The sequence below is a fragment of the Pseudomonas putida genome (assembly GCF_028682175.1).
Classification (GTDB): Bacteria; Pseudomonadota; Gammaproteobacteria; order Pseudomonadales; family Pseudomonadaceae; genus Aquipseudomonas; species Aquipseudomonas putida_AD.
Map to the genome: position 1 here is coordinate 1 of NZ_JANHKS010000031.1, position 56,303 is coordinate 56,303.

Consider the following 56,303-nt stretch of genomic DNA (forward strand, 5'->3'; position numbering starts at 1 on the left):
GTGAGAAAATGGGATTCACCCCAATCCTGTAGGAGCGCGCTTGCCCGCGACGGCTGCCTGGAGATCAGCCCGCCGGCAAGCCGTGCTGCTACGGTCGGTGTTGTGTTTCAGGGGATTTTGCTTTTACCCGTATCAGCGCTTCAACGTGGGCTGGCGCAAGATGTAAACCGTCACGCCCACCGCGCAGATCAGCATGAACCCGCGGGCCCACACCAGCGGCACCAGCCAGCAGGAAAACCCGATGCTGATCCACATCAGCCCGATGGCGTATACCTTGCCCTTGAGGGGAATGCCTTCACCGTCCAGGTACCCGCGAATCCACGGGCCAAGCCTGGGATGCTCGACCAGCCAGTGATAAAAACGCGGAGAACTGCGGGCAAAACAGGCGGCGGCCAGCAGCAGAAAAGGCGTGGTCGGCAATACCGGAAGAAAAATCCCGATCACCCCCAGCGCCACACTCAGCCAGCCGATGCCCTGCAACAGATAGCGCACGAGCCGCGAACGACTCGTACGTGGAGAGGAATTACCTGAACCGCCGTGCGCCATAGGCGCCCACTCAGTGGTGGCGCGGCTTGAGGATTGCCGGTTTTTCGTCCGGCGCGTGCAGCAGCAGGAACAGCGCGGACAGCGCTTCCGGGATCTGCACGATCATGTCGTCCATCAGATTCGCATCGGCTGCGATGTCCGAGAACTCGGGCTGCTCGTCGAACAGACCGGAACCGACCATGATCGGCAGCAGCATTTCGCTGACTTCTTCCTCGTCATTCTCGAACCATACCGCTTCACGCAGGAACACACCTTCCATGAAGCCGATGCACCAGCCGCGCAGCTCGGAGTCGTCCGGGTCATCGCCCAGGTCCAGGTCGCACGGCAGTTCGAACTCTTCGTCCGAGGCCAGTTGACGCGCGATGTGCGCCTTGAGCAGCACCAGGGTGGATTCGATTTCCTCGCGCTGGGCCGCGTCGTTGTAGTGCGGCGGCTCGGCGAACAGGGCGTCGATCCACTCGCGGTCCGGCACCACTTCAGAGCAGATCGACAGCGCGGTCAGGTAGCCGTGGGCGGCTACATAGTCCAGCGCTTCGTCATGCAGCTCGTCGGCGTCGAGGAAGGCTTGCAGGCGGTGTAATTGCTCAGCGAAGGACATTGAAGGACTACCTTGGAAATAAACGATGCTGAATTCTAGGCCCTGAGGGCGCCAGATGCCAGCGAAGAGGGCCATCCAGGCCCGATTGCGATGAATTTCGACCGCTCGTGTCACGACTGTCCTATCTGTCCGGGCGCTCCGGTATACTGCCGCGCTTTGCGATTTTCACAGCGACTGTTCATCCGCTGTAGTGGCACCATCCGGGGTATCTATGCTCGACCAGGCTCAACGCGTACTTAAAGACATCTTCGGCTACGACAGCTTCCGTGGTCGCCAGGGTGCCATTATCGAGCGCGTGGCCAGCGGGGGCGATGCCCTGGTGCTGATGCCTACCGGCGGCGGCAAGTCCCTGTGTTTCCAGGTGCCGGGGCTGCTGCGCGATGGCCTGGCGGTGGTCGTGTCCCCGCTGATTGCGCTGATGGACGACCAGGTCGCGACCCTGGACGAACTGGGTGTCTCGGCCGCCGCGCTGAACTCCACGCTCAGCGCCGAACAACAGCGTGACCTGGCCAACCGGATTCGCCTGGGTGAAGTGAAGATGCTGTATCTGGCGCCCGAGCGCCTGGTCCAGCCGCGTATGCTGGCGTTTCTGCAAAACCTCAAGATTGCCCTGTTCGCCATCGACGAAGCCCACTGCGTATCGCAATGGGGCCACGATTTCCGCCCTGAATACCTGCAACTGGGCCAGTTGGCCGAACTGTTTCCCGATGTGCCGCGCATCGCCCTGACGGCCACCGCCGACAAGCGCACCCGCGAGGAAATCGTCACGCGCCTGCATTTGCAGAACGCCGAGCGTTTCCTGTCGAGCTTCGACCGCCCCAACATCTTCTACCGCATCGTGCCCAAGGAGCAGCCGCGCAAACAGCTGCTGGCGTTCCTGTCCGAGCGGCGCAGCGACGCGGGCATCGTCTACTGCCTGTCGCGCAAGAAGGTCGAGGAAACCGCGGCATTCCTGAGCGACAACGGCTACCCCGCATTGCCCTATCACGCCGGATTGCCCATCGACACCCGCGCCGAGAATCAGCGCCGCTTCCTCAACGAGGAAGGCCTGATCATGGTCGCCACCATTGCCTTCGGCATGGGCATCGACAAACCCAACGTGCGGTTCGTTGCGCACATGGACCTGCCCAAGTCGCTGGAAGCCTATTACCAGGAAACCGGCCGGGCAGGGCGCGACGGTCTGCCTGCCGATGCCTGGATGGCCTACGGCCTGCAGGACGTGGTGATGCTCAAGCAGATGCTGCAGAACTCCGAGGGTGACGAGCGCCACAAGCGCGTCGAGCAGCACAAGCTCGATGCCATGCTGTCGCTGTGCGAAGAAACCCGTTGCCGGCGTCAGGCGCTGCTGGCCTATTTCGACGAAGACATGCCCAACCCCTGTGGGCATTGCGATAACTGCGTCGATGGCGTGCAGACCTGGGATGCCACCGAGGCCGCGCGCCAGGCGTTGTCGGCCATTTATCGAACCGGCCAGCGTTACGGCGTCGGCCACCTGGTGGACGTGTTGCTGGGCAAGGAAAACGACAAGGTGCAGAGCTTCGGTCATCAGAAGCTGGCGGTGTTCGGCGTAGGCAAGGGGCGCAGTGAGGGCGAATGGCGCTCGCTGTTCCGCCAGTTGGTGGCCCGTGGTCTTGCCGATACCGATCTCGAAGGCTACGGCGGCCTTCGATTGAGCGACACCTGCCGCCCCTTGTTGCGTGGCGAAGTCACCCTGCAACTGCGCCGCGACCTCAAGCCACAGACCACGCCCAAGGCGTCGGGCAGCCCGGCGAGCCAACTGGTGCGCGGCGAAGAGCGCGAGCAGTGGGAAGCCCTGCGGGCCTTGCGCCGCAAGCTGGCCGAAGAGCACGGCGTGCCGCCTTACGTCATCTTCCCCGACTCGACCCTGCTGGAAATGCTGCGCAGCCAGCCCGGCACCATGGCCGAGATGGGCCGGGTCAGCGGCGTCGGCGCGCGCAAGCTGGAGCGTTACGGCGAGGCATTCCTGGAAGTGCTCGGCGGTGCGGCGCCTGCGCCACGGGTGGTCACCGACCTGCGTCACGAACTCATCAGCCTGGCCCGCGCCGGGATGACCCCTGCGCAGATCGCCGGGCAATTGCAGTGCACCGAGAAGAACGTCTACACGATGCTGGCCGAAGCCATCGGCAAGCAGCAGTTGTCGCTGGAGCAGGCGCTGGATCTGCCCGAAGAGCTGCTCAGCGAAATCCAGGACGCCTTCCTCGACGGCGAAGGCGAACTGCCGCCGGTGGCCGCCATCGCCGAGATGTTCACCGGCCGGGTGCCGGAAGGCGTGCTGTATTGCGTGCGTGCGGCGTTGCAGTCTGAATTTGAGGTGTAAGGGATAGCCTCGGCATTGCCCTCCAAGCTTCCCCGAACACGCGAATATCTCTGAACCTGTGGGAGCGGGCTTGCCCGCGAATGCGTAGGTTCAATCGCAACAGCGTTGCCTGACACGCCGTCTTCGCGGGCGAGCCCGCTCCCACAGGATCGGCGCCAGTTGCCGATACCACGCCAAACCCGCCGCATTCCGGTCTACCCCGGCGCTGTGCGACGAAACACCACACCCCGACACTTGCCTCGTCACAAGCTCCATGGTTAGCTGCCTATTAATTAGGATTAGCCTTTAACCATCGAGTTACCTATGCCGTTAACAGAAGAACATCGCTTTGGCATGCAGCTGGCCCATATGTCCCGGGGCTGGCGTGCCGAGCTGGACCGCCGTCTGGCCGATCTTGGGTTGTCCCAGGCCCGTTGGCTGGTCCTGCTTCATCTGGCGCGCTTCAAGACGCCGCCGACCCAGCGTGAGCTGGCGCAAAGCGTCGGTGTGGAAGGCCCGACCCTGGCCCGGCTGCTCGACAGCCTGGAGAACCAGGGCCTGGTCCGCCGTCAGGCGGTTGTCGAAGATCGTCGCGCGAAAAAAATCCTGCTCAGCGACACGGCTCGCCCTCTTATCGAAAAAATCGAGACCATCGCCACCGCCCTGCGGCATGAATTGTTCGTCGGTATAGATGAAGAAGACCTGCGCGTGGCCATGCGTGTGCACCAGACTATTCTCGACAATCTGGAAAAATCCTGACGTTGTGGCTCAATGCCTGCAATAAAACGTTGAACCTGTGGAAACATCCTGTTCTATTTGCAGCCATACTGGTTTGACCCCGACAGGGTGTTCGTACAACGCATTTGCAGGGAAGCCTGCCTCATAAGGGTTCGCATGCTGAAGAGTTTTCAGGCCGGTAGTCGGCGCGGGAGTTACCTTCCATTTCGCGTTCAGTCGGGTCTGCGCACAGGATTGCTGACATTGGCCGTGGCCTCGGCGTCCATGCTGCACACCTCCATGGCGGCGGCGTTGGGGCTGGGGGAGATGACCCTGCACTCGGCGCTGGGGCAGCCATTCAACGCGGATATCGAGCTGATCGAAGCAGCGGGGCTGAGCCCTGACGAAATCGTCGTGGCGCTTGCACCTGCCGACGCCTTCGCCAAGGCCGGCGTGGAGCGCGTGTTCTTCCTCAACGACCTGCGCTTCACTCCGGTGATCCGGGGCAATCGTGCCGTGGTCCATGTCGAGTCGCGCAAGGCGGTGACCGAGCCGTACATGGATTTTGTCGTGCGCCTGGTCCGCCCCAGCGGCGATCAACTGCGCGAATACACCGTGCTGCTCGACCCGCCCAACTCGCCAACCGGTCTTGCGGCCACCCGCAGCCGTGCCCAATCCCCAGCCGCCGGGCCCAGGAACGATGGCTCGCGGCTTCCCGTGGCGCCGCCCAAAGCTGTACAGGGCAAGCATTACACCGTGGTCTCCGGCGACACCCTGGCCGGAATCGCCCGTCACGTGCAGGCGCCCGGCAGCAAGGCCAGCCCCGCAGAGCTGATCAGCGGCATCCAGGCACTCAACTCGCAAGCCTTCCCCAATGGCGAGCGCAGCCAGTTGAAAGTCGGCCAGAGCCTCTTGCTTCCCGACAGCGCCCTGGAACCCAAGGCTGCGGCAGTGCCTGCTGGCGCTGCGACTGCACCGTCTGCACCTTCGAGTCCTGCCGCGCCAACTGCGGGCACGCCAAGCCCTGCCGAGCAACTGTCGGCCACTGCGCTGCAGAACCAGCAGCTCAGCAAGACCGTCGATGAGCTCAAGGATCAGGCGCAGAAAGCCGCTGAAGACGAGGCGGGCAAGGATAAGCAGATCATCGAGTTGCAGACCCAACTGGCTGAAATGAAGGCGCTGGCTTCCCGGCCTGCTCCGGCACCAGCCCCTGCCGCGCCCGTGCAGAAGACCGAGCCTGCGGCCCCCGCCCCTGCGCCAGTGCCCGCCCCTGCGCCGGTTCAGCCTGTGCAGGATGACGGTCTGCCATGGCCCATGATCCTGGCCGCCCTGCTGGTCCTGGCGTTGCTGCTGGCGCTGGCCTGGTCCGTTCGACGCAACCGCATCAAGAACCAGTTGGCCCTGCAGCCAGAGCCGGCCGAGCCGATCCTCAAGCCTGCCCAGGCAACCGTCACCCCGGTCTACGAAGTGCCGTCCGTGTCGCCGAGCGCCCCCAGCCCAGCGCCTGCTGCCAGCTCGTCGGGCCAGCGCCTGGCAGGGGCTGCGACCGACGCCCTCGATGGCGCCAGCATCTACATCGCCTACGGTCGTTTTGCCGAGGCGCTGGCGATCCTGCGCGACGCTCTGGACAAGCAGCCGCAACGCACCGACGTACGCCTGCGTATTCTTGAGTTGCTGGGCGAGCAGGGCGATCTCGAAGGCTTCAACGCCGAGGAGAAAGTGCTGCTGGACCACGGCATCGAAGCCGAGAAACTCGCTGAAATCCGCAGCCGCTACCCAAAACTCAAGGTGGAACCTGAGCCCGCCGCCCCGGCCCCGGTGCAGCCACCGGTTGCCGCCGCAGTGGCGGCGGGGGCTGCGACCGTCGCCGCTGCGGCAGCCGCCAGCAGCACCCCGGCCAGCCAACTGGACGAGAACGCTGCGGCATCACTCAACCCGGCACCGGCCGACGACTTCCAGCTCAACCTGGACGACTTGTCGATGGACGCCGATTGGGACCTGGTCGACCCGTTCGAAAGCGCCCCGGCCCCACGCAAGGCCGCGCCAGAAGCACCGCCTGCGGTGGATCCGGCGTTCGCCTCGAACCTGACCGAATTGCCGGAAGTCTTCGAGATGCCGGAAGAGCAATTCCTCAGTGACTTCGCTGAAGAAGAGGCCGCGCCGGAAGAAATCGAGATGACCTTCGACCTTCCCGATGAGCCTGAAAGCCACGTCGATTCCCTGGTCCAGAGCCAGAGCGACCAGCTCGACGACGCGTTTCTCGACAGCTTCATGACCGACGACACCGAGTTCGACCTCATGGACCTGGACGAGGAGCCCCTGAGCAAGATCAACGAAGCCCAGGTGCTGATCGACGACGGTAACATCGAAGAAGCCCGCCGCCTGTTGCAGGAAGTGATCGACGAATCCGACGACGGCCCGCAACAGACCGCTCGCGACCTGCTGGCAGGGCTGGGCTGAGCCATGACCACCAAGGCGGAAATCACCATCACCTACTGCACGCAATGCCAATGGCTGTTGCGTGCGGCTTGGCTTGCGCAGGAATTGCTCAGTACCTTTGGCGACGATCTGGGCAAGGTCTCGCTGGTGCCGGGCACCGGTGGCGTGTTCCGGATCACCTGCGATGAGGTGCAGATCTGGGAGCGCAAGGCCGATGGCGGCTTCCCCGAGGCCAAGGTGCTCAAGCAGCGGGTGCGGGACCGGATCGATCCGGACCGCGATCTAGGCCACAATGACCGCACGAGCAGCCCTGACAGCTGAACCGAGCACCGCGCCATGATCGTTCGCCCCCATCCCAACCTGCTCAACGTGCTCTCGACCCTCAAGGGCTCGATTGCCCGTCGCATCGCCGGTCGCAGCCTGCTGGTGACCTTGCTGGCGGCGGGTATCGTGTTGATCGAAAGCCTGCACCCGGACTACTTCGCCAAGGTCAGCGCCACGCCGTTCACCTTGCTGGGCCTGTCGCTGTCGATCTTCATGAGCTTTCGCAACAACGCCTGCTATGACCGCTGGTACGAGGCGCGCAAGGCTTGGGGCGACATCATCACCGAGACCCGCTCGATCATTCGCGAGACCCAGGCAATCAAGGATGACGGCGCTCGCGCAACCATCCTGCGTGACCTGTGCGGCTTTGCCCACGGCCTGAACGCCGCATTGCGCTGCCAGGATGCGCGAAAGGCCATGGCCCCCTGGGTCAGTCAGTTGCCAGCCCTGAACCGGGCCAATTGCTGTGACGTCGTGCTGCGCGACGTCGGGCGGAAGTGTTCCGAGGCGAGCGAGGCGGGGCAGATCAGCGAATGGCGCTACACGCTGCTGGCCAATCACCTGAGCGTGATGAGCCGGGCGCTGACCACCTGCGACCGAATCAAGAACACGCCGCTGCCGTTTCCCTACACCTTGCTGCTGCACCGCACCATCTACCTGTTCTGCATTCTGCTGCCCTTCGCCATGGCCGAACCGCTGGGCTGGATGACCCCGCTGTTCATGGCCATCGTCAGCTACACCTTCTTTGGCCTGGATGCCATCGGCAACGAACTGGAAGACCCGTTCGGCTACGACGAAAACGACTTGCCGCTGGACGCGCTGGTGCGGGTGATCGAGCGCGATATCCTCGATGCCCTGGGCGTACAGCCATTGCCGCCTGTGCTTGAGCCGGTGGAGTTTGTGTTGACCTGAGACGCGGTAATACCTCCGTAGCAGCACGGCTTGCCGGCGGGGGCGGTGTGTCTATGACGAATGCGCCGTCTGACACAACGCTCCCGCCGGCAAGCCGTGCTGCTACGGTCGGGTGTGGTGGCGTTCAATCATGTCATTAAATTTCAACATCCTCGTCATGTTCGGTTCACCGACCCGGTCCACCCTTGTGGAAACCCGAGCGGAGGCTATCCATGAGCATTGCCGAGAACGCGAAACCCAGTCGTAAACAACGTGTCCGGACCTTGTGGATCTCCGATGTGCATCTGGGCACCCGGGATTGCCAAGCCGAGCATCTGTCCGCATTTCTCAAGCAATATCATGCCGACAGGATCTATCTGGTCGGCGATATCATCGACGGCTGGAAGCTGCGCGGCGGCATGTACTGGCCACAGGCGCACACCAACGTCATCCGCCGGCTGCTGACCATGAGCAAGCGCGGCACTGAAGTGATCTACGTCACCGGCAACCACGACGAATTCCTGCGTCGCTACTCCAAGCTGATCCTGGGCAATATCCAGCTGGTGGACGAAGCCGAGCACGTCACCGCCGACGGCCGCCGTCTGCTGGTGATCCACGGCGACCAGTTCGATGTCATCACCCGCTATCACCGCTGGCTGGCATTCCTGGGGGACTCGGCCTACGAATTCACCCTGACCCTCAACCGCTGGCTCAACCATTGGCGCGCCAAGTACGGCAAGGGTTACTGGTCGTTGTCGGCGTACCTGAAGCACAAGGTCAAGACGGCGGTGAACTTCATCAGCGACTTCGAGGAAGCCATCGCTCACGAATGCGTGAAGCGGGGGCTGGACGGGGTGGTCTGCGGGCACATCCACCACGCCGAAATCCGTCAGGTGGGTGGCGTCGAGTACCTGAACTGCGGTGACTGGGTCGAGTCCTGCACCGCCCTCATCGAGCATTGGGACGGCACCATCGAGCTGTTCCGTCTGGCCGATGCGCACGTCAAGGCCAAATCCGTTGAGGCGAATCAACCGGTTGGCGAGACCGTCTCGTAGTAGCCCGGTCGGGCGGCGTTCCGCTTGCCGGCGGGAGCGATTTCAATTACGCCCCCGCCGGCAAGCCGTGCTGCTACGAAAAGCGCGTTAAAACGGCACCTTGCCCCTGAGCATGTCCCGGTACATGACGAAATCCCCCAGCAGGCTGTAGAAGGGATGCTTGAACGTCGCCGGGCGGTTCTTCTCGAAGAAGAAATGCCCGACCCAGGCAAAGCTGTAGCCCGCCAGCGGCAACACCCACAGCAGCAGCCATTTGCCGCTCAACAGAGCGCTCGCCAGAATCAGGATCACCAGCGTAGTGCCGATGAAATGCAGGCGCCGGCACGTGCTGTCTGAATGTTCGTGCAGATAGTACGGATAGAAGTCGGCGAAACGGTCGAAGGTCTTGACGTTATCCACAGCTCGATTCCTGGATGTGAGTCAGTCAACAGTTTAACCAACCCCACCTGCCAATCAGTGACAATGGGTGCCAACGTAGTATCCTTCGGCTATCAGTCGCAGGGGGCGACCGACTTCAGTCAGAAGACGTAAGCATGGAAAAAACGACTTCTTCAAGTTGGGCCATGGGGATCGTCAAGTCCCTGGAAATGGACGGTCTGGATTGCCGAGCGTTGTTCAAGGAACTGGGGCTGGTGTACGCCGACCTCGAGAACCCCGATGCACGTTTCGCCCAGGATTCGATGACCCGCCTCTGGCAGCGCGCGGTGGAATTGTCCGGCAACCCGGCGATTGGCCTGAACATGGCCCGGGTCGTGCGGCCTGCGTCGTTCAGCGTCGCGGGTTATGCGCTGATGTCCAGCCGCACCCTCAAGGAAGGCTTCGAGCGCCTGGTGCGTTACCAGCGGATCATCGCTGACAGCGCCGACCTGAGTTTTCGCCTGCTGCCTGAAGGCTATGCCCTGATTCTTACCGTGCACGGCGACCTGCTGCCTCCCACCCGGCAAAGCGCCGAAGCGTCGCTTGCCTTCGCGCTGGCGTTCTGTGGCTGGCTGACCGGCCGGCCGTTGCATCCGCGCCAGGTGTTGATCCAGGGTGAGCAGCCCAAGAATATCGAACCCTACAAGAAGTTCTTTCACGCCCCCCTGACGTTCAGCGCGCCCTACAACGCGCTGGTGTTCGCACGCAGCGAAATGGAAGCGCCGCTGCCCACCGCCGATGAGGCCATGGCCAAGCTGCATGACCGTTTTGCCGGGGATTATCTGGCGCGTTTCGCCAGCAGCCGGGTGACGCACCAGGCGCGACAGGTGCTGACGCGCTTGCTACCTCAGGGCGAGCCCAAGCGCGAAGCCGTCGCCCAGAGCCTGCATCTGTCACAGCGCACCTTGCAGCGGCGCCTGCAGGAGGAGGGCACCAGCTTCCAGACTCTGCTCGACGACACCCGGCGGGAGCTGGCCGAGCAATACCTGGCGCAGCCGCAGATGACGCTTCTGGAGATTGCCTACCTCCTGGGGTTCGCGGACCCGAGTAATTTCTTCCGCGCGTTCCGGCGCTGGTTCGATGAAACGCCGGGGGAGTATCGGGTCAGGAAGTCGATCGAGTGATCATCATCAATCCTGTAGGAGTGAGCTTGCTCGCGATTGCGGTGCATCAGTCACAGCAACAGTGGTTGTGCAAATGCAATCGCGAGCAAGCTCACTCCTACAGGGGCTATGTCGGCGTTAGTGGCGCCAGAACGCCGGGATGCACAGCACCAGGATGGTGATGATCTCAAGCCGCCCCAGCAGCATCCCCAGCGACAGAATCCACTTCGCTGCATCCGGCAGGGTCGAGAAATTGCCGGCCGGGCCGATGGTTTCGCCAAGGCCTGGGCCCACACCTGAAACGGTGCTGGCGGCGCCGGTCAGGGCGGTCATCCAGTCCAGCCCCAGCAACGACAACGACAGCGCGATCAGGCAGATGGTGATGGTGAAGAAGAACGAGAAGGTCAGGATCGACCGCACGATCTCGTCGTCCAGCCGATGGCCGTTGTACATCTGCCGGATCACCGCGCGGGGGTGAATCAGCTGGTGCAGGTTGGCCTTGAGCAGGATGTAGGCGACCTGGAAACGGAACACCTTCACGCCCCCGGCCGTGGAGCCCGAACAGCCGCCGATGAAGCCCAGGTAGAAAAAGAACATCAGCGCGAAGTTGCCCCACAGGCTGTAGTCACCCAAGGCAAAGCCGGTGGTGGTGACCACCGAGGTCACGTTCAGCGCCACATGCCGCAGCGCGTCGTACCAGGGCAGGTCGGTGGTTGCCCAGTACCACAGGGTCATCACCAGCCAGGTGACCAGCAACAGCCCGATGAATCCCTGAACCTGCTCGTCCTTGATCAGCGCCTTGCGATGGCCGCGCAATGTCGCGACGTACAGGGTGAAAGGCAGGCTGCCGAGGATCATCACCACCACGGCCACCCAGTGCACCGAGGGTTGCGGCCACTTGGCCAGGGACTGGTCGGAGGTCGAGAAACCGCCCGTGGAGATCGCCGACATTGCGTGGTTGATCGCATCGAACAGGCTCATGCCCGCCCACCAGAACGCCAGACTGCCCAGGATGGTGATGCCGACGTACACCAGCACGATGTACTTGGCCACCATGTGCGAGCGCGGCATGACCTTCTCGGAGCGGTCCGAAGATTCGGTCTGGAACAGCCGCATGCCGCCGATGCGCAGCAACGGCAGAATCGCCACCGCCATGCCGATGAAGCCGATGCCGCCGAGCCAGTGCAGCAACGAACGCCAGATCAGGATCCCCGGCGACATGTTGTCCAGCCCGCTGAGCACCGTGGATCCGGTGGCGGTGATGCCGGACATGCTTTCGAAGAACGAGTCGGTGTAGCTGATGTGTTGGGTGAACAGGAAGGGCAGCGCCGCGAAGACGCAGACCACCACCCAGCTGCTGACGGTCAGCAGGTACATGTCCCGTGGGCGCAGGTGAACGTGCTCCGGGCGGCCCTGACCGACCAGCGCAAGACCGGCGATGAAGGTGACCAGGCTGGACCAGAGGAACGAGGGCATGTCGCCGGTGCGGTCGAAGATCACCAGGGTCGCCATCGGGATGACCATGGCGATGGCCAGGGTGATGAGGAAGATGCCGATAATGAAACCGATGATGCGAAGGGTCGGCAACGCCATGCAGTCGCTCTGATCTGGTAGTGGAAAGGCGCTCATTCTACCCGCAGGTCCGGGCAAGTAAACCGAAGGCATTTCCCAGAGTCGTGTAAGTAAATGCCACTGTCATTCGTTATTGAAGTTCAAGAATGCATTTGCGGCACTACAATGCCCCATCATTTTCAGGAGACGACTTATGCAAGCGCTCGACCTTTTGCTCAATCGCGTGTCAGTTCCCCGGCTGATCGAACCGGCCCCGGACGCCGCTCAGCGTGAAGCGCTGTTCAGCGCTGCCCTGCGTGCGCCGGACCATGGCGGGCTCAAGCCCTACCGCTTCCTGACCGTGGAAGGCGAGGCGCGCAACCGCATGGGCGAGTTGCTGGCCCAGGCGCTGATCGACAAGGGCGGCGAGGCGGACGAGAAGGCGCTGGAGAAAGCCCGCTCGGGCCCGCTGCGCGCACCGCTTGTTGTGGTAGTGATCGCCCGTTTGCAGGATCACTACAAGGTGCCGAAGAAAGAGCAGGTCATCACCGCAGGCTGCGCGGCTCATGGGGTGTTGCTGGCGGCGTACTCGATGGGCGTGGGCGCGGTGTGGCGCACCGGCGACCTGGCGTACTCACCGCAGGTGGCCAAGGGGCTGGGGTTGTCGGCCGATGAGGAAGTGGTTGCCTTCCTGTACCTGGGCACCCCGCTGAATCCGCCGCGCGAGGCACCAAAGGTTGACGTGACTGATTTCGTGAACGAGTGGCAGGGCTAAAGAATCACTCGTAGCAGCACGGCTTGCCGGCGGGGACGGTGTCTCTGTGACAAATGTGCCGTCTGACACACCGCTCCCGCCGGCAAGCCGTGCTGCTACGGGCGGTCGTTCAGGATGCGTCTTTCGGGACGACGATACTCGCCACAAACCCGCCCTGCGGGTGATTCTCGAACACCAGGTTGCCGCCGTGTTTCTCCGCCGCGCGCTTGGCAATCGCCAGGCCCAGGCCGTAACCCGGCGCGGTCTGGTTGGGGGCGCGGTAGAAGGGTTCGCCCAGTTGCGCCAGGTTTTCTGCGCTGACACCCGGACCGTGATCGCGCACGCTGATGTGCAACGCGTCGTCGATCATGCTGGCGGTCAATTCGATGGGCTGGCCCGCCGGGTTGAAGCGCAGGGCGTTGCGCAGCAGGTTGTCCAGGGCGCGCTCCAGTACATTCGGCCAGCCCATCAGACTGACGCCGGGCTCGGTGTGCACCGCCACCGTCTGCTCGGTGCTGCTCAGCTCGGTTTCGGCCTTCAGGTGTTCGAGCAGGCCCGGCAGGTCCACCGGCGCGGCGCTGCCCATGTCGGCGTCCAGCCGGGCCAGTGCCAGGATTTCACTGATCAACTCCTCCAGACGATCGCACTCGCGGGTCAGGCGCGGCCAGAGCTTTTCCCGCTCGGCTGGTTCTGCACGCTCGGCCAGTGCCAGGGCGATGCGCAGCCGCGCCAGTGGCGAGCGCAACTCGTGGGACACGTCACGCAGCAACTGGCGCTGGCTGGTGATCAAGCTTTGCAGGCGCGCGCCCATTCGGTTGAAATCGTGGGCCAGCACGCCGAATTCATCCCGCCGGTTGGCCAGTTGCGCCAGGCTGTTCTGTTGATAGGTGGTCTGTCCCAGGTCATGCACCGCGCCGCGCAGGCGGCTAAGGGGGCGGGTGATCGAGAAGGTCACCAGGAGGCTGAACAGGGTCAGCACCACCAGCGCGATGCCCAGCGCGCTGAGCGGCCACATCAGGCTCTGACGGTGCCAGGCGTCCAGTTCCGGGTGCGGGATGCGGTAGATCAGCAGGTAGGTCTCGCCGCTTTTTTCGCTGGTGTATTCCGCTGTCAGCCGGCGCCAGGGCAGGGGGCGCTGGTCGTCTTTCTGCTGGCGCGCCTCGAAGGCTGCGGCACGCATCGGGAAGGTGCCGGGCACCACCGCTTCGCCGCTGTCGTTGAGCACCTGAACGTCGAAGTGATACTTGCGCTTGAGGTCCTGGAGGAAATCCTGGGCCGCGTCCTGGCCTTTTTCTTCGTACAGTTGCGTCCATTTCTCCGGCAGCTTGTGCAGGCCGGGGTGGCGGCTGAGGATCCAGGCGTCCTGATTGAGCATGTGCCCAAGCAGGATCGACAGACCTGCCACCAACGCGATTGCGAGCCAGAAGCTCGCCAGGATTCGCCAGAACAATGAACGCACGTGAGGCCCTCGTGTGGGCCCCGGACGGCGGCCCTTGAATTGGAAAAACCCGACACGCTTGGGGTCGTGTCGGGTTGGGGAGTGTAACGCCGCGTCAGTTGCGGGTTACTGGGTCTTGGTCGCTTTCTGTGCTTTCCAGGCCTCGAATTCGGCGCGGTCGGCACGGCGTTGCTCGCGATCCTTCTGCATCTGGTCGAAGGTCTTCTGCTGATCCGGGGTCAGCATGGCGCGGATGTCAGTCTGGGTTTTAGCCCGGCTGGCCTCCATTTCATCCTTCATGGCCTTCTGGTCGGCTGGGGAGAGCTTGGCCAGGTATTTCTGGGTGATCTCGGAACGGCCGCGCCATTGATCGCCCATCAGTTTGCCGATTTTCTGGTGCTGCTCAGGGGTCAGGTTCAGTTTGTCGAACGGGCCCTTGTGATGATGCATGCCAGGGCCGTCGAAGCCAGGACCGCCCATGTGACCGCCTTCCGGTGGCATGGCCATCGCAACGGTAGGCAGAGCAGCAGCGAACATCAAAGCCATCAGAGTCTTACGCATGGTGAATCTCCTTGTCTCGAATCCGGCTCTGTGCCGGTTGTGGCCAGTTTATGGAGATCAAGGTCAAGCGAGGTCAGGCGTGGGTAAAGCTTGGGTAAAGAGGGTTTGTCATGAGCCTTACAGACGCTGACGACCTCGTAGCAGCACGGCTTGCCGGCGGGGCGGTGTGTCTATGACGGATGTTTTGTCTGACACTCCGCTCCCGCCGGCAAGCCGTGCTGCTACGGGACGGTGGTGGTGCTAGGGAGCGTAGTAGTAACCACGGCTACGCAGCGCCACGATCCGCGGGCGGCCGTCGGCGTGGGGGCCGATCTTCTTGCGCAGGTTGCTCACATGCATGTCCAGGCTGCGGTCGTACAGGGTCAGCTTGCGCCCCAGCGCCAGTTGCGCCAGTTCCTGTTTGTCCAGCGGCTCGCCGGGCTGGCCGAGCAGGGCTTCGAGCAGGCGCGCTTCGGAGACGGTCAGGGTGAATTCCTGCTCGTCGATGGTCACCACGCCACGGGCCGGGCTGAAGCACAGGTCGCCCAGCTCGATCTGGCTGGACACGGCGGTCGGGTGGCTGCGGCGCAGCACCGCACGCAGGCGGGCGGTCAGCTCCCGGGGATCGCAGGGCTTGGCCAGGTAATCGTCGGCGCCGAGCTCAAGGCCCAGGATACGGTCGAGGGGTTCGCCGCGGGCCGAGAGCATCAGCACGGGCAGGTCAGGGTGGTCGGTGCGCAATTGCTTGAGCAGCTCCAGACCGCTGCCGTCGGGCAGCATCACGTCCAGCACCACGGCTGCAGGCGCTGCATCGGCCAGCGCCTTGCGAGCACTCATGCCATCGTGGCAGGCCCGCACCTGAAAGCCTTCCTGGCTCAACCAACTGCTCAGGAGCTCGCACAGCTCCTGGTCATCATCAATAAGTAACAGCTCGCTCATGACTCACTCAATTTAGCCATTGCCGACGCTGTCTACGCCAGCCGCTGGCAAAGATACCGCACAGCAGGGCCACCATTGCAACGCCGCCCCCTGTGACGAACCATTGTTGTTGCTCGGTCAGCATGCGCGCAGGCATCGCCGATTGTACTTCTTTGAGCTGCAGTTTAAGCCTTTGGTTCTCCTGGCGCAGGCGCCCAAGCTGAATACTTTCGCGCTCGGCGTCGGCATTCTGCAGCTTGCGGGTCAATTCTTCGCGTTGTTTCTCGCTTTCGGCCAGGCGCTGGCGCAACTCGGTCAACTGGGTGGCCGTGCTGGGCAGCGGCAACGCATGGCTGACGGTGTCAGCGGTTTCTTCGGCTTGAACGTTGAGACTCATCGCTGAGACGGCGAGCGCGGCCGCCAGCAGACACCACGGACGTGGACGCATCTGGACTCCTGACTATTGTTGGTCTTGGCAGGATATCGGCAGGTGGGTGCGAATGATGAGCGGTGGGGGAGGCAATGCCGGGGGGATCGATGATCCTGAATCAATAACGAACTGTGGGAGCGGGCTTGCCCGCGAAGGCGGCGGTCCAGACAACATCGCATTGCCGGATCATCCCTCTTCGCGGGCAAGCCCGCTCCCACAGGGGGGCTTACGGCAGCACTTGCTTGAACGGCTTGACCACCACGTGATCGTACACACCCGCGGCGATGTACGGATCGGCGTCGGCCCAGGCCTGGGCCGCGCTCAGGGATTCGAACTCGGCCACGATCAGGCTGCCGGTGAAGCCGGCAGCACCCGGGTCATTGCTGTCGACGGCAGGCATCGGGCCGGCCAGCACGATGCGGCCTTCGTTTTTCAGCGCGGTCAGGCGCTCAAGGTGCGCAGGGCGGGCGGCCAGGCGCTTTTCCAGCGAGTTGGCGACGTCTGTTGCCACGATTGCGTAGAGCATTTCAGTCCTCGGTCTTTTTGGTGGAAGGCTGCGTCGATGCGTCGGCATCGTGCATGTGACGGGCGAGGAAAATACCCTGGCCAATCAGGAAAATCAGGGTCATGCCCAGGCTGCCGAAGACTTTGAAGTCAACCCAGAAGTCCTGGTAGGTGAAAGCCACATAGAGGTTGGCGGCGCCGCAGAACAGGAAGAACACGATCCAGGCGATGTTCAGTTTGACCCAGATGGCCTGGGGCAACGTCAGCGCGTGGCCCATGATGCGCTGGATCAGCAGGCGGTCGCCGATGAAGTGGCTGCCGGCGAAGATCAGGGCGAACACCCAGTTGACCACCGGGGCTTTCCATTTGAGGAATGTTTCACTGTGGAAGGCCAGGGTCAGGCTACCGAAGACCAGGCAGGCGGCGAGGGTGAGCCACTGGCTTTTTTCCAGTTTGCCCTGACGCACGTAAAGAATGCCGTACACCACGATGGAACTGGCGATCAGCATCGCGGTGGCGCTGAAAATCCCGCCTACCATGAAGCTGTGGCCCATGATGTCGACGGCTTGGGGGCTGATTTTATAGACGATGAAAAACAGGATAAGCGGGATGAAGTCGATGAATTGTTTCACAGTAAGAGCCAGAAGCTGGATGTGACGGCATAATAACAAACATCAATGACTGCGAAAGCGCCCCCATGAATGTCGATCTGCATTGTCACAGTACTGCTTCCGATGGCGCCCTGGCGCCCGCGGCACTCGTCGCGCGCGCCCATGAAAACGGCGTCCGGGTGCTGGCGCTGACCGATCACGACACCATCGAAGGCCTCGAAGAAGCCCGCACGGCGGCGCTTGCGCTGGACATGCAGCTGATCAACGGCATCGAGCTGTCCTGCACCTGGGGTGGTGCCACCATCCATATTCTGGGCTACGGTTTTGATGTCGATGCAAGGCCGTTGCTCGATGCCATTGAGCAATTGCACACCGGGCGCTGGTTGCGCGCCGAAGAAATCAGTCGCAAATTGGCGATGAAAGGTATGCCCGGGGCGCTGGAAGGTGCCCGAGCGGTACAGATGACCCTCGGCGACAGCGGCAATGCGCCGGCGCGGCCGCACTTCGCCGACTTTCTGGTCAATGAAGGTTTCGTCAAGGATCGTGCCGAAGCCTTTCGCAAATGGCTGGGCGCGGGCAAGCTGGGCGACGTCAAGCAACACTGGCCGACCCTCGAAGACACCGTCGCCACGCTGCGCAGCGCCGGGGCCTGGGTCAGCCTGGCACACCCCTGGCATTATGATTTCACTCGCAGCAAACGCCGCAGGCTGGTGTCCGAGTTCCTTGCCGCCGGAGGCCAGGCGATCGAGGTGGTCAACGGCCTGCAACCTGCCGACCAGGTGGGCAGCCTCGCCATTCTGGCCCGAGAGTTCGGTCTGCTGGTGACTGCCGGCAGCGATTTTCATGCCCCAGGCGCCTGGTCCGAGATCGGCGTCTACCGTCCCTTACCGGAGGATCTGCCGCCCTTGTGGCGTCGGTTCAAACATGACCAGCCTACTGCCGTCTGAACAGGAAGATACCGTGAGTCAATTTTTCCAGGTCCACCCGGAGAACCCGCAGGCGCGTCTGATCAAACAGGCCGTGGACATCATCAAGCGCGGGGGCCTTGTGGTGTACCCCACTGATTCGTCCTACGCGCTGGGTTGCCAGATGGGCGACAAAAGCGCCGTAGAGCGCATCCGTCGTCTGCGCCAGCTCGACGACAAGCACAATTTCACCCTGATGTGCTGCGACCTGTCGCAACTGGGCCTGTTCGCCAAGGTCGATACCGCCGCCTTTCGCGAGCTCAAGGCCCACACGCCGGGGCCCTACACCTTCATTCTCAACGCCACGCGGGAAGTGCCGCGCCTGGTGCTGCACCCCAAGCGCCGCACCATCGGCCTGCGGGTCCCGCGTCACCCGGTGGCCCAGGCGCTGTTGCAGGAACTGGGCGAGCCGCTGATGAGCGTGAGCCTGATCATGCCCGGCGAAACCCTGCCGATGAGCGACCCGTTTGAAATGCGCGAAGTGCTCGAACATCAGGTTGACCTGATCATCGACGCAGGTCACGGCGGGGTTTCCGCCTCCACGGTCATCAACCTGTCCGAAGGCGAGCCCCAGGTGGTACGCGTCGGTTGCGGCGACCCGACGCCGTTCGGGGTCGAAGTCGAGTGACCGAGGCGCAGTTGCAAGAGCCGGCGCTGGATCCCCAGGCCGATGCCCAGCAGGAATTGCCGTTTGCCATGGTCTACGGCCAGGCCGTCACGCAGATGCCGCTGGACCTGTACATTCCTCCGGACGCGCTGGAGGTCTTTCTCGAAGCCTTCGAAGGCCCGCTCGATCTGCTGCTGTATCTGATTCGCAAACAGAACATCAACATCCTCGACATCCCGGTGGCGGAGATCACTCGCCAGTACATGGGCTACGTCGAGCTGATGAAGACCGTGCGCCTGGAGTTGGCCGCCGAGTACCTGGTCATGGCCGCAATGCTTGCCGAGATCAAGTCGCGCATGCTGCTGCCGCGTTCGGAAGCCGCCGAAGCCGAAGAGGATGACCCACGGGCCGAGCTGATTCGCCGCCTGCAGGAGTACGAGCGCTTCAAGGCCGCCGCCGAGGGCATCGACACCCTGAGTCGCGTGGGCCGTGACGTCGTGGTGCCCAGGCTCGACGCCCCGGAGGCACGGGCGCGCAAGTTGTTGCCGGACGTTGCCCTGGAAGAGCTGCTGGTGTCCATGGCCGAGGTGCTGCGCCGTGGCGACATGTTCGAAAGCCACCAGATCAGCCGCGAAACCCTGTCCACCCGCGAGCGCATGAGCGATGTGCTGGAGCGCTTGAAAGGCGCAGGCTTCGTCCCCTTCGCCGAGCTGTTCACGGCAGAGGAGGGGCGCCTGGGTGTGGTGGTGACCTTCATGGCCGTGCTGGAGCTGGTCAAGGAGCAACTGGTGGAACTGGTGCAGAACGAACCCTTCGCTGTCATTCATGTGCGCGCCCGAGCCGAATAAAGAGCAAGACTGATCGATGAACCTCAACGAACCCCGTGACCTTGCCTCGCTGCTCGAAGCCTTCCTGCTGGCCTCCGGTAAACCGCAATCGCTGGAGCGCCTTTACGAGCTGTTCGAGGAGGCCGAGCGCCCGGCGCCTGCGGTCTTCAAGAAAGCCCTGACGCTGCTGGGCAAGTCCTGTGACAACCGCGCGTTCGAGTTGAAAGAGGTGGCGTCGGGGTACCGCCTGCAGATCCGCGAAAAATTCGCGCCCTGGGTCGGCCGCCTGTGGGAGGAGCGCCCCCAGCGTTATTCCCGCGCCTTGCTCGAAACCATGGCGCTGATCGCCTACCGCCAGCCGATCACCCGGGGCGAGATCGAGGACGTGCGCGGCGTTGCGGTGAACAGCAATATCGTCAAGACGCTGATGGAGCGCGAGTGGATTCGCATCGTGGGCTATCGGGACGTGCCCGGCAAACCTGCGATGTTCGCCACCACCAAGGCGTTTCTCGATCACTTCAACCTGAAAAGCCTGGACGAACTGCCACCCCTGGCTGACCTTCGGGAGATGGAAGCCGAGCCGGTGCTCGATTTCGACGACGCCCCCGTTCCCGCGCATCTGCAGGCCCTGGCCGATGCGGCGCTGGCTGAGGACGGCGAACCCCAGGAGCCCGAAGCGCCCCGGGACGAAACCAGCTTCCGCAGCCTGCTGGCCGAACTGGACACGATGGAGCAGGGCCTCAAGACCGATTTTGATGATTTGCTGGTGGATGAGGATGATCAGGACGCACAGTAGCTTTTTTCGTAGCAGCACGGCTTGCCGGCGGGAGCGGCGTGTCTATGACGAATGTGCCGCCTGACACACCGCTCCCGCCGGCAAGCCGTGCTGCTACGGGTAGAAGGCGTCCACCCATCGGAAGAAATCCCCACGATCCGACGGTTTTCATCTAGTCTCTGATGCGCAACCGGCGCCATCCGCGTATGATGCGCGGCCTTTTGGCGATCCCGTTCGCCAGACACTTCAGATTCGACACACCGGGAGGTGCCCAGATGAGTGAACAAGACAAGCAGGACAAAGAGATCGGCCCAGCAGGCGAGAAACTGCAAAAGGTGCTGGCGCGTATTGGCGTCGGCTCGCGCCGTGACGTCGAGGCCTGGATCGGCGAAGGCCGGATCAAGGTCAACGGCGTACAGGCAAGCCTGGGTCAGCGCGTCGACCTGCACGACGCGATCAGCGTCGATGGTCGCGTCATCAAGCGCGAAGAAGCGGCCGAAACGGTCCGCCGCGTCATCATGTACAACAAGCCCGACGGCGAAATCTGCACCCGTGACGACCCGGAAGGCCGTCCGACCGTATTCGATCGCCTGCCGCGCCCGAAAGAAGGCCGCTGGATCAACATCGGCCGCCTGGACATCAACACCACCGGTCTTCTGATGTTCACCACCGACGGTGAGCTGGCCAACCGCCTGATGCACCCATCGTTCGAGATGGACCGCGAATACGCCGTGCGCGTGCGTGGCGAAGTCGACGACGACATGCTGCTGCGTCTGAAGAACGGCGTGATCCTGGAAGACGGTCCGGCGCGTTTCACCGACATCCAGCAAGCACCGGGCGGCGAAGGCTTCAACCATTGGTACCACTGCGTGGTGATGGAAGGTCGCAACCGCGAAGTCCGTCGCCTGTGGGAATCCCAGGGGCTGGTGGTCAGCCGTCTGAAGCGCGTGCGTTTCGGTCCGGTGTTCCTCAACTCCGACCTGCCGATGGGTCGCTGGCGCGAAATGAGCCAGCAGGAAGTCGACATCCTCAGCGCCGAAGTCGGCCTGACGCCGGTCGCCATGCCGCAGATGAACGCCAAGACCAAGGACAAGCTGGCACGCCTGCAGCGCCAGTCTTCCCGTCCGCTGGGCAAGGGCGAGCGCGTGCGTCAACTGCGTCCGGCCAAGGATGCCGTACCTGCCGAGCGTCCGGCCCGCGAGCCGCGCCTGGCCGATGGCGAGCGTCCAGCACGCAAGCCCGCCGACGGCAGCCGTCCGGCCCGCACACCGCGTCCAGCGGCCGGCGGTCGTAGCGACAGCAGCCGTGGCACGCCAGTGGCCGAGCGTCCGAGCGAGATGAACAAGCGCCCGGCCAAGCCCAAGACCACCCGTCCTGGCATCAAGCTGGTGGACGACGACAAGACCCCGTCGGGCAAGCGTCGCGGCGCCCCGGCAGGTTCGGGCCAGCGCCCGGGCTTCGGTCGTCGCAAGCCTGAGTGATCCTGGCTTGATGTGAACAAACGCCAGTCCCCGTGACTGGCGTTTTTTTTTCTGCGCTGTTTACCCATCGACCCCGCGCCTGCCACGACGGCGTTTGAGGTGTACAATGCGCCGCGTTTTTTCTGTGATCCATCGGCGTATGGACGCCAAACCACTCGGGATTTACCCATCCCGTTTCATTCCGCCACGTCATGAGCGTGTCGGGTTCGATTCCGTCGCAGACAAGAACAATAAGGTGACTTTGCAATGAGTGAACACATGTCCCATTCAGGTGACTTGAAGCGTGGTCTCAAAAGCCGCCACATCCAGCTGATCGCCCTGGGCGGCGCCATCGGCACAGGCTTGTTCCTGGGATCGGCGGGCGTGCTCAAATCGGCGGGTCCGTCGATGATCCTTGGCTATGCCCTGTGTGGCTTCATCGCCTTCATGATCATGCGCCAGTTGGGCGAAATGATCGTCGAAGAGCCGGTGGCCGGGTCCTTCAGCCATTTCGCACACAAATACTGGGGTGGTTTCGCAGGCTTTCTGTCGGGCTGGAACTGCTGGGTGCTGTACATCCTGGTCGGCATGTCGGAACTGACCGCCGTCGGCAAATATGTGCAGTACTGGTGGCCGGAGATCCCGTCGTGGGCCTCGGCCGCAGTCTTTTTCGTGATGATCAACGTGATCAACCTGGCCAACGTCAAGGTGTTCGGCGAGGCCGAGTTCTGGTTCGCGATCATCAAGGTCGTGGCCATTCTGGGCATGATCGCCCTGGGCAGCTACATGCTGGTCAGCGGCAGCGGCGGTCCGCAGGCGTCGGTCAGCAACCTGTGGGAACACGGCGGCTTTTTCCCCAATGGCGCGAGCGGCCTGGTGATGGCGCTGGCGTTCATCATGTTCTCGTTCGGCGGCCTTGAGATGCTCGGCTTCACCGCCGCCGAAGCCGACCAGCCCAAGACCATCATTCCCAAGGCCATCAATCAGGTGATTTACCGCATCCTGATTTTCTACATCGGCTCGCTGGTGGTGCTGCTGTCGCTGACCCCATGGAATGCGCTGCTAGTCGACCTGAACGCGTCGGGCGATGCCTACAGCGGCAGCCCGTTCGTACACGTGTTCTCGATGCTGGGCAGCAACACCGCCGCGCACATTCTCAACTTCGTGGTCCTGACCGCGGCATTGTCGGTGTACAACAGTGGCACCTACTGCAACGCGCGGATGCTCTTCGGCATGGCCGAGCAGGGCGATGCGCCCCGGTCCCTGGCGCGGGTCGATGGCCGTGGGGTGCCGGTGCGGGCGATCCTGGTGTCGGCGGCGGTGACGCTGATCGCCGTGCTGCTCAACTACCTGATCCCGCAGAATGCGCTGGAGCTGCTGATGTCGCTGGTGGTCGCGACGCTGGTCATCAACTGGGCGATGATCAGCTACTCGCACCTCAAGTTCCGCCAGCACATGGCGCGCAAGGGCCTGCAGCCGCTGTTCAAGGCGCTCTGGTACCCATACGGCAACTACCTGTGCCTGGCGTTCGTGGTGCTGATCCTTGGGATCATGCTGATGATTCCGGGCATTCAGGTGTCGGTGTACGCTATCCCGGTGTGGCTGGTGGTGATGTGGGTGTTCTACGTCATCAAGAACAAGCGCCACAGCGACGGCGAATCGATGGCCCAGCGCACATCGATCATCAAGTAAGCACCGAAGGGGCCTGATGCTCATCATCTCCAACAACGTGCACCTGCCTGACAGCGAAGTCGAGCTGACCGCCATTCGCGCCCAGGGCGCGGGCGGGCAGAACGTCAACAAGGTGTCCAGCGCGGTGCACCTGCGCTTTGATATCAACGCCTCGTCACTGCCGCCGTTCTACAAAGAACGGCTGTTGGCGCTCAGTGACAGCCGCATCACCAGCGATGGCGTGATCATCATCAAGGCGCAGCAATACCGCACCCAGGAGCAGAACCGCGCCGATGCGTTGTTGCGTTTGAGCGAGTTGATTGTCAGCGCGGCAAAGGTCGAGAAAAAACGCCGCCCGACCAAGCCGACCCTGGGCTCGAAGACCCGCAGACTGGAAGCCAAGTCCAAGCGCGGGTCGATCAAGGCAGGGCGCGGAAAGATAGATTTCTAATACAACTACGCTCTCGTAGCAGCACGGCTTGCCGGCGGGAGCGGTGTGTCAGACGGCGCATTCGTCACAGACACGCCGCCCCCGCCGGCAAGCCGCGCTGCTACGAGGCGGTTTTCTTCTCCCGCATCACCTGTGCCTGCTTGTACAGGTACACGCTCAACCCCAGCCCACCCAACGACGCCAAGGCCGCGAACAGAAAGATCGACGCGAAGCCAAAGCCCGACGCCACGGCGCCCGCCACCGGCCCGGTGATCCCCAGCGACAGATCGATGAACAACGAATAAGCCCCCACCGCCGCGCCACGGCTGGACGCAGGCACCAGATTCACCGCCTCGACCCCCAGCGCCGGGAACACCAGCGAGAAGCCGAAACCGGTCAGCGCCGCACCGGCCAGCGCAAGATTCGGGTTCGGTGCCAGCCACAGCAACAGCAAGCCCAGTGTTTCGACCGAGAGACAGGCAATCGCCACCCGAAAACCACCCAGGCGGTTGATCATGTTGCCGAACAGCAAACGCGCGCCGATGAAGCAGGCGCCGAACAGGCTCAGGCACAACACGGCGTTGGGCCAGGTGTGGCTGGCGTAGTACAGGGTGATGAAGGTCGCGATGGTGCCGAAGCCGATGGAACCCAGCGCAAGGCCGGTGCCATGGGGCAGCACACGGCCCAGCACATGCAGGAACGGCATGCGTTCGCCGTGCACGATGGGCGCCGGGGTTTTCTTCCAGGCCAGGGCAATGCCCAGCGCGGCCAGCAGGATGATGCTCACGCCCATGGCCCACAAGCCCAGGCTCTTGACCAGCAACACGCCGACGGGGGCGCCGATGGCCAGCGCGCCGTAGCTGGCGATGCCGTTCCAGGAGATGACCTTGGCGGTGTTCGCAGCACCGACGCGGCCGATGCCCCAGCCGATGGAGCCGGAGCCCACCAGGCTTTCCGCACTGCCCAGCACCAGCCGGCCAACGAACAGGCTGATCAGGCTGACCATCGGCCAGGCATCGAGCCATCCCGCGAGCAACATGAACACGCCGCTCAGACCACAGCCGAACAGGCCGATGATCACGGCCTTTTTCGACCCGCGGTTATCGATGATGCGCCCGGCGTACGGACGGCTGAGCAGAGTGGCCAGGTATTGCACGCTGATGACCAGCCCCGCCGTCACGGCGCCAAAACCCAGGTCCGTGTGGACGTAGCCAGGCAAGACCGCCAACGGGATGCCGATGTTGAGGTAGCCGATGAAGGTGAACAGGACGATGGAAACGACCTGCAAGGTGACGGCGATAGGGCGTTGTGTTGCGGCGCTCGAAGCGTCTGACATGAGCATCAATCCACGATTGCACTTGAGAAAAAACAGCGGGGCAGAAACCTGATGGAGCGTAGACGCTTGAAAGCCAGGCGATGCCACATGATAACGAGGCGGGCGTGCCAGTGGCAGCCGAAGGTTGAACCGGGCCTGTACGAAATGGCCTTGTTCGGGGGCGTATTGTTCTGATTATTTGGCGGCGGGCGCCAGGAGTTGCGTGGTGACCAGGGCCGCGAGGGCGTTTTCCTGGGTGCCGAAGCGGGCCAGCAGGGCTTGCTGTTTTTCGGGGCTCAGGCGTGCCCAGATTTCGATCATCTTTTCGGCGGTGCCGATCAGGGCCTGAGCTTGTGTTTCGGTAAATTCGGTCATGCGGTCCATTATCGGAGCAATTCAGCCCTTATGGAAGTACGCCTTGCAGACGCTCTTGCATAGGGGCTGAAAACTTAGCCTTCAGCGTTGGCCTTGGGCTTTCTTGCTATCACCGTCTTTCGCTCCGGCTTTCATCTCGATCGGCTGACCGAGTTCCTGTCGGGCTGCTGCGCTTTGCTGGGTTTGGCTTGGGAAGGGGAAGTTTGGGATTTCATGCATCGTCTGTCGCTCCTCACAAGTTGCTTGGTTCGGTTCGCCGGTTGCGTTGTGCGCGTGTTTGCAAACCGCCCTGAGCTGCCGATCAGGCAGCGCGTCCATAAAACGCAGAGGGAGAATACAGCACATCAAATGACAAACTGACTTTTAATGATGGCCGTTGGTCATGTAGTGGCGATGCGAGGCTACAACCAAAACCACCAGCCACCCCCGAGCCCCGTAGGAGCGCGGTTGCCCGCGATGGCGGTGTGTCAGTTGTTGCATCTGTGGCTGACACACCGCAGTCGCGGGCAAGCGCGCTCCTACAGAGGGGGTCATGGGATTCTGTTAAGCAGGGACCTCACCACCGCCCGGTGAAATGGAGCGATCAACCGCAGATAGCCTTTGCCCACCATCGTATGGGGGTTGACCGTCGATGACACGTAGACGCTTTGCGACTGAGGTTGCGAGATCAGCAGAACCTCGATCGTGACCTCAAAGTGTCGGTCTTCCAGAGTCAGCAGCAGCTTGTCGGCGTCGGACGACAGGACCCGAAAAAAGTCGAAATCGTCCCCAGTGCACACCGCCGCAGGCGGCGTGGTGCGGGAGCTGAATCCTCGGGTAGGCGTCATGCCCAGCCAGCGAACCAGGCCATCGCGAACGGCCAGCAAGCGAATCACCCAGGTCGGTGCTGCGCGGGTCATTTCCAGATAGGCGGCCAGAGGCGCGGTGAACCTTGCAGCCTGGAAGCGGCGTACAAAGCAGTCGCTGTAGTACACGTGGGGAAACAGATTCCCCCGCGAACTTTGCCGAGGGGGTTGTGAGGCCGTGGCGCGAGAAGCGCGAGCATAGCTGACGGCTTCCTCCATGATGATGACTCTCCTTGTGTCAAACAGCCTTGTAGCAGCCCGGGCGGGCGGCGCACGGCTTGCCGGCAGGTTACCCCTGCCGGCAGGTGAAACTACAGAATCAATCCTTGCATACCGCCGCAAACGCCGCTGCCAGCGCATCCAGGCGCGTGGCGTCGATGCCGGCGACGTTGGCGCGGCCGGCGGCGACCATGTAGACGCTGTGTTCCTTGCGCAGGCGGGCGACCTGGTCGTCGCTCATGCCGGTGTAGGAGAACATGCCGCGTTGGACGCCGATGTGGGCGAAGCGCTCACCCAGGCCCAGCGGGGTCAGGGCTTCGACCAGGCCCAGGCGCAGTTGCGCAATGCGGCTGCGCATTTCTTCCACTTCGTCGGCCCACAGGGCCTTGAGCTCCGGGTCCCCGAGGATTTCGGCGACTACGGCAGCGCCGTGATCCGGCGGGTTGGACCACAGGTTGCGTGCGGTGGCCGACAACTGGCTGCGAACGTCTGCCAGTTTTTCGCTGGTGTCGGCGCACACCAGCAGCGCCCCCGTGCGTTCGCGGTACAGGCCGAAGTTCTTCGAACAGGAACTGGTAATCAGCAGCTCCGGCAACTCGGCGGCAAACAGGCGCACCGCCCAGGCGTCCTCCTGCAGGCCGTCGCCGAAGCCCTGATAGGCGAAGTCGATCAGCGGCAGCAGGTTGCGGCGCTTGACGATCTTCAGCACTTCACGCCAGTCGTCGTGGCCCAGGTCAAAGCCGGTGGGGTTGTGGCAGCAGGCGTGCAGCAGGACCACGTCCCCTTCCGGCACGGTGTTCAAGGCTTCCAGCATGGCCGGCACGTTGAGCTTGTTGTCGCTGCCCACGTAGGGATAGTGGCTGACCTTGAGGCCCGCTGCGGCATAGATGGTTTCGTGGATCGGCCAGGTCGGGTCGCTCAGCCAGATGCCTTTGCCGGGCAGGCAATTGGCGATGAAGTCAGCCGAGAGGCGCAGGGCACCGGTGCCACCCGGGGTCTGGGTGGCGCCCACGCGTTTTTGCGCGATCAGCGGCGAGTCTTCGCCCATCACCAGTTCACAGATCAGCGCACCGAATCGCGGCTCGCCATGGCCGCCGATGTAGGTCTTGGTCGGCTGCGAATCCACCAGACGCTGTTCGGCCAGCTTGACCGCTCGGGGAATGGTGGTCAGGCCCTGCGCGTCCTTGTACACGCCAACGCCCAGGTCGAACTTGTTCGGGTTGGGGTCGCTGGCGTAGGCCTGGATCAGGCCAAGAATGGGATCGTCCGGTACGCGCTGAATCTGTGAAAAATGCATTTACTTACGGCCCTCGGCGCCTTTGGCCACCTCGTCGGTGCGGGCGGCCATGATGAAGTCGTTGCGGTGCAGCCCCTTGATCGAGTGGCTCCACCAGGTCACGGTCACCTTGCCCCATTCGGTCAAGAGACCCGGGTGGTGACCTTCGGCTTCGGCAATTTCGCCGACCGCGTTGGTAAACGCCAGCGCAAATTTGAAATTCTTGAAGAGATAGACCTTCTCCAGTTGCATCACGCCATCACGGACTTCGATGTTCCAGTCCGGAATCTGGCGCAGCAGTTCTGGCAATTCGGCTTCGCTGACCTGTGGCGCGTCGGCACGGCAGGCTTCGCAGTGGGCCTGATTCAGCGGGTTTGATTGGGGAGCGGTCATGAAGGTTTTCCTTTGTCAGGCAGCTTTGTTTTTAGGGGGAAAGCGTGGGGCGTGCAGACCCAGTTCGGTGGCGGTGCGCACCATGCCCATGATGTCCTCGTGGGCGAGGTCGAACAGGCGCTTGAGATCCGGCAGCACAAAATAAAGGGGCTGCAGGATGTCGATGCGATACGGCGTGCGCATGGCTTCGATCGGGTCGAAGGCCTGATGTTCAGGTGTAGAGGACAGGCTGTAAACCGTCTCCTTGGGCGATGAGAGGATGCCGCCGCCGTAGATCTTGCGGCCCTGGGCAGTGTCCACCAGGCCAAATTCGATGGTCATCCAGTAGAGACGGGCAAGATACACGCGCTGCTCTTTGCTGGCTGCCAGACCCAGCTTGCCGTATGTGTGGGTAAATTCCGCAAACCAGGGGTTGGTCAGCAGCGGGCAGTGTCCGAAAACTTCATGGAAGATGTCGGGCTCTTGCAGGTAATCCAGTTCTTCCGGGGTACGAATGAAGGTGGCCACGGGAAAGCGCTTGCTGGCCAGCAGTTCGAAGAAGGTCTGAAAGGGGATCAATGCCGGAACGCGGGCAACTTGCCAGCCGGTAGTGGCTTCCAGCACTCGATTGATCTCGGCCAGTTGCGGAATGCGCTCATGGGGCAGGGCCAGTTGCTCGATGCCGTCGAGGTATTCCTGGCAGGCGCGACCTTCGATCACCTTCAACTGACGGGTGATCAAGGTGTTCCACACGCCGTGTTCGGCTTCGGGGTAATGGATGAAGCCGCTGGCGTCGGGTTCTCGGGCGACGTACTGCGTGCTCATGGTGCTCTCCTGAATGGTTTGTTCTTGTTCTTGAGCAATGGGTTGCGGGTTCGTCCCGCTTGTGGATATAGATACCGGTTTGTGTGCCATTTGCCGCGAGGGGGCTGTGACTGGAGGCGCGGGAAATCTGTGTTGCCTGTAAAGAAATCCTGACAGCCATTGGAGGGGGCGCGAAATATCGGCCTTAAATCGCCGCAGACAAGCTTGAACTGTCACGTATTCTTGACGATAAACTTTGACTCATCATAAAAAAGCGTCTGGTGACTATTCCCAGCCCTCAATGAGTCGACTTCCCATGCGCATCAAAGTGCATTGCCAGAACCGCGTCGGCATCCTGCGCGACATTCTAGAACTGCTGGTTTCCTACGGTGTGAACGTTTCCGGCGGGGAGGTGGGCGGCGAATTCGGCGACGCGATCTACCTGCGTTGTCCGAATCTCATCAACCTGCAATTCCAGGCGCTGGGTCCGAAATTCGAAGCGATCCCCGGGGTGTTCGGCGTCAAGCGTGTGGGATTGATGCCCAGCGAGCGTCGGCACATGGAGCTGAACGCCTTGCTGGGCGCGCTGGAGTTTCCGGTGCTGTCCATCGACATGGGCGGTTCCATCGTGGCGGCCAACCGGGCGGCGGCGCAGTTGCTCGGGGTCAGGGTCGATGAAGTGCCGGGCATCCCGCTCTCTCGCTACGCCGAGGATTTCGATCTGCCGCAACTGGTGCGCACCAACCGCTCGCGCATCAACGGGCTGCGGGTAAAAGTGAAGGGTGATGTGTTTCTGGCCGACATCGCGCCGCTGCAATCCGAACACGAAGACAGCGAGGCCATGGCCGGTGCCGTGCTGACGCTGCATCGCGCCGACCGTGTAGGTGAGCACATCTACAACGTGCGCAAGCAGGAGCTGCGCGGCTTCGACAGTATTTTCCAGAGCTCGAAAGTGATGGCCGCCGTGGTTCGCGAAGCCCGGCGCATGGCGCCGCTGGACGCACCGCTACTGATAGAAGGCGAGACTGGCACCGGCAAGGAACTGCTGGCGCGGGCCTGCCACCTGGCGAGCCCGCGCGGCCAGTCGCCGATGATGGCGCTCAACTGCGCGGGGCTTTCCGAGTCGATGGCGGAAACCGAGCTGTTCGGTTACGGCCCCGGCGCTTTCGAGGGCGCGCGGGCGGAGGGCAAGCTGGGGCTGCTGGAACTGACGGCGGGCGGCACGCTGTTTCTCGACGGCGTGGCCGAGATGAGCGCCCGGTTGCAAGCCAAATTATTACGTTACCTGCAGGACGGCTGTTTCCGTCGGGTGGGCAGCGATGAAGAGGTGTTTCTGGATGTGCGGGTGATCTGCGCGACCCAGGTGGACTTGTCCGAATTGTGCGCACGCGGCGAGTTTCGTCAGGATCTCTATCATCGCCTCAATGTGCTGTCGCTGCACATTCCGCCGCTGCGTGAGTGTCTGGATGGCCTCGATCCGCTGGTGCAGCATTTTCTGGATCAGGCCAGCCGCCAGATCGGCTGTCCGCTGCCGGGCATCTCCGCCCCGGCCATGGAGCGCCTGGCCCAGTACCATTGGCCGGGCAACGTGCGGCAACTGGAAAACGTATTGTTTCAGGCGGTGTCGTTGTGCGAGGGCGGGATGGTCAAGGCCGAGCACATTCGCTTGCCCGATTATGGCGTGCGCCAGCCGCTGGGGGATTTCTCCCTTGAAGGCGGGCTTGAAGATATTGTCGGGCGTTTTGAAAAGGCGGTACTTGAACAGCTATATGCGGCGCATCCGAGTAGTCGGTTATTGGGTAAACGACTGGGTGTTTCCCATACGACCATTGCCAATAAGTTGAAACTTTATGGGGTAGGATCAACTTAACGCGTGCCTGTAGGAGTGAGCTTGCTCGCGATAGCGGTATATCTGCCAGATATATTAAGCAGATGTATCGCCATCGCGAGCAAGCTCACTCCTACAGGAGAGTGTGTTCTGTTTAACCGTTACTGCACCCGTTGCCCATCACCAGGTACTCGAGCACGTGGCGCTGGCCATGGGAGTCTTCGTAGGTCATGTGCTGTGGCACCACGTTGCAGACGTTGGGCGTTTCGTCCACGGAGATGACTTTGGCGATGTCCAGGTCGGTCGAGTAGATGTAGTGCTCGACAGGTTGTGCTTGGCTGGAAATTTCACTCGGTCCGTCCTGCGCCATTGCCGCGGCGCTGAAACCACAAAGAGCCATTACAACCAGTGCAGCTTTCATTACAAGTTTCCTCTCGGTTGCTTCATCGCCCCGGGCTGATCGTCAATTGCGCTCGGCCGGGTGCACAAGGCCCTTGTGGGGCCCTGTGAGAAGCCAGTGAACTATCGGTTTAGTTGCCAGATCGACAAGCCGGTGTGGGGGGCTGTTAGTTGTCAATCGTTTGCCGTGTTGGCGAAACGAATTCTAGGCTCGCAGGAAATATTCATATAGAAACCATTTTGATAAAGACTATTGAGCATTCCGGTAACAATCGCGAAATCGACCTTGAAACAGTCGCCGCGCCTAGTTCTTTGGTCGTAGTTCGAATATGAAGATTTGCCGCGCAACGGCCACTTCAGGGCGTTTCGGCGTTATGCTGATGGCCGGTAAGACCATCGTCGAATGGCTTTCGCGGCCATCGGCAGATACAACGGTTGCATACAAAAACAACATTTCCACCGAGGTAAGAAAGATGAGTGCGGCTTCCCTGTACCCCGTTCGCCCTGAAGTGGCAGCCAATACGCTGACAGACGAGGCGACCTACAAGGCCATGTACCAGCAGTCGGTGGTCAACCCCGATGGCTTCTGGCGTGAGCAGGCCAAGCGCCTGGATTGGATCAAGCCTTTCACCACCGTCAAACAGACCTCCTTCGACGATCACCGCGTCGACATCAAGTGGTTCGCCGATGGCACCCTGAACGTTTCCTATAACTGCCTCGACCGTCATCTGGCCGAGCGTGGCGATCAGGTCGCGATCATCTGGGAAGGCGACGACCCTTCCGAAAGCCGCAACATCACCTACCGCGAACTGCATGAAGAAGTCTGCAAGTTCGCCAACGCCCTGCGCGGCCAGGATGTACACCGCGGTGACGTGGTTACCATCTACATGCCGATGATCCCTGAAGCCGTGGTCGCGATGCTGGCCTGTGCCCGTATCGGCGCGATCCACTCGGTGGTGTTCGGCGGCTTCTCCCCCGAGGCGTTGGCCGGTCGCATCATCGACTGCCGCTCCAAGGTGGTCATCACCGCCGACGAAGGCCTGCGTGGCGGCAAGAAGACGGCGCTCAAGGCCAACGTCGACCGCGCCCTGACCAACCCTGAAACCAGCAGCGTGCAGAAAGTCATCGTCTGCAAGCGCACCGGCGGCGATATCGAGTGGAACCGCCATCGCGACATCTGGTACCACACCCTGCTCGAAGTGGCATCGACCACCTGCGCCCCCAAGGAAATGGGCGCCGAAGAGTCGCTGTTCATCCTCTACACCTCCGGTTCCACCGGCAAGCCCAAGGGCGTGCTGCACACCACCGCAGGCTACCTGCTGTACGCCGCGCTGACCCACGAGCGCGTGTTCGACTACAAACCGGGTGAAACCTACTGGTGCACCGCCGACGTGGGCTGGGTCACCGGCCACAGCTACATCGTCTACGGCCCGCTGGCCAACGGTGCGACCACGCTGCTGTTCGAAGGCATTCCGAACTACCCGGACATCACCCGTATGTCGAAGATCATCGACAAGCACAAGGTGAACATCCTCTACACCGCCCCGACCGCCATCCGCGCGATGATGGCCGAAGGCACCAAGGCCGTCGAAGGCGCTGATGGCTCGAGCCTGCGCCTGCTGGGTTCGGTGGGCGAGCCGATCAACCCGGAAGCCTGGAACTGGTACTACAACACCGTCGGCAAGCAGAACTGCCCGATTGTCGACACCTGGTGGCAGACCGAAACCGGCGGCATCCTCATCAGCCCGCTGCCAGGCGCCACGGCCCTCAAGCCGGGCTCGGCGACCCGTCCGTTCTTCGGCGTGATCCCGGCGCTTGTGGACAACCTGGGCAACCTGATCGAGGGCGCGGCCGAAGGCAACCTGGTGATTCTCGATTCGTGGCCTGGCCAGTCGCGCAGCCTGTACGGCGACCACGACCGTTTCGTCGACACCTACTTCAAGACCTTCCGCGGCATGTACTTCACCGGCGACGGCGCCCGTCGCGATGAAGACGGCTACTACTGGATCACCGGCCGGGTGGACGACGTGCTCAACGTATCCGGCCACCGCATGGGCACCGCCGAGATCGAGAGCGCGATGGTTGCGCACCCGAAAGTCGCCGAAGCCGCAGTGGTCGGGGTGCCTCACGACCTGAAAGGGCAGGGCATCTATGTCTACGTGACGTTGAACGGTGGCGAGGTGCCGGACGAGGCGCTGCGCATCGAACTGCGCAACTGGGTGCGCAAGGAGATTGGCCCGATTGCCTCGCCTGACGTGATTCAGTGGGCGCCGGGCCTGCCCAAGACCCGCTCGGGCAAGATCATGCGCCGCATCCTGCGCAAGATCGCCACCGGTGAGTACGATCAACTGGGCGATATCTCGACCCTGGCCGATCCGGGCGTCGTGGCCCATCTGGTGGAAACCCACAAGACCATGAACGTCGCCTGACGCTCGTACGTCCCGAACGCCCCGCCCGGTGAAAGCCGCGCGGGGCTTTTTTTCGTATACCTGCTCGGGACTCACCCGGATTTCTGATATTGCGACGACCCCTGTGGGAGTGAGCTTGCTCACGAAGGGGGCGGTACATCCGCTGTATCTCCATCGCTCATGCATCCGTCTTCGTGGGCGAGCCCACTCCCACAGGGATTAGTGCAAGCCCGATACCACGGGAATACGCACAGGCGGACACGTTGAAAAAAAATCGGGATATATCGATTTGTTACCGCCCACCCCAGTGTCGTGGCGATGCATGAGCGGTTGAGGCCTTTGACCCCGAAACCCCTGCAACTCATCGCCCCAAAGCCATCACTGGCCACGCTGGACTTGCCGGATTAGAAGGCTTTGCCAATAATGGGCGCGTTATTTGCTTCGTTGATAGGTTTGCTCTCGTCGCTCCTTGCATATTGTTCTGGAGCTGTCAATCAGGCTGAATGGCTTTCTCGGTGCTTCTGTAACTAGTTGTCGCATTGAAGAAATATCGACTTAAAGCCTGCCGCTAAAATGCCGATCACTCGCCGAAGGCTTGTCGGGCCATGAACCCGCCAGCGCCTCGCGTCGCAATTTCAGATAGTCCTTCTGCTCATCGGGCGTTACCGCCCATGGTCACTTGTCGCGTTTTACCGATGGAGTTCCAAGAATGAAAAAGCTCATGCTGCTGGGCGCACTGGCGCTGTCCGTACTGGTACAGCCTGCGTTCGCTGATGAAAAACCCCTGAAGATCGGTATCGAAGCGGCGTACCCTCCATTCGCCTCCAAGGCGCCGGACGGCAGCATCGTGGGTTTTGACTACGACATCGGCAACGCCCTGTGCGAAGAGATGAAGGTCAAGTGCGTGTGGGTCGAGCAGGAGTTCGACGGCCTGATCCCGGCGCTCAAGGTGCGCAAGATCGACGCCATCCTGTCCTCGATGTCCATCACCGACGATCGCAAGCAGTCAGTGGACTTCACCAACAAGTACTACAACACCCCGGCCCGTCTGGTCATGAAGCAGGGCACTGTCCTGGGCGACAACCTGGCTGAAATCAAGGGCAAGAACATCGGCGTGCAGCGTGGCTCGATCCACGAGCGTTTCGCCAAGGAAGTCCTGGCTCCCCTGGGCGCCGAGATCAAGCCATACAGCTCGCAGAACGAAATCTACCTGGACATCGGCGCCGGTCGCCTGGACGGTACCGTAGCGGACGCCACCCTGCTGCAGGACGGTTTCCTGAACACCGATTCGGGCAAGGGCTACGCTTTCGTGGGCCCTGCCTTCACCGACGTCAAATACTTCGGCGACGGCGTAGGCATCGCGGTGCGCAAGGGTGACAAGGCCGATCTGGACAAGATCAACGCCGCCATCGCCGCCATCCGTGCCAACGGCAAATACAAGGCTATCCAGGACAAGTACTTCAACTTCGACATCTACGGCAAGTAAGTCGACGTTCGTCCGTAATGGCGCAATCAGCGGGATCTTCATCCTTCTGATCGCGCCATTTTTCTATCCCGCGCTCGAGGGCCACACTACATGTTGAAAGGCTACGGAGCCGTCATTCTCGACGGTGCATGGCTGACCCTGCAGCTCGCCCTGTGCTCCATGGCACTGGCCATCGTGCTCGGTCTGGTCGGCGTGTCCCTGCGTCTGTCGCCGGTGCGCTGGCTGGCCTGGCTGGGCGACCTGTATTCCACCGTCATTCGTGGCATTCCCGATCTGGTGCTGATCCTGCTGATTTTCTATGGCGGCCAGGACCTGCTCAACCGCGTCGCGCCGTTGCTCGGCCACGACGACTACATCGACCTGAACCCGCTGATGGCCGGTATCGGCACGCTGGGCTTCATTTTCGGTGCGTATCTTTCGGAAACCTTCCGCGGCGCCTTCATGGCCATTCCCAAGGGGCAGGCCGAAGCCGGCATGGCTTATGGCATGAGCAGCGGCCGGGTATTTTTCCGCATCCTGGTGCCGCAGATGATCCGTCTGGCGATTCCGGGCTTCACCAATAACTGGCTGGTTCTGACCAAGGCCACTGCGCTGATCTCCGTAGTCGGCCTGCAAGACATGATGTTCAAGGCCAAGCAGGCGGCGGACGCCACCCGCGAACCCTTCACTTTCTTCCTCGCAGTCGCGGCCATGTACCTGGTGATCACCAGTGTCTCGCTGCTGGTACTGCGCTACATCGAAAAACGCTACTCGGCCGGCGTAAGGGTGGCAGACCTATGATCTTCGATTACAACGTGGTCTGGGACAGCCTGCCGCTGTATTTCGGCGGCCTGTTGATTACCCTCAAGCTGCTCGCGCTGTCGCTGTTCTTCGGACTGCTGGCGGCCTTGCCGCTGGCCCTGATGCGCGTCTCGAAAGTCGCCTGGGTCAATCTGCTGGCCTGGAGCTACACCTACGTGATTCGCGGCACGCCGATGCTGGTGCAGTTGTTCCTGATCTACTACGGCCTGGCGCAGTTCGAAGCCGTGCGCGAGAGCTTCCTGTGGCCATGGCTGTCCAGCGCGACCTTCTGCGCGTGCCTTGCCTTTGCGATCAACACCAGCGCCTACACCGCCGAGATCATCGCCGGCAGCCTCAAGTCCACCCCGCCGGGCGAGATCGAAGCGGCGCGGGCCATGGGCATGTCCAAGGCCAAGATGTACCGCCGCATCCTGCTGCCATCGGCTTTGCGCCGGGCGCTGCCGCAGTACAGCAACGAAGTCATCATGATGCTGCAGACCACGAGTCTGGCCTCCATCGTCACCCTGATCGACATCACCGGCGCGGCGCGCACGGTGAACGCGCAGTTCTATCTGCCGTTCGAGGCGTACATCACGGCGGGCGTGTTCTACCTGTGCCTGACCTTCATTCTGGTGAAACTGTTCAAGCTGGCCGAGCGCCGCTGGCTCGGTTACCTCGCACCGAGGAAGCACTGACATGCAACGCATCGATCATCGACTGCCCTGGAGCACCCTGGGGACCGAGCGCACGCTGAGTGTGTTCCGTTTCGGTCAGGGCGAGCGCAAGGTCTACATCCAGGCCAGCCTGCACGCCGACGAACTGCCGGGCATGCGCACTGCCTGGGAATTGAAGCAGCGCCTGGCAAAGCTTGAAGAGCAGGGCATGCTCAACGGCGTCATCGAGCTGGTTCCGGTGGCCAACCCCATCGGCCTTGGGCAGTTGCTGCAAGGCAATCACCAGGGGCGTTTCGAATACGGCAGCGGCAAGAATTTCAACCGCGATTTCACCGAGCTGAGCGAGCCGGTGGCGCAGATGCTCGATGGCAAGCTGGGCGACGATCCGCGGGCCAACATCAAGCTGATTCGCCAGGCCATGGCCGATGTGCTCGACCAGTTGCCGCCTGCGGGCAGCGAACTGGCAGGCATGCATCGTGTGCTCCTGAGCCACGCCTGCAACGCCGACATTGTGCTCGACCTGCACTGCGACACCGACGCCTCGCTGCACATGTACGCGCTGCCCCAGCACTGGCCGCAGTGGCGTTCGCTGTCGGCCTACCTGGGTGTCAGTGTCGGCCTGCTGGCTGAAGACTCCGGCGGCAGTTCGTTCGACGAAGCCTGCTCGCTGCCGTGGCTGCGGCTGGCGAAGAAATTCCCCGAGGCACAGATCCCGCTGGCCTGCATGTCCACCACCCTTGAACTGGGCGGGCAGTCCAATACCGGCAAAGTCGAGGCGCAAGCCTATGCCGAAGGCATTCTGGCGTTTCTCGCCGGGCACGGCCTGATCAGCGGCGAGTGGCCACAACCGGCCCACGAGCCGTGCGAAGGCATGCCGTTCGAAGGCACCGAAATGATCTACGCGCCGCACACCGGCGTGCTGACTTTCCTGCGCGAAGCAGGCGAGTGGGTCGAGCCGGGCGAGCCGCTGTTCGAGGTCGTCGATCCGCTGAACGACCGTGCGACCACCGTCTGCGCCGGCACCGCCGGGGTGCTGTTCGCCATCGAAAAACTGCGTTACGCCCAGCCGGGCTACTGGATGGCCAAGGTGGCGGGGCGTACTCCGCTGCGTTCCGGCCGCCTGCTCAGCGACTGATTACTTGTGAGAACCGAAACCATGAACAAACTGGAAGTCCAGGACCTGCACAAGTGCTATGGCAGTCACGAAGTGCTCAAAGGCGTTTCGCTGACGGCCAAAGCGGGCGATGTGATCAGCATCATCGGCTCCAGCGGCTCGGGCAAAAGTACCTTTCTGCGCTGCATCAACCTGCTGGAACAGCCCAAATCCGGCCGCATCCTGCTCAACAACGAAGAGCTGAAGCTGGTGGCCAACAAGGACGGCGGCCTCAAGGCGGCCGACCCCAAGCAGCTACAACGCATGCGTTCGCGCTTGTCGATGGTGTTTCAGCACTTCAACCTGTGGTCGCACATGACAGCGCTGGAGAACATCATCGAAGCACCGATCCATGTCCTGGGCGTGCCGAAGAAAGAAGCCCTGGAAAAGGCCGAGCATTACCTGAACAAGGTCGGCGTGGCCCATCGCAAGGACGCCTACCCGGGGCACATGTCCGGTGGCGAGCAGCAGCGCGTGGCGATTGCCCGGGCGCTGGCGATGGAACCTGAGGTCATGCTGTTCGACGAACCGACGTCCGCGCTGGACCCTGAACTGGTCGGTGACGTGTTGAAGGTCATGCAGGCGCTGGCTCAGGAAGGTCGCACCATGGTCGTGGTGACCCACGAGATGGGCTTTGCCCGCGAAGTGTCCAACCAGCTGATTTTCCTGCACAAGGGCCTGATCGAAGAGAGCGGCGACCCTCGCGAGGTGCTGGTCAATCCGAAATCGGAACGTCTGCAGCAGTTCCTGTCCGGTAGCCTGAAATAACGATTCGCCCGTTTTCAACGGTGCGTTTTGTGAGAGAACAGTTCATGCTGCGCGTCATTCAGCTCGCCGCCATCAACTGAACGCAACAGATTTTGCACGCCCTGCGTGTGACCCATAAAAAATTGCGACACGTTCCGGATTGCACGACATGACTGCCCATCGAATCGGATTTCTTATCTGGCCCGGCACCAAGGCCCTGACCCTGGCGCTGGCCGAAGAAGCCCTGCGTGTCGCGCAGCGGGTGCATCCGGAAGTGGTCTATGAGCTGTCGTTCCTGCAGGCCGAACCACCGGTCGAAGGCGCCGCCTGGCAGTTGCCGGGCGAGCCCTGGGCGGGGCGTCTTGAAGGCTGCCAGAAGGTGTTTCTGGTCGCCGACGAGCCACCGGCGCCGATGGCGTCTGCGCTGGCTGGCGCGCTCAAGCAACTGGTGCGCGCAGGCTGTGTGATCGGCGGGCTGTCGGCGGGTGTCTATCCGCTGGCGCAACTGGGCCTTCTCGATGGCTATAGGGCGGCAGTGCACTGGCGCTGGCAGGATGATTTCGCCGAGCGCTTCCCGAAAGTCATCGCTACCAGCCATCTGTTCGACTGGGATCGCGATCGTCTGACGGCCTGCGGCGGGATGTCCGTACTGGACCTGCTGCTGGCCGTGCTCGCCCGCGATCACGGTGCCGAGCTTGCCGGTGCGGTGTCGGAAGAACTGGTAGTGGAGCGCATTCGCGAGGGCGGCGAGCGTCAGCGCATTCCGTTGCAGAACCGTCTGGGTTCGAGCCACCCGAAGCTGACCCAGGCCGTGCTGTTGATGGAAGCCAACATCGAAGAGCCGCTGACCACCGACGAAATCGCCCAGCATGTGTGTGTTTCGCGCAGGCAACTGGAGCGCATCTTCAAGCAGTACCTCAACCGTGTGCCGAGCCAGTATTACCTGGAGCTGCGCCTGAACAAGGCCCGGCAGATGCTGATGCAGACCAGCAAGTCGATCATCCAGATCGGCCTGTCGTGCGGCTTCTCCTCGGGCCCGCACTTCTCCAGCGCCTATCGCAACTTCTTCGGCGCCACCCCCCGCGAAGACCGCAACCAGCGCCGCAGCAGCAGCCCGTTCGAACTGTCGTCGGTGCCTGCCGAGCGCGGTTGACACTCTGCAAATCGATCCCCTGCAGGAGCGCGCTTGCCCGCGAATGCGATCTGCCTGGTGGGGATGTGCTGTCTGACACGACCCCGTCGCGGGCAAGCGCACTCCTACAGATGTCCATGTCGGACAATTCAAATCCACACAACGCTGCTACTGCGCGCCGCTAACGTTTAAACTGCGCCTTTCCGAAGCATTTTGTCGCATTGCCGAAAGCCTCTGAAAAAGCCGGTTTTGCGCTATAAGAAGTTGTCGCTTGGCGGCAAGGCCGCGCTCAAATCAGTCCTTACAATCCTTCCATCGCTCGCCAGTCCCAGGCAGGCGTTCCTCTTCAGGAGACTCCGATGTCCGTTGAGCAAGTACCGGTGCAACGTGCCGATTTCGACCAGGTGATGGTCCCCAACTACGCTCCCGCAGCGTTCATTCCGGTACGCGGCCAGGGTTCCCGCGTGTGGGACCAGGCGGGGCGCGAGTTGATCGATTTCTCCGGCGGCATCGCGGTCAACGTACTGGGCCACGCCCACCCTGCGCTGGTCGGTGCACTCACCGAACAGGCCAACAAGCTGTGGCATGTCTCCAACGTATTCACCAACGAGCCTGCGCTGCGCCTGGCCAAGAAACTGGTCGACGCCACCTTCGCCGAGCGTGTGTTCTTCTGTAACTCGGGCGCTGAAGCCAACGAAGCGGCCTTCAAGCTGGCCCGTCGCGTGGCTCACGACCTGTACGGCACCGAGAAGTATGAAATCGTCGCGGCGCTGAACAGCTTCCACGGTCGCACCCTGTTCACCGTGAGCGTGGGCGGCCAGCCGAAGTACTCCGACGGCTTCGGCCCGAAAATCACCGGCATCACCCACGTGCCTTACAACGATCTGGAAGCACTGAAGGCAGCGGTCAGCGACAAGACCTGCGCCGTGGTGCTGGAGCCGATCCAGGGCGAGGGCGGTGTACTGCCAGCCGAGCTTGAATACCTGCAAGGCGCGCGCAAGCTGTGTGACGAGCACAACGCACTGTTGGTGTTCGACGAAGTCCAGAGCGGCATGGGCCGTAGCGGCCATCTGTTCGCCTACATGCATTACGGCGTGACCCCGGACATCCTCTCCAGCGCCAAGAGCATCGGCGGCGGCTTCCCGATGGCGGCCATGCTGACCACCGAGAAACTGGCCAAGCACCTGGCTGTCGGCGTGCACGGCACCACCTACGGCGGCAACCCGCTCGCCTGCTCGGTGGGCGAGGCGGTGATCGATGTCATCAACACCCCCGAGGTGCTGGCGGGTGTCACTGCCAAGCACGAACTGTTCAAGGCGCGCCTCGAGAAGATCGGCCAGCAATATGGCGTGTTCAGCGAAGTGCGCGGGATGGGCCTGCTGATCGGTGCGGTGCTGACTGACGCCTGGAAGGGCAAGGCGAAGGACTTCTTCAACGCTGCCGAACAGGAAAACCTGATGATCCTGCAGGCAGGTCCTGACGTTGTGCGCTTCGCGCCGAGCCTGGTGATCGAGGATGCCGACATCATCGAAGGCCTGGACCGTTTCGAGCGTGCCGTGGCGAAGCTGACCAAAGCCTGACCCGCGCCACATATCTCCTGTAGGAGTGAGCTTGCTCGCGATAGCGATTTGTCAGATACATCCGTTTTGTCTGGCACACCGCAATCGCGAGCAAGCTCACTCCTACAGGGTGCGATGCAGTCTCGTGATTTTTTTTCTCATGCCGGATTTCACCGGCCTGTTTTTTCTCAAGGAGTGACACCATGCTGGTGATGCGCCCTGCGCAAATGGCTGATCTGAGCGAGGTTCAACGCCTGGCCGCAGACAGTCCGATTGGTGTCACGTCCCTGCCGGATGACGCTGGACGTCTGGGTGACAAGATCGCCGCTTCCGAAGCGTCGTTCGCCGCCGAGGTCAGTTTCAATGGCGAGGAAACCTATTTCTTCGTGCTCGAAGACACCGAATCCGGGCGTCTGGTGGGCTGTTCCGGAATCGTTGCCTCGGCCGGTTATTCCGAGCCGTTCTACAGTTTCCGCAACGAGACCTTCGTTCATGCCTCCCGCGAACTGAAGATCCACAACAAGATCCACGTGCTCTCCCAGTGCCATGACCTGACCGGCAACAGCCTGCTGACCAGCTTCTACGTGCTGCCCGAACTGGTGGGCACCTTGTGGTCGGAGCTCAACTCCCGTGCGCGCCTGCTGTTCGTGGCTGCTCACCCCGAGCGCTTCGCCGACTCGATCGTCACCGAGATCGTCGGCTACAGCGACGAAAACGGCGACTCGCCGTTCTGGGACGCCATCGGTCGCAACTTCTTCGACCTCAACTACGCCGAAGCCGAGCGTATCTGTGGGCTCAAGAGCCGCACGTTCCTCGCCGAACTGATGCCGCATTACCCGATCTACGTGCCGCTGCTGCCGGACGAAGCCCAGGAATCCATGGGCCAGGTCCACCCGCGCGCGCAGATCACCTTCGACATCCTGATGCGCGAAGGCTTCGAGACCGACCATTACATCGACATCTTCGACGGCGGGCCCACCCTGCATGCGCGCACCTCTGGCATTCGTTCGATTGCCCAGAGCCGCGTGGTGCCGGTCAAAGTCGACACCGTTGCCAGCGGCGATGCGGTGAAGGGCGGCCGTCCATACCTGGTCGCCAACAGCCAGTTGCAGGACTACCGCGCCGTGATGCTGGAACTGGACTGGGTACCTGGCAAGCCGGTGACCCTGAGCCTGGCTGCCGCCGAGGCGCTGGGTGTCGGTGAAGGTGCCAGCGTGCGCATCGTCGCGGTTTGACAGTTGAGTCATCGGCAACCCCTTGCGTTGCCGTGTCGCGGGTTAGAGTTCGCCGGTGCCCCACAGGAGCCGGCCTGAGGAGAAAGCATGATCGTTCGTCCCGTACGCAGCAGTGACCTACCGGCGCTGATCGATTTGGCGCGCAGCACAGGCGCAGGCCTGACTACGCTTCCGGCCAATGAAGAGCGTCTGGCGCACCGGGTCGGTTGGGCCGAAAAAACCTTCCGTGGCGAAGCCGAGCGGGGCGACACCGACTACCTGTTCGTCCTTGAAGACGACGACGGCCGCGTGGTCGGTATCTCGGCCATCGCCGGTGCGGTCGGTCTGCGCGAGCCCTGGTACAACTACCGGGTGGGCCTGACGGTCAGCGCCTCGCAAGAGTTGAACATCTATCGCGAGATCCCGACTCTGTTCCTGGCGAACGACCTGACCGGCAACTCCGAGCTGTGCTCGCTGTTCCTGCACGCCGATTTCCGCAACGGCCTCAACGGTCGCCTGCTGTCGAAGGCGCGGATGCTGTTCATCGCCGAATTCCCCGAGCTGTTCGGCGCGAAGATCATCGCCGAAATGCGCGGCATGTCCGACGAGCAGGGCCATTCGCCGTTCTGGGAAAGCCTGGGCCGGCACTTCTTCAAGATGGAGTTCAGCCAGGCCGATTACCTTACCGGTGTCGGCAACCGTGCGTTCATCGCCGAGTTGATGCCCAAGTTCCCGCTGTACAGCTGCTTCCTGTCCCAGGCCGCGCGGGACGTAATCGGTCGCGTGCACACCAGCACGGAACCGGCGCTGACGATGCTCAAGGCCGAAGGCTTCAGCTATCAGGGCTACGTCGACATCTTCGACGCAGGCCCGGCCATCGAATGCGAGACCGGCAAGATCCGCGCCGTGCGCGACAGCCAGGCGCTGGTGCTGGCGGTCGGAACGCCGGGTGATGACGCAACCCCGTTTCTTATCCACAACCGCAAGCGCGAAGATTGCCGCGTGACTGCCGCCCCTGCGCGTTTCGCAGCGGGCACGCTGGTGGTCGATCCGAAAACCGCCAAGCGCCTGCGTCTGACGGCGGGTGATCAGGTGCGCGCAGTGCCTCTGTCGCCGGCTCGGGAGGGTGTGTAAATGACGACTTTGTATATCGCAGGCCAGTGGCAGGCCGGGCAGGGCGAGGCTTTTGAATCGCTGAACCCGGTTACCCAGCAGGTGATCTGGAAAGGCCAGGGTGCCAGCGCGGCGCAGGTCGAGGCGGCGGTCAGCGCTGCACGTCAGGCGTTCCCGGCCTGGGCGACTCGCACGCTGGAAGAGCGCATCGTGGTGCTGGAAGCCTTTGCCGCCGCGCTGAAGAGCCGCGCCGATGAAATCGCCCGTTGCATCGGTGAGGAAACCGGCAAACCGCTGTGGGAATCGGCGACGGAAGTGACCAGCATGGTCAACAAGGTCGCGATCTCGATTCAGAGTTATCGCGAGCGCACCGGCGAGAAGAGCGGCCCGCTGGGCGACGCCAACGCTGTGTTGCGCCACAAGCCTCACGGCGTAGTCGCGGTATTCGGCCCGTACAATTTTCCGGGGCACCTCCCTAACGGGCACATCGTCCCGGCGCTGCTGGCCGGTAACGCGGTGGTGTTCAAGCCCAGCGAGCTGACACCGAAAGTCGCCGAGCTGACGGTGCAATGCTGGATCGAAGCCGGTCTGCCGTCCGGTGTCCTGAACCTGGTGCAGGGCGCTCGGGAAACCGGTATCGCGCTGGCGGCCAACGGCGGTATCGACGGCCTGTTCTTCACCGGCTCAAGCCGCACCGGCAACTCGCTGCATCAGCAATTCGCCGGGCGACCGGACAAGATTCTTGCCCTGGAAATGGGCGGCAACAACCCGCTGGTGGTGGATCAGGTCGCGGATGTCGATGCGGCGGTCTACACCGTCATCCAGTCTGCGTTCATTTCCGCAGGCCAGCGCTGCACCTGCGCTCGCCGCCTGTTGGTGCCGCAAGGTGGGTGGGGCGATGCTTTCATGGCGCGGCTGGTTGAGGTGACGTCGACCATTCAGGTCGGTGCGTTCGATCAGCAGCCGGCGCCGTTCATGGGCTCGGTGATTTCCCTGCGTGCCGCCCAGGCGCTGCTCGAAGCCCAGGAGCACCTGCTGGCCAATGGCGCCGTGGCGCTGCTGGAGATGGCCCAGCCCGACAGCAATGCGGCCTTGCTGACGCCGGGTATCCTGGACGTGAGTGACGTAGCCGAGCGTCCCGACGAGGAACTGTTCGGCCCCTTGCTGCAAGTGATTCGCTATGCGGATTTCGCTGCGGCCATCGACGAAGCCAACAACACCCAGTACGGGCTGGCGGCCGGCCTGTTGTCGGATTCGCAGGAACGCTATCGACAGTTCTGGCTGCAAAGCCGGGCGGGCATCGTCAACTGGAACAAGCAATTGACAGGCGCGGCGAGTACCGCACCGTTCGGCGGCGTCGGCGCTTCGGGCAACCATCGCGCCAGTGCGTACTACGCCGCGGATTATTGCGCGTACCCGGTGGCGTCGCTGGAGAGCGGGACGCTGGCGCTGCCAGCAAGCCTGACCCCCGGCATCACCTTGAAATAAGACTGTAGGAGCGCGCTTGCCCGCGACCGCGTAGTGTCAGTCGACACCTCGTTTGCGGACACAGAGCCGCCGCGGGCAAGCGCGCTCCTACAGGTGTGCAGCGCATGAAGAATGTGCATATAAAAACAGATCCACGGAGCCTCACCGATGAAATCCTGTGAAGTCAACTTTGACGGTCTAGTGGGGCCAACCCATAACTACGGCGGATTGTCCTACGGCAACGTCGCGTCCCAGAGCAATTGCCAGCAGTCCTCGAACCCGCGTGAAGCGGCGTTGCAGGGCCTGGCGAAGATGAAAGCGCTGATGGAAATGGGCTTCACCCAGGGCGTGCTGGCGCCGCAGGAGCGTCCGGACATCGCCGGCCTGCGTAAGCTGGGCTTCGGTGGCACTGACGCCCAGGTCATCGAGCGCGCTGCAAAAGAATCCATGCCGTTGCTGGTCGCCAGTTGCTCGGCGTCGAGCATGTGGGTGGCCAACGCCGCCACCGTCAGCCCCAGCGCCGACACCGCCGACGGCCGCGTGCATTTCACCGCCGCCAACCTGAACTGCAAGTACCACCGCAGCATCGAGCACCCAACCACCAGCCGCGTGCTGGGCGCCATGTTCGCCGACCAGCAGCATTTCGCCCACCACGCCGCCCTGCCTGCCGTCGCCCAGTTCGGCGATGAAGGCGCGGCCAACCACACGCGTTTCTGCCGCAGTTACGGCGAGGCAGGGGTGGAGTTTTTCGTGTTCGGTCGCGCGGCCTTCGACACCCGTTTTCCGGCGCCGCAGAAGTACCCGGCGCGCCAGACCCTGGAAGCCTCGCAAGCCGTCGCCCGCCTGCACGGCCTGAGCGATGAGGGCGTGGTCTTTGCCCAGCAGAACCCGGCCGTGATCGATCAGGGCGTGTTTCACAACGACGTGATCGCCGTGGGCAATGGCGAGGTGCTGTTCTATCACGAGGACGCTTTCCTCAATACCGAGCACATGCTCAGCGAGCTGCACGACAAGCTGAATCGTCGCGGCGGCCGCTTCCAGGCGATCTGTGTGCCGCGCACCGAAGTGGCGGTCGATGATGCGGTGCGCTCGTACCTGTTCAACAGCCAGTTGCTGTCTCGCGCAGACGGTTCGATGCTGCTGATCGTGCCGGAAGAGTGCCGCAGCAACGAGCGGGTGTGGAATTACCTGCAACGTCTGATCGCTGACGAGAGCCCGATCCGCGAGGTGAAGGTCTTCGACCTCAAGCAAAGCATGCAGAACGGCGGCGGCCCGGCGTGCCTGCGTTTGCGCGTGGCGCTCAACGAAACTGAACTGGCAGCGGTCAACCCAGGGGTTATCATGACCGCGCCGTTGTATGACACCCTCACGCAGTGGGTCGACAAGCATTACCGTGACCGCCTGAGCGAAAGCGATCTGGCCGATCCGCAGTTGCTGACCGAATGTCGTACGGCGCTGGATGAACTGACTCAGCACCTTAAGCTGGGCGCGGTCTATCCTTTCCAAATCAATTGATGCACCAGGGGCGTCGCTGCTCCTGCCTTATAGAGAGAATTTCTGCATGACCGACGCGCTGCGTTTGATCCTTGAAGACACCGATGGCACCCAGCTGGAAACCTCCTGCACCCGTTTTGCCGTGATCTGGCAGGGCAAAGAGGTGTGGATTCAGCAGGATGGCCGCGGTCAGTTGCTGATCGGCGTGGACGTCGAGGAAGGCGATACCGAATACGCCAACCTGCTGTTGCGCCCGATGGCCACCAACCTGGTCAGCCTGCAGCTGGAAATGGAAGCGGCCGACGTCGGCGAAGATGAAGAAGACGGTCACGTCCACGGCCCTGATTGCAATCACTAAGAGGTAATCGGCCTTATGCTCGCCCTCGGCAAACTGCTTGAACTGACCCTGGCGGGTCGTGAGCCCGCAGAAAAGACTCAACTGACCGTCGAAGGCGTGCGTATGCGCTGGCTGGCCGAGGGGGCGCTGGAAGTGCGCCCTCCAGAGGCCAAGGACAATGGCACCGACCTGCTGTTGTCCGCGGGTATCCATGGCAACGAGACCGCGCCGATCGAGCTGCTCGACGAGCTGATCCATGCCATTGCCCGGGGTGAACTCAAGCCTCGGGCGCGCATTCTGTTCCTGTTCGGTAACCCCGAGGCGATGCGTCGCGGCGAGCGTTACGTCGAACACGACATCAACCGGCTGTTCAATGGCCGTCATGAACAAGGCAGCGGCGCGGAAGCCATGCGCGCCTGCGAGCTGGAGCGCCTGGCTGCGAGTTTCTTCAGCGTGCCGGACCGCTACCGCCTGCACTACGACCTGCACACGGCCATTCGCGGCTCGAAGATCGAACAATTCGCGCTCTACCCCTGGAAAGAGGGGCGCCAGCATTCGCGCCGCGAGCTGATCCGCCTGCATCGCGCCGGGATGGAGGCCGTGCTGTTGCAGAACAAGCCGTCCATCGTGTTCAGCGCCTACACCTACGAGAAGCTCGATGCAGAAGCCTTTACGCTGGAGCTGGGCAAGGCGCGGCCGTTCGGGCAGAACCAGAGCGTGAACCTGACGCCGTTGAAACTCTGCCTTGAGCACCTGATTCGCGGCACCGAGCCGCTGGTGGGCGATCAGATCGACGGGTTGAAGCTGTTCAGCGTGGCGCGCGAGATCATCAAGCACAGCGACGCCTTCCGCCTGCACCTTCCGGCGGACATCGAGAACTTCACCAGGCTGGACAAGGGGTTCGTGCTGGCCGAGGACCTGGCCGATTCACGCTGGGTGGTAGAGGAGGAGGGCGCCCGCATCATCTTCCCCAACCCGAAGGTCAAGAACGGCCTGCGTGCCGGGATTCTGATCGTGCCGACGACGGATGAGCAGTTGGGCTGAAGCGATCCCCAATCCTGTAGGAGTGAGCTTGCTCGCGATTGCTGTGTGTCAGCGCCATATAGGTCACTGATACGACGCAATCGCGAGCAAGCTCACTCCTACAGGTATGCGGTGCCTCGAAAGACACCGCATTCCAGATCAACCCACAGCCTTCTGCGACTCACCCAGACGCCGCACCGCACGCAGCTTGGTCAGCGTATCTGCGCAAGTCTTCGCCGCTTCCTGGCCCTTGTGCACGAAGTGGTTGAAGAAGTAGTTGTGGTGTTCTTCGCCGCCGTGGAAGTGGTGCGGGGTCAGGACCACCGAGAACACCGGCACTTCGGTTTCCAGCTGGACCTGCATCAGCGCGCTGATGACCGACTGCGCGACGAACTCGTGGCGGTAGATGCCGCCGTCCACCACCAGACCTGCAGCCACCACGCCGGCATATTGACCGGTCTTGGCCAGCAGCTTGGCGTGCAGCGGGATTTCGAAGGCGCCGCCCACTTCATAGAAATCGATGTCGGATTCGGCATAGCCATGGTTGGCCATCTCGGCGACGAAGCCCTTGCGCGCCTGATCGACGATATCTTTGTGCCAGCAAGCTTGAATGAAAGCGATGCGCTCGTGAGCGTGAATTGCGGTGGGTTGCATCTGTTCTGACTCCTGTTTAATTAAAAAACAGGGCGTTTGGATCGAAGGGGATGCCAGGGTACGGTCGCAAGCGGCCCGGCAAAAAATGCCCGTGACCCGGCTGCGAGACGATCCTGTGGTGCCAATCCCGTTCTCTCTTCATCCGGACTATGACCGTCGGCCCCGGGATCACACCGGGTCTGCTGACCTCTGTCGGGATTGAAATCCCGACCGAGCGCTCGCGGGCTAGGCACTTTGCGCACCATTACCGCCGGTGGGGAATCGCACCCCGCCCTGAGAACGTTGCCGACGGCATATTTCGTCGGCGTGCAGTTTGTAACACAGATTTTCAGAATGTGCATGGAGCCTTTTGGATGGTTTTCATCAGGTTTTCTTATAAGCAGGCCTTGGCTTTGCCGCGCGAAGACTTGATTATCAAGGGTCAAGGCCTCAGAACTGAGGTTCGACACACTTTTCAGGGAGCTTCATCGTGACGGTAATCGATCTGCGCAGCGACACAGTGACCCAGCCCACCGCCGGCATGCGCGAGGCCATGGCCAGCGCGCCCCTGGGCGATGACGTGTATGGCGAAGACCCGACGGTCAACAAGCTGGAATCCTGGCTGGCGCAGCGTCTGGGTTTTGCAGCGGCGCTGTTCGTTCCCACCGGCACCATGAGCAACCTGCTGGGCCTGATGGCCCACTGCGAGCGCGGCGAGGAATACATTGTGGGTCAGCAGGCCCACACCTATAAATACGAAGGCGGTGGCGCGGCAGTGCTGGGTTCGATTCAGCCCCAGCCGCTGGATAACCAGCCTGATGGTTCCCTGGACCTGAATCAGGTGGTCGCGGCCATCAAGGCCGATGACTTCCATTTCGCCCGCACCCGCTTGCTGGCGCTGGAAAACACCATGCAGGGCAAGGTCCTGTCGCTGGACTACCTGGCCGCAGCGCGCAAACTGACCACTGAAAAGGGCCTGAGCCTGCATCTTGACGGCGCGCGCCTGTACAACGCCTCGGTCAAGCTGGGCGTGGATGCCCGCGAGATCACTCGGCATTTCGATTCGGTATCGGTTTGCCTCTCCAAAGGCCTGGGCGCACCCATCGGCTCGGTGCTGTGCGGTTCCAGTGAGTTCATCGCAAAGGCTCGCCGTTTGCGCAAGATGGTCGGCGGTGGCATGCGCCAGGCCGGTCTGATCGCGGCGGCGGGGCTGTATGCGCTGGAGCATCAGGTCCAGCGCCTGGCAGACGATCACGCCAATGCCGCGTTCCTGGGCAAGGCTCTGTCGGAGCTGGGCTTCACCGTCGAGCCGGTTCAGACCAACATGGTGTATGTGCAGATCGGTGAGCGGGCCGACCAGCTCAAGGCGTTTTGCGCCGAGCGCGGCATCGTCCTGAGCGCGGCGTCGCGGCTGCGCATGGTCACGCACCTGGACGTGTCTGGCGCGCAAATGGAGCAGGTGGTTGCAGCATTTGCCGAATTCGGCGCGCAATAATCGACCGATAATCCAATTGGTTGCTTCTATCGTACAAAGACGCTGTACCGTGGAAGCAACGCCTATATAATGCGGCCCTTTGCCGTCGCTACGTCGAATGACGTTATGCATTTGCCTCTGGCCGCAGTTCCCGTGGAAGAACCTATGAAAAGCGCAGAAATCCGTGAAGCCTTCCTGAGCTTCTTCGAAGAGCAGGGCCACACCCGTGTCGCCTCCAGCTCCTTGATTCCGGGCAACGACCCGACCCTGCTGTTCACCAACGCAGGCATGAACCAGTTCAAGGACTGCTTCCTGGGCCAGGAAAAACGAGCCTATACCCGTGCCGTCAGCAGCCAGAAGTGCGTGCGCGCCGGCGGCAAGCACAACGACCTGGAAAACGTCGGGTACACCGCGCGTCACCACACCTTCTTCGAAATGCTGGGCAACTTCAGCTTCGGTGACTACTTCAAGCGCGATGCGATCACCTTCGCCTGGACCTTCCTGACCGGCGTCCTGAAGCTGCCGAAAGACAAGCTCTGGGTCACTGTCTACGCCACCGACGACGAAGCCTACGACATCTGGACCAGGGAAATCGGCGTACCGGCCGAGCGCATGGTCCGTATCGGCGACAACAAGGGCGCGCCGTACGCTTCCGACAACTTCTGGACCATGGGCGATACCGGCCCGTGCGGTCCTTGCACCGAGATCTTCTACGATCACGGCGCCGACATCTGGGGTGGCCCGCCGGGCTCGCCCGAAGAGGACGGCGACCGTTACATCGAGATCTGGAACAACGTCTTCATGCAGTTCAACCGCACCGCCGACGGCGTGCTGCACCCGCTGCCAGCGCCGTCGGTCGACACCGGCATGGGCCTTGAGCGGATCAGCGCCGTGCTGCAGCACGTGCACTCGAACTATGAGATCGACCTGTTCCAGAGCCTGCTGGCCGCTGCCGCCAAGGCCATCGGTTGCACCAATGACGCCCAGCCTTCGCTGAAAGTCGTGGCCGACCACATCCGTTCCTGCGGTTTCCTGATTGCCGATGGCGTACTGCCATCCAACGAAGGCCGTGGCTACGTACTGCGTCGCATCATCCGTCGCGCCTGCCGTCACGGTAACAAGCTGGGTGCCAAGGGCAGCTTCTTCTACCAGATCGTCGCGGCACTGGTTGCCGAGATGGGCGAAGCCTTCCCGGAACTCACTTCCCAGCAGGCGCACATCGAGCGCGTACTCAAGGCTGAAGAAGAGCAGTTCGCCAAGACCCTGGAGCAGGGCCTGAAGATCCTCGAGCAGGACCTGGCCGAGCTCAAGGGCACCGTGGTGCCGGGCGAAGTGGTGTTCAAGCTGTACGACACCTATGGCTTCCCGATGGACCTGACCGGCGACATCGCCCGCGAACGCAACCTGACCCTCGATGAGGAAGGCTTCGAGCGCGAGATGGACGCCCAGCGTGAGCGCGCCCGCTCCGCCAGCGCCTTCGGCATGGACTACAACAGCCTGGTCAAGGTTGACGTGGCCACCGAGTTCACCGGTTATAAGGCCACCAACGGTGACGCCAGGGTCGTGGCTATTTATAAGGATGGCGAGTCGGTCCAGCAACTGAATGAAGGCGAGGAGGGCGTGGTGATCCTCGATCGCACGCCGTTCTACGCAGAATCCGGTGGCCAGATTGGCGACTGCGGTTTCCTCCAGGCTGGCGCTGCGCGTTTCGACGTGCGCGACACCACCAAGACCGGCGGCGCGTTCCTGCACCACGGCGTGCAGGTGTCCGGCAGCCTGTCGGTAGGCGCTGCACTGCAGACTGAAGTCGCTGCTGATGTGCGTCAGGCCACGTCCCTGAACCACTCGGCCACCCACCTGCTGCACGCGGCACTGCGTCAGGTCCTGGGCGATCACGTCCAGCAGAAAGGCTCGTTGGTCGACAGTCAGCGCCTGCGCTTTGACTTCAGCCATTTCGAGGCGATCAAGCCCGAGCAGATCAAGGCCCTGGAAGACATCGTCAACGCCGAAGTGCGCAAGAACACTGCGGTCGAAACCGAAGAAACCGACATCGACACCGCCAAGAAGAAAGGCGCCATGGCGCTGTTTGGCGAGAAGTACGGCGACAGCGTTCGCGTACTGAGCATGGGCGGTGATTTCTCCGTCGAGCTGTGCGGCGGGATTCACGCCAACCGCACTGGCGACATCGCGCTGTTCAAGATCGTCAGCGAAGGCGGCGTCGCTGCCGGCGTGCGTCGTATCGAAGCGGTCACCGGCGCCGTGGCGCTGGCGTACCTGAACGGTGCCGAAGAACAACTGAAGGAAGCCGCGAGCCTGGTCAAAGGCAACCGCGACAACCTGCTGGACAAGCTGTCGGCTGTCCTGGAACGCAATCGCTTGCTGGAAAAACAACTGGAACAACTGCAGGCCAAGGCGGCCAGCGCTGCGGGCGACGATCTGTCTGCCGCTGCGGTGGACGTCAAGGGCGCCAAGGTCCTCGCTGCCCGTCTCGACGGTCAGGATGGCAAGGCGCTGCTGGCCCTGGTTGACCAGTTGAAGAACAAACTCGGCCGCGCAGTGATCCTGCTCGGCGGTGTGCATGAGGAAAAGGTCGTGTTGGTGGCTGGCGTCACCAAGGACCTGACTGGCCAACTCAAAGCCGGTGATTTGATGAAGCAAGCGGCTGCTGCCGTTGGCGGTAAAGGCGGTGGTCGTCCTGATATGGCGCAAGGCGGCGGTGTCGATGCCGCAGGCCTGGACGCAGCGCTCGCGCTGGCGGTTCCGTTCGCCGATCAGGGACTGTAACAAACCCTTGGTCGACCCACTGCGGCCTGCCTGCCGGCAGGTCGCAGCGCTTGGTGGTTTGAATGTTTAACGGGCGCCCTTCACGGGCTGAGGCGGCTTTGAGATGGCTTTAATCGTACAGAAATTTGGCGGCACCTCCGTGGGCTCGGTAGAGCGCATCGAGCAGGTGGCCGACAAGATCAAGAAATTCCGCGAGGCGGGTGATGATCTGGTGGTCGTGCTGTCGGCCATGAGCGGCGAAACCAATCGCCTGATCGACCTGGCCAAGCAGATCAGCGATCAACCGGTCCCGCGCGAGCTGGACGTGATCGTTTCCACCGGCGAGCAGGTGACCATCGCCTTGCTGGCCATGGCGCTGATCAAGCGTGGCGTGCCTGCGGTGTCCTACACCGGCAACCAGGTGCGCATCCTGACCGACAACGCGCACAACAAGGCGCGTATCCTGCAGATCGACGATCAGAAAATTCGCGCTGACCTCAAGGAAGGTCGCGTAGTTGTCGTCGCCGGTTTTCAGGGCGTCGACGAGAGCGGCAACATCACGACCCTGGGTCGTGGCGGTTCCGACACCACGGGCGTTGCCCTGGCGGCGGCCCTCAAGGCCGACGAGTGCCAGATCTACACCGACGTCGATGGCGTGTACACCACTGACCCGCGCGTAGTGCCACAAGCACAGCGTCTGGAGAAGATCACCTTCGAAGAGATGCTGGAAATGGCCAGTCTCGGTTCCAAGGTCCTGCAGATCCGTTCGGTGGAATTCGCCGGCAAGTACAACGTCCCGCTGCGCGTGCTGCACAGCTTCAAGGAGGGTCCAGGTACCCTCATTACCATTGATGAAGAGGAATCCATGGAACAGCCGATCATTTCTGGCATCGCCTTCAACCGTGACGAGGCCAAGCTGACCATTCGTGGTGTCCCGGATACTCCAGGCGTTGCCTTCAAGATCCTCGGCCCGATCAGCGCCGCCAACATCGAAGTCGACATGATCGTGCAAAATGTTGCGCACGATAACACCACCGACTTCACCTTCACCGTGCACCGCAACGAGTACGACCAGGCCCTGGCCGTGCTGAATAAGACCGCCAGCGAAATCGGTGCCCGTGAAGTGATCGGCGACACCAAGATCGCCAAGGTTTCGATCGTTGGCGTCGGCATGCGCTCCCACGCAGGCGTTGCCAGCCGCATGTTCGAAGCGCTGGCCAAGGAAAGCATCAACATCCAGATGATCTCCACCTCCGAAATCAAGGTTTCGGTGGTCATCGAAGAGAAGTACCTGGAGCTGGCCGTGCGCGCCCTGCACACTGCCTTTGAACTCGACGCGCCTCGCCAGGGCGAGTAAGCGTTGACCGAAAGGCGCGGTGAATACCGCGCCTTTCGTGTTTCTGAACGGCGCGATAAAACTGTTTTTTTTCCGCCGCTAGTCAATACTCAAGGCTGACCGGGCTGCTGGTACAGGTTCCGGACGATGCCTTTTGGTTGTGCAGACTGTAGTCCCTGAATGTAGATTGAGGAGATAGGCATGCTGATTTTGACCCGTCGGTGCGCGGAGAGCCTGATTATTGGTGACGGTGAGATCACCGTAACCGTGCTCGGCGTTAAAGGTAATCAGGTACGAATTGGCGTCAATGCGCCCAAGGAAGTGGCTGTTCACCGTGAAGAGATCTACGAGCGCATCAAGAAAGAGAAGGGCCAGGAACCAAGCCATTAATTTTTATTGAATTTTTGGTTTGCAAACGGGGAAAAGGGTGGTTATTATACGCCCCGTGTTGCGGAGAGCTGGCCGAGTGGCCGAAGGCGCTCCCCTGCTAAGGGAGTACACCTCAAAAGGGTGTCGGGGGTTCGAATCCCCCGTTCTCCGCCATTATTTGCGTAGTACGTTGTAATCTGGCTTCTTCGGTAAGTTGTTGAATTTACTAGAAAAAGTGGTTGACAAGCAGATTCAACGGCCTATAATGCGCGGCAACAAATGCACTCGTAGCTCAGCTGGATAGAGTACTCGGCTACGAACCGAGCGGTCACAGGTTCGAATCCTGTCGAGTGCACCATTTAAGCGTTGTTTGTAGTGATACAGATAACTGCTTTAAGAAAGAGCCTGGCTTCAACAGGTCTTCGGAAGCACCACTCACTTCCAGAAGTAAAATGCAGTAACCAGTGGTGATCTGGTTTAACAAGCGCCACTTGCACTCGTAGCTCAGCTGGATAGAGTACTCGGCTACGAACCGAGCGGTCACAGGTTCGAATCCTGTCGAGTGCACCATAAATCAGAAGGCCCGCATGAAAATGCGGGCCTTTTGTCTTTCTAGCGTTCCTGCTTCTGAATCCTGCCTTTCACGCAGCCGTGTTCATCGAATGACACCTGCCGGCTTTTGCCTTTTTTCTCCTCGTATACATACTTCACCTCGCCGTTGCGGCTCACGACCTTGTCCGGTCTGCCCAGCAGGCTTTCCACATCGCGTCTGGTCATGCCGGCAGGTGTCTGGTAGTTGATGATCGCCTTGCGCCGCTGTTCAGCACTCAGCACGTTGCCGCAGCCGTCGTCCCGCTGGCCGACGATCACCAGTTCGTGGCTGCTGCCAGTCTTGGCACCTGGCGCAGGCGGAGCAGGGCCGGGTGCTATCGTTCCAGGTGGAGCGTTGTAAGCCTGGTGCAACTGCATGTCATGGCCGGGCGGACAGCCCAGGGTGGTGAAGGTGAGATTGCCGCTTTCATCGGTGCAGCGCTGCACGCTGTTTGCCCATGTAGGCACGGGAATGAAAAACAGGGCAGCAATAATGGCTTTTCGAAGGTCCAATGGCACAGGCGCGTCCTCCTTGACGGGGTCAGCGCAGCCTAGCCAGATGATTATTCGGGAGCGAGCGTGTTTTCTTCACCGGATGTGACGTCGCAGGATAGAGAGACTCATCCCGCGGTCAGCATTGCGTTGCAAGCGCTTGTTCCGTGTTGAATTTTTAACATGCAGCCTCGACAAGCGGTGTATGATTGCGCCCGTCAGCCCCGCCGGGGCTTGTGGAATACCTCCATGGACTTACCCAGTAGCAACTTAAATCCAAGCTGTACCAATCAAGAATCGACTGATTGATCTTCCGGCGTGTTCCACTGCTGGGAGTGGAGTTCGCCTATGACTGAAATCGAAGTAAAAAAGACGCAGGAAAGCCTGCAGGATCGCCTTGCGCAAGTGGTCGATCTGCTGCAGCGCCAGCGTGTCGTCGAAGATCTGACCCATCGCCAGGAAGGTCAGCATCAGGATCGCGTCGAAAACCTGGTTCACCGGCAAAACCTGGTCGAGCTGCAACGCAAGCTCGATGACCTGCACTCCGCCGACGTCGCCTACATTCTTGAAGCCCTGCCTGTTGAGGACCGCCTGACGGTCTGGCAACTGGTCAAGGCCGAGCGCGACGGCGACATCCTTCTGGAAGTATCCGACTCCGTCCGTGAAACCCTGATCGCCGACATGGACGATCACGAGCTGCTCGCAGCCGCCAAGGAGATGGACGCTGACGAACTGGC

The 56,303-nt window shown here is 62.0% G+C and carries 54 protein-coding genes, 3 tRNA genes and 1 riboswitch (1 of these 58 running past the window's edge); of the genes, 38 read left to right on the forward strand and 19 right to left on the reverse strand.

The features are described from left to right. Window positions 1–132: 132 nt before the first annotated feature. Complete coding sequence (locus tag NPS29_RS19650; RefSeq protein WP_274134465.1) at window positions 133–546, reverse strand: YbaN family protein; 414 nt, start codon at window positions 544–546, stop codon at window positions 133–135. A 10-nt stretch (window positions 547–556) separates the two neighbouring features. Further along, a complete protein-coding gene (locus tag NPS29_RS19655; protein ID WP_274134466.1) occupies window positions 557–1,144 on the reverse strand; it encodes a YecA family protein in 588 nt (195 codons plus the stop codon). Window positions 1,145–1,355: 211 nt separating this feature from the next. Here NPS29_RS19655 and recQ point away from each other — a divergent pair, with 211 nt between their 5' ends. From recQ to NPS29_RS19685, 6 genes are all read left to right on the forward strand, one after another. Further along, complete coding sequence (gene recQ, locus NPS29_RS19660) at window positions 1,356–3,482, forward strand: DNA helicase RecQ (protein ID WP_274134467.1); 2,127 nt, start codon at window positions 1,356–1,358, stop codon at window positions 3,480–3,482. Between the two features lie 303 nt (window positions 3,483–3,785). Continuing rightward, window positions 3,786–4,220, forward strand: coding sequence for a MarR family transcriptional regulator (locus NPS29_RS19665; RefSeq protein ID WP_274134468.1), 435 nt, complete (start codon window positions 3,786–3,788; stop codon window positions 4,218–4,220). A gap of 228 nt (window positions 4,221–4,448) precedes the next feature. Further along, on the forward strand, window positions 4,449–6,638 hold the full coding sequence (locus NPS29_RS19670; protein WP_274134550.1) for a FimV/HubP family polar landmark protein: 2,190 nt from the start codon (window positions 4,449–4,451) through the stop codon (window positions 6,636–6,638). 3 nt (window positions 6,639–6,641) lie between these two features. Then, complete coding sequence (locus NPS29_RS19675; RefSeq protein WP_274134469.1) at window positions 6,642–6,938, forward strand: SelT/SelW/SelH family protein; 297 nt, start codon at window positions 6,642–6,644, stop codon at window positions 6,936–6,938. Between the two features lie 15 nt (window positions 6,939–6,953). Further along, entirely contained in the window at window positions 6,954–7,853 is a 900-nt protein-coding gene (locus NPS29_RS19680) for a bestrophin family protein (protein WP_274134470.1), read from the forward strand. A gap of 212 nt (window positions 7,854–8,065) precedes the next feature. Next, window positions 8,066–8,887, forward strand: coding sequence for a UDP-2,3-diacylglucosamine diphosphatase (locus NPS29_RS19685; RefSeq protein ID WP_274134472.1), 822 nt, complete (start codon window positions 8,066–8,068; stop codon window positions 8,885–8,887). Between the two features lie 87 nt (window positions 8,888–8,974). On the opposite strand, the gene NPS29_RS19690 is transcribed toward NPS29_RS19685, so the two are convergent. Then, entirely contained in the window at window positions 8,975–9,286 is a 312-nt protein-coding gene (locus NPS29_RS19690) for a DUF962 domain-containing protein (protein WP_274134474.1), read from the reverse strand. Between the two features lie 134 nt (window positions 9,287–9,420). Between NPS29_RS19690 and NPS29_RS19695 the strand changes: the two genes are divergently transcribed. Next, window positions 9,421–10,428 (forward strand): AraC family transcriptional regulator, encoded by a 1,008-nt coding sequence (locus NPS29_RS19695; RefSeq protein ID WP_274134476.1) that lies wholly within the window; start codon window positions 9,421–9,423, stop codon window positions 10,426–10,428. 117 nt (window positions 10,429–10,545) lie between these two features. Here NPS29_RS19695 and NPS29_RS19700 read toward each other — a convergent pair whose 3' ends face one another. Then, the gene (locus tag NPS29_RS19700; protein WP_274134478.1) at window positions 10,546–12,000 is read right to left on the reverse strand and encodes a TrkH family potassium uptake protein; all 1,455 of its coding nucleotides are present in this window, start codon (window positions 11,998–12,000) and stop codon (window positions 10,546–10,548) included. A 172-nt stretch (window positions 12,001–12,172) separates the two neighbouring features. Between NPS29_RS19700 and NPS29_RS19705 the strand changes: the two genes are divergently transcribed. Next, on the forward strand, window positions 12,173–12,733 hold the full coding sequence (locus NPS29_RS19705; RefSeq protein WP_274134479.1) for an NAD(P)H nitroreductase: 561 nt from the start codon (window positions 12,173–12,175) through the stop codon (window positions 12,731–12,733). Window positions 12,734–12,842: 109 nt separating this feature from the next. On the opposite strand, the gene NPS29_RS19710 is transcribed toward NPS29_RS19705, so the two are convergent. From NPS29_RS19710 to NPS29_RS19735, 6 genes are all read right to left on the reverse strand, one after another. After that, window positions 12,843–14,171, reverse strand: a complete 1,329-nt coding sequence (locus NPS29_RS19710) for a sensor histidine kinase (protein ID WP_274134481.1) — start codon at window positions 14,169–14,171, stop codon at window positions 12,843–12,845. A gap of 105 nt (window positions 14,172–14,276) precedes the next feature. Continuing rightward, the gene (locus NPS29_RS19715) at window positions 14,277–14,711 is read right to left on the reverse strand and encodes a Spy/CpxP family protein refolding chaperone (protein WP_274134483.1); all 435 of its coding nucleotides are present in this window, start codon (window positions 14,709–14,711) and stop codon (window positions 14,277–14,279) included. A gap of 240 nt (window positions 14,712–14,951) precedes the next feature. Beyond that, window positions 14,952–15,629: a response regulator transcription factor gene (locus tag NPS29_RS19720; protein ID WP_274134484.1), complete on the reverse strand. Its 678-nt coding sequence runs from the start codon at window positions 15,627–15,629 to the stop codon at window positions 14,952–14,954. Between the two features lie 7 nt (window positions 15,630–15,636). Then, on the reverse strand, window positions 15,637–16,056 hold the full coding sequence (locus NPS29_RS19725) for a translation initiation factor 2 (protein ID WP_274134485.1): 420 nt from the start codon (window positions 16,054–16,056) through the stop codon (window positions 15,637–15,639). Window positions 16,057–16,264: 208 nt separating this feature from the next. Then, on the reverse strand, window positions 16,265–16,564 hold the full coding sequence (locus tag NPS29_RS19730; RefSeq protein WP_274134486.1) for a YciI family protein: 300 nt from the start codon (window positions 16,562–16,564) through the stop codon (window positions 16,265–16,267). A 1-nt stretch (window position 16,565) separates the two neighbouring features. Further along, entirely contained in the window at window positions 16,566–17,174 is a 609-nt protein-coding gene (locus tag NPS29_RS19735) for a septation protein A (RefSeq protein ID WP_274134487.1), read from the reverse strand. 65 nt (window positions 17,175–17,239) lie between these two features. Between NPS29_RS19735 and NPS29_RS19740 the strand changes: the two genes are divergently transcribed. The 7 genes from NPS29_RS19740 (at window position 17,240) to arfB (ending at window position 23,909) form a co-directional block, all read left to right on the forward strand. Continuing rightward, window positions 17,240–18,100, forward strand: a complete 861-nt coding sequence (locus tag NPS29_RS19740) for a PHP domain-containing protein (RefSeq protein WP_274134488.1) — start codon at window positions 17,240–17,242, stop codon at window positions 18,098–18,100. 13 nt (window positions 18,101–18,113) lie between these two features. After that, complete coding sequence (locus NPS29_RS19745) at window positions 18,114–18,746, forward strand: L-threonylcarbamoyladenylate synthase (protein WP_274134490.1); 633 nt, start codon at window positions 18,114–18,116, stop codon at window positions 18,744–18,746. A 128-nt stretch (window positions 18,747–18,874) separates the two neighbouring features. Beyond that, the gene (locus tag NPS29_RS19750) at window positions 18,875–19,573 is read left to right on the forward strand and encodes a segregation and condensation protein A (protein ID WP_274134551.1); all 699 of its coding nucleotides are present in this window, start codon (window positions 18,875–18,877) and stop codon (window positions 19,571–19,573) included. A gap of 16 nt (window positions 19,574–19,589) precedes the next feature. Next, window positions 19,590–20,348, forward strand: a complete 759-nt coding sequence (gene scpB / locus NPS29_RS19755; protein WP_274134491.1) for an SMC-Scp complex subunit ScpB — start codon at window positions 19,590–19,592, stop codon at window positions 20,346–20,348. Window positions 20,349–20,602: 254 nt separating this feature from the next. Then, window positions 20,603–21,808, forward strand: coding sequence for a 23S rRNA pseudouridine(2605) synthase RluB (gene rluB, locus NPS29_RS19760; RefSeq protein WP_274134493.1), 1,206 nt, complete (start codon window positions 20,603–20,605; stop codon window positions 21,806–21,808). A 246-nt stretch (window positions 21,809–22,054) separates the two neighbouring features. Next, window positions 22,055–23,479 (forward strand): amino acid permease, encoded by a 1,425-nt coding sequence (locus NPS29_RS19765; RefSeq protein WP_274134495.1) that lies wholly within the window; start codon window positions 22,055–22,057, stop codon window positions 23,477–23,479. A gap of 16 nt (window positions 23,480–23,495) precedes the next feature. Beyond that, entirely contained in the window at window positions 23,496–23,909 is a 414-nt protein-coding gene (gene arfB / locus NPS29_RS19770; protein WP_274134497.1) for an alternative ribosome rescue aminoacyl-tRNA hydrolase ArfB, read from the forward strand. A gap of 100 nt (window positions 23,910–24,009) precedes the next feature. Here arfB and NPS29_RS19775 read toward each other — a convergent pair whose 3' ends face one another. The 6 genes from NPS29_RS19775 to phhA form a co-directional block, all read right to left on the reverse strand. Then, a complete protein-coding gene (locus tag NPS29_RS19775) occupies window positions 24,010–25,224 on the reverse strand; it encodes an MFS transporter (RefSeq protein ID WP_274134499.1) in 1,215 nt (404 codons plus the stop codon). A 174-nt stretch (window positions 25,225–25,398) separates the two neighbouring features. Beyond that, window positions 25,399–25,578, reverse strand: coding sequence for a hypothetical protein (locus NPS29_RS19780; RefSeq protein ID WP_274134501.1), 180 nt, complete (start codon window positions 25,576–25,578; stop codon window positions 25,399–25,401). A 530-nt stretch (window positions 25,579–26,108) separates the two neighbouring features. Next, window positions 26,109–26,642 carry a DUF2867 domain-containing protein gene (locus NPS29_RS19785; protein WP_274134503.1) on the reverse strand — a complete coding sequence of 178 codons (534 nt, stop codon included), beginning with the start codon at window positions 26,640–26,642 and terminating at the stop codon, window positions 26,109–26,111. Between the two features lie 100 nt (window positions 26,643–26,742). Next, a complete protein-coding gene (locus tag NPS29_RS19790; RefSeq protein WP_274134505.1) occupies window positions 26,743–27,939 on the reverse strand; it encodes an amino acid aminotransferase in 1,197 nt (398 codons plus the stop codon). Beyond that, complete coding sequence (locus tag NPS29_RS19795; RefSeq protein WP_274134506.1) at window positions 27,940–28,311, reverse strand: 4a-hydroxytetrahydrobiopterin dehydratase; 372 nt, start codon at window positions 28,309–28,311, stop codon at window positions 27,940–27,942. Between the two features lie 15 nt (window positions 28,312–28,326). Further along, window positions 28,327–29,115, reverse strand: a complete 789-nt coding sequence (phhA, locus tag NPS29_RS19800; protein WP_274134508.1) for a phenylalanine 4-monooxygenase — start codon at window positions 29,113–29,115, stop codon at window positions 28,327–28,329. A 295-nt stretch (window positions 29,116–29,410) separates the two neighbouring features. Between phhA and NPS29_RS19805 the strand changes: the two genes are divergently transcribed. After that, the gene (locus tag NPS29_RS19805; RefSeq protein WP_274134509.1) at window positions 29,411–30,964 is read left to right on the forward strand and encodes a sigma-54-dependent transcriptional regulator; all 1,554 of its coding nucleotides are present in this window, start codon (window positions 29,411–29,413) and stop codon (window positions 30,962–30,964) included. 112 nt (window positions 30,965–31,076) lie between these two features. On the opposite strand, the gene NPS29_RS19810 is transcribed toward NPS29_RS19805, so the two are convergent. After that, a complete protein-coding gene (locus NPS29_RS19810) occupies window positions 31,077–31,343 on the reverse strand; it encodes a DUF2790 domain-containing protein (RefSeq protein ID WP_274134510.1) in 267 nt (88 codons plus the stop codon). A gap of 451 nt (window positions 31,344–31,794) precedes the next feature. Here NPS29_RS19810 and acs point away from each other — a divergent pair, with 451 nt between their 5' ends. From acs to astE, 14 genes are all read left to right on the forward strand, one after another. Next, entirely contained in the window at window positions 31,795–33,750 is a 1,956-nt protein-coding gene (acs, locus tag NPS29_RS19815) for an acetate--CoA ligase (protein WP_274134512.1), read from the forward strand. 688 nt (window positions 33,751–34,438) lie between these two features. Beyond that, window positions 34,439–35,215 carry an ABC transporter substrate-binding protein gene (locus tag NPS29_RS19820; protein ID WP_274134515.1) on the forward strand — a complete coding sequence of 259 codons (777 nt, stop codon included), beginning with the start codon at window positions 34,439–34,441 and terminating at the stop codon, window positions 35,213–35,215. 90 nt (window positions 35,216–35,305) lie between these two features. Beyond that, on the forward strand, window positions 35,306–35,995 hold the full coding sequence (locus NPS29_RS19825; RefSeq protein ID WP_274134516.1) for an ABC transporter permease: 690 nt from the start codon (window positions 35,306–35,308) through the stop codon (window positions 35,993–35,995). Continuing rightward, the gene (locus NPS29_RS19830; RefSeq protein WP_274134517.1) at window positions 35,992–36,690 is read left to right on the forward strand and encodes an ABC transporter permease; all 699 of its coding nucleotides are present in this window, start codon (window positions 35,992–35,994) and stop codon (window positions 36,688–36,690) included. The genes NPS29_RS19825 and NPS29_RS19830 overlap by 4 nt, the downstream gene beginning before the upstream one ends. A gap of 1 nt (window position 36,691) precedes the next feature. Beyond that, window positions 36,692–37,804, forward strand: coding sequence for a succinylglutamate desuccinylase/aspartoacylase family protein (locus NPS29_RS19835; RefSeq protein WP_274134518.1), 1,113 nt, complete (start codon window positions 36,692–36,694; stop codon window positions 37,802–37,804). A gap of 21 nt (window positions 37,805–37,825) precedes the next feature. Beyond that, window positions 37,826–38,590 (forward strand): ABC transporter ATP-binding protein, encoded by a 765-nt coding sequence (locus tag NPS29_RS19840; RefSeq protein WP_274134519.1) that lies wholly within the window; start codon window positions 37,826–37,828, stop codon window positions 38,588–38,590. Window positions 38,591–38,738: 148 nt separating this feature from the next. Then, complete coding sequence (argR, locus tag NPS29_RS19845; RefSeq protein WP_274134520.1) at window positions 38,739–39,722, forward strand: transcriptional regulator ArgR; 984 nt, start codon at window positions 38,739–38,741, stop codon at window positions 39,720–39,722. A 338-nt stretch (window positions 39,723–40,060) separates the two neighbouring features. Further along, window positions 40,061–41,281, forward strand: a complete 1,221-nt coding sequence (locus NPS29_RS19850; RefSeq protein ID WP_274134521.1) for an aspartate aminotransferase family protein — start codon at window positions 40,061–40,063, stop codon at window positions 41,279–41,281. Window positions 41,282–41,463: 182 nt separating this feature from the next. Continuing rightward, entirely contained in the window at window positions 41,464–42,495 is a 1,032-nt protein-coding gene (gene aruF, locus NPS29_RS19855; protein WP_274134523.1) for an arginine/ornithine succinyltransferase subunit alpha, read from the forward strand. 87 nt (window positions 42,496–42,582) lie between these two features. Further along, window positions 42,583–43,608: an arginine N-succinyltransferase gene (gene astA, locus NPS29_RS19860; RefSeq protein WP_274134524.1), complete on the forward strand. Its 1,026-nt coding sequence runs from the start codon at window positions 42,583–42,585 to the stop codon at window positions 43,606–43,608. Continuing rightward, window positions 43,609–45,075, forward strand: a complete 1,467-nt coding sequence (astD, locus tag NPS29_RS19865; protein WP_274134525.1) for a succinylglutamate-semialdehyde dehydrogenase — start codon at window positions 43,609–43,611, stop codon at window positions 45,073–45,075. It abuts the gene before it with no gap. Window positions 45,076–45,222: 147 nt separating this feature from the next. Continuing rightward, window positions 45,223–46,569: an N-succinylarginine dihydrolase gene (gene astB, locus NPS29_RS19870; protein WP_274134527.1), complete on the forward strand. Its 1,347-nt coding sequence runs from the start codon at window positions 45,223–45,225 to the stop codon at window positions 46,567–46,569. Between the two features lie 46 nt (window positions 46,570–46,615). Further along, a complete protein-coding gene (locus tag NPS29_RS19875; protein WP_274134528.1) occupies window positions 46,616–46,906 on the forward strand; it encodes a topoisomerase II in 291 nt (96 codons plus the stop codon). 15 nt (window positions 46,907–46,921) lie between these two features. Further along, on the forward strand, window positions 46,922–47,929 hold the full coding sequence (astE, locus tag NPS29_RS19880) for a succinylglutamate desuccinylase (RefSeq protein ID WP_274134530.1): 1,008 nt from the start codon (window positions 46,922–46,924) through the stop codon (window positions 47,927–47,929). A 138-nt stretch (window positions 47,930–48,067) separates the two neighbouring features. On the opposite strand, the gene NPS29_RS19885 is transcribed toward astE, so the two are convergent. Next, a complete protein-coding gene (locus NPS29_RS19885; RefSeq protein WP_274134532.1) occupies window positions 48,068–48,562 on the reverse strand; it encodes a 6,7-dimethyl-8-ribityllumazine synthase in 495 nt (164 codons plus the stop codon). A 125-nt stretch (window positions 48,563–48,687) separates the two neighbouring features. Beyond that, window positions 48,688–48,847, reverse strand: a riboswitch (FMN riboswitch). A 184-nt stretch (window positions 48,848–49,031) separates the two neighbouring features. Between NPS29_RS19885 and ltaE the strand changes: the two genes are divergently transcribed. The 7 genes from ltaE to NPS29_RS19920 all read left to right on the forward strand — a co-directional run bounded on the left by ltaE (window position 49,032) and on the right by NPS29_RS19920 (window position 55,053). Continuing rightward, window positions 49,032–50,036 carry a low-specificity L-threonine aldolase gene (gene ltaE, locus NPS29_RS19890; protein WP_274134534.1) on the forward strand — a complete coding sequence of 335 codons (1,005 nt, stop codon included), beginning with the start codon at window positions 49,032–49,034 and terminating at the stop codon, window positions 50,034–50,036. Between the two features lie 144 nt (window positions 50,037–50,180). Beyond that, window positions 50,181–52,799 carry an alanine--tRNA ligase gene (gene alaS, locus NPS29_RS19895; RefSeq protein ID WP_274134535.1) on the forward strand — a complete coding sequence of 873 codons (2,619 nt, stop codon included), beginning with the start codon at window positions 50,181–50,183 and terminating at the stop codon, window positions 52,797–52,799. 103 nt (window positions 52,800–52,902) lie between these two features. After that, window positions 52,903–54,135, forward strand: a complete 1,233-nt coding sequence (locus NPS29_RS19900) for an aspartate kinase (RefSeq protein WP_274134536.1) — start codon at window positions 52,903–52,905, stop codon at window positions 54,133–54,135. Window positions 54,136–54,315: 180 nt separating this feature from the next. Then, the gene (gene csrA / locus NPS29_RS19905) at window positions 54,316–54,504 is read left to right on the forward strand and encodes a carbon storage regulator CsrA (RefSeq protein WP_274134538.1); all 189 of its coding nucleotides are present in this window, start codon (window positions 54,316–54,318) and stop codon (window positions 54,502–54,504) included. A 62-nt stretch (window positions 54,505–54,566) separates the two neighbouring features. Beyond that, window positions 54,567–54,657 (forward strand) — tRNA-Ser (locus NPS29_RS19910). A gap of 107 nt (window positions 54,658–54,764) precedes the next feature. Further along, window positions 54,765–54,841 (forward strand) — tRNA-Arg (locus NPS29_RS19915). A gap of 135 nt (window positions 54,842–54,976) precedes the next feature. Continuing rightward, window positions 54,977–55,053, forward strand: a tRNA-Arg gene (locus tag NPS29_RS19920). 42 nt (window positions 55,054–55,095) lie between these two features. Here the strand turns inward: NPS29_RS19920 and NPS29_RS19925 are convergent. Next, window positions 55,096–55,587: an outer membrane protein assembly factor BamE gene (locus tag NPS29_RS19925; RefSeq protein ID WP_274134552.1), complete on the reverse strand. Its 492-nt coding sequence runs from the start codon at window positions 55,585–55,587 to the stop codon at window positions 55,096–55,098. 327 nt (window positions 55,588–55,914) lie between these two features. Between NPS29_RS19925 and mgtE the strand changes: the two genes are divergently transcribed. Next, a protein-coding gene (gene mgtE, locus NPS29_RS19930; RefSeq protein ID WP_274134539.1) for a magnesium transporter crosses the window boundary here: on the forward strand, window positions 55,915–56,303 show its 5' end (the start). It continues 1,060 nt past the right edge of the window; the window shows 389 of its 1,449 coding nt (coding positions 1–389); its start codon is at window positions 55,915–55,917; the stop codon falls past the right edge of the window.

Excerpts from the sequence above, each read along its gene's own strand:
- NPS29_RS19650 (WP_274134465.1), bottom strand. The coding sequence starts at position 546 with ATGGCGCACGGCGGTTCAGGTAATTCCTCTCCACGTACGAGTCGTTCG.
- NPS29_RS19655 (WP_274134466.1), bottom strand. The coding sequence starts at position 1,144 with ATGTCCTTCGCTGAGCAATTACACCGCCTGCAAGCCTTCCTCGACGCC.
- recQ (WP_274134467.1), top strand. The coding sequence starts at position 1,356 with ATGCTCGACCAGGCTCAACGCGTACTTAAAGACATCTTCGGCTACGAC.
- NPS29_RS19665 (WP_274134468.1), top strand. The coding sequence starts at position 3,786 with ATGCCGTTAACAGAAGAACATCGCTTTGGCATGCAGCTGGCCCATATG.
- NPS29_RS19675 (WP_274134469.1), top strand. The coding sequence starts at position 6,642 with ATGACCACCAAGGCGGAAATCACCATCACCTACTGCACGCAATGCCAA.
- NPS29_RS19680 (WP_274134470.1), top strand. The coding sequence starts at position 6,954 with ATGATCGTTCGCCCCCATCCCAACCTGCTCAACGTGCTCTCGACCCTC.
- NPS29_RS19685 (WP_274134472.1), top strand. The coding sequence starts at position 8,066 with ATGAGCATTGCCGAGAACGCGAAACCCAGTCGTAAACAACGTGTCCGG.
- NPS29_RS19695 (WP_274134476.1), top strand. The coding sequence starts at position 9,421 with ATGGAAAAAACGACTTCTTCAAGTTGGGCCATGGGGATCGTCAAGTCC.
- NPS29_RS19700 (WP_274134478.1), bottom strand. The coding sequence starts at position 12,000 with ATGGCGTTGCCGACCCTTCGCATCATCGGTTTCATTATCGGCATCTTC.
- NPS29_RS19705 (WP_274134479.1), top strand. The coding sequence starts at position 12,173 with ATGCAAGCGCTCGACCTTTTGCTCAATCGCGTGTCAGTTCCCCGGCTG.
- NPS29_RS19715 (WP_274134483.1), bottom strand. The coding sequence starts at position 14,711 with ATGCGTAAGACTCTGATGGCTTTGATGTTCGCTGCTGCTCTGCCTACC.
- NPS29_RS19720 (WP_274134484.1), bottom strand. The coding sequence starts at position 15,629 with ATGAGCGAGCTGTTACTTATTGATGATGACCAGGAGCTGTGCGAGCTC.
- NPS29_RS19725 (WP_274134485.1), bottom strand. The coding sequence starts at position 16,056 with ATGCGTCCACGTCCGTGGTGTCTGCTGGCGGCCGCGCTCGCCGTCTCA.
- NPS29_RS19730 (WP_274134486.1), bottom strand. The coding sequence starts at position 16,564 with ATGCTCTACGCAATCGTGGCAACAGACGTCGCCAACTCGCTGGAAAAG.
- NPS29_RS19740 (WP_274134488.1), top strand. The coding sequence starts at position 17,240 with ATGAATGTCGATCTGCATTGTCACAGTACTGCTTCCGATGGCGCCCTG.
- scpB (WP_274134491.1), top strand. The coding sequence starts at position 19,590 with ATGAACCTCAACGAACCCCGTGACCTTGCCTCGCTGCTCGAAGCCTTC.
- rluB (WP_274134493.1), top strand. The coding sequence starts at position 20,603 with ATGAGTGAACAAGACAAGCAGGACAAAGAGATCGGCCCAGCAGGCGAG.
- NPS29_RS19765 (WP_274134495.1), top strand. The coding sequence starts at position 22,055 with ATGAGTGAACACATGTCCCATTCAGGTGACTTGAAGCGTGGTCTCAAA.
- arfB (WP_274134497.1), top strand. The coding sequence starts at position 23,496 with ATGCTCATCATCTCCAACAACGTGCACCTGCCTGACAGCGAAGTCGAG.
- NPS29_RS19775 (WP_274134499.1), bottom strand. The coding sequence starts at position 25,224 with ATGTCAGACGCTTCGAGCGCCGCAACACAACGCCCTATCGCCGTCACC.
- NPS29_RS19780 (WP_274134501.1), bottom strand. The coding sequence starts at position 25,578 with ATGACCGAATTTACCGAAACACAAGCTCAGGCCCTGATCGGCACCGCC.
- NPS29_RS19785 (WP_274134503.1), bottom strand. The coding sequence starts at position 26,642 with ATGGAGGAAGCCGTCAGCTATGCTCGCGCTTCTCGCGCCACGGCCTCA.
- NPS29_RS19790 (WP_274134505.1), bottom strand. The coding sequence starts at position 27,939 with ATGCATTTTTCACAGATTCAGCGCGTACCGGACGATCCCATTCTTGGC.
- NPS29_RS19795 (WP_274134506.1), bottom strand. The coding sequence starts at position 28,311 with ATGACCGCTCCCCAATCAAACCCGCTGAATCAGGCCCACTGCGAAGCC.
- phhA (WP_274134508.1), bottom strand. The coding sequence starts at position 29,115 with ATGAGCACGCAGTACGTCGCCCGAGAACCCGACGCCAGCGGCTTCATC.
- NPS29_RS19805 (WP_274134509.1), top strand. The coding sequence starts at position 29,411 with ATGCGCATCAAAGTGCATTGCCAGAACCGCGTCGGCATCCTGCGCGAC.
- NPS29_RS19810 (WP_274134510.1), bottom strand. The coding sequence starts at position 31,343 with ATGAAAGCTGCACTGGTTGTAATGGCTCTTTGTGGTTTCAGCGCCGCG.
- acs (WP_274134512.1), top strand. The coding sequence starts at position 31,795 with ATGAGTGCGGCTTCCCTGTACCCCGTTCGCCCTGAAGTGGCAGCCAAT.
- NPS29_RS19820 (WP_274134515.1), top strand. The coding sequence starts at position 34,439 with ATGAAAAAGCTCATGCTGCTGGGCGCACTGGCGCTGTCCGTACTGGTA.
- NPS29_RS19825 (WP_274134516.1), top strand. The coding sequence starts at position 35,306 with ATGTTGAAAGGCTACGGAGCCGTCATTCTCGACGGTGCATGGCTGACC.
- NPS29_RS19830 (WP_274134517.1), top strand. The coding sequence starts at position 35,992 with ATGATCTTCGATTACAACGTGGTCTGGGACAGCCTGCCGCTGTATTTC.
- NPS29_RS19835 (WP_274134518.1), top strand. The coding sequence starts at position 36,692 with ATGCAACGCATCGATCATCGACTGCCCTGGAGCACCCTGGGGACCGAG.
- NPS29_RS19840 (WP_274134519.1), top strand. The coding sequence starts at position 37,826 with ATGAACAAACTGGAAGTCCAGGACCTGCACAAGTGCTATGGCAGTCAC.
- argR (WP_274134520.1), top strand. The coding sequence starts at position 38,739 with ATGACTGCCCATCGAATCGGATTTCTTATCTGGCCCGGCACCAAGGCC.
- NPS29_RS19850 (WP_274134521.1), top strand. The coding sequence starts at position 40,061 with ATGTCCGTTGAGCAAGTACCGGTGCAACGTGCCGATTTCGACCAGGTG.
- aruF (WP_274134523.1), top strand. The coding sequence starts at position 41,464 with ATGCTGGTGATGCGCCCTGCGCAAATGGCTGATCTGAGCGAGGTTCAA.
- astA (WP_274134524.1), top strand. The coding sequence starts at position 42,583 with ATGATCGTTCGTCCCGTACGCAGCAGTGACCTACCGGCGCTGATCGAT.
- astD (WP_274134525.1), top strand. The coding sequence starts at position 43,609 with ATGACGACTTTGTATATCGCAGGCCAGTGGCAGGCCGGGCAGGGCGAG.
- astB (WP_274134527.1), top strand. The coding sequence starts at position 45,223 with ATGAAATCCTGTGAAGTCAACTTTGACGGTCTAGTGGGGCCAACCCAT.
- NPS29_RS19875 (WP_274134528.1), top strand. The coding sequence starts at position 46,616 with ATGACCGACGCGCTGCGTTTGATCCTTGAAGACACCGATGGCACCCAG.
- astE (WP_274134530.1), top strand. The coding sequence starts at position 46,922 with ATGCTCGCCCTCGGCAAACTGCTTGAACTGACCCTGGCGGGTCGTGAG.
- NPS29_RS19885 (WP_274134532.1), bottom strand. The coding sequence starts at position 48,562 with ATGCAACCCACCGCAATTCACGCTCACGAGCGCATCGCTTTCATTCAA.
- alaS (WP_274134535.1), top strand. The coding sequence starts at position 50,181 with ATGAAAAGCGCAGAAATCCGTGAAGCCTTCCTGAGCTTCTTCGAAGAG.
- NPS29_RS19900 (WP_274134536.1), top strand. The coding sequence starts at position 52,903 with ATGGCTTTAATCGTACAGAAATTTGGCGGCACCTCCGTGGGCTCGGTA.
- csrA (WP_274134538.1), top strand. The coding sequence starts at position 54,316 with ATGCTGATTTTGACCCGTCGGTGCGCGGAGAGCCTGATTATTGGTGAC.